This is a genomic window from Streptomyces sp. WP-1 (assembly GCF_030450125.1).
Lineage (GTDB): Bacteria > Actinomycetota > Actinomycetes > Streptomycetales > Streptomycetaceae > Streptomyces > Streptomyces incarnatus.
The window spans coordinates 2,805,362-2,863,032 of the sequence record NZ_CP123923.1 but is presented as its reverse complement, the minus strand read 5'-3'; the positions used below and the strand labels follow the sequence as shown (position 1 = coordinate 2,863,032).

General features: G+C 71.6%; 47 protein-coding genes, 1 tRNA gene and 3 pseudogenes (2 of these 51 running past the window's edge). 25 read left to right on the top strand and 26 right to left on the bottom strand.

Annotation, left to right across the window (positions count from 1 at the left end; genetic code table 11):
• The 4 genes from QHG49_RS34100 to QHG49_RS12090 all read right to left on the bottom strand — a co-directional run.
• Positions 1-582: the 5' portion of a transposase gene (locus QHG49_RS34100; RefSeq protein ID WP_370530454.1), read on the bottom strand. 255 nt of this gene lie to the left of the window's left edge; the window shows 582 of its 837 coding nt (coding positions 1-582); it begins with the start codon at positions 580-582; the stop codon falls past the left edge of the window.
• 88 nt (positions 583-670) lie between these two features.
• On the bottom strand, positions 671-1,693 hold the full coding sequence (locus QHG49_RS12100) for a C40 family peptidase (protein ID WP_145487258.1): 1,023 nt from the start codon (positions 1,691-1,693) through the stop codon (positions 671-673).
• Between the two features lie 115 nt (positions 1,694-1,808).
• On the bottom strand, positions 1,809-2,117 hold the full coding sequence (locus QHG49_RS12095) for a hypothetical protein (protein ID WP_236576459.1): 309 nt from the start codon (positions 2,115-2,117) through the stop codon (positions 1,809-1,811).
• A complete protein-coding gene (locus tag QHG49_RS12090) occupies positions 2,104-2,763 on the bottom strand; it encodes a TetR/AcrR family transcriptional regulator (RefSeq protein WP_145487259.1) in 660 nt (219 codons plus the stop codon). The genes QHG49_RS12095 and QHG49_RS12090 overlap by 14 nt, the downstream gene beginning before the upstream one ends.
• 119 nt (positions 2,764-2,882) lie before the next feature.
• Here QHG49_RS12090 and QHG49_RS12085 point away from each other — a divergent pair, with 119 nt between their 5' ends.
• Positions 2,883-3,452 carry a HutD family protein gene (locus tag QHG49_RS12085; protein WP_301489409.1) on the top strand — a complete coding sequence of 190 codons (570 nt, stop codon included), beginning with the start codon at positions 2,883-2,885 and terminating at the stop codon, positions 3,450-3,452.
• 112 nt (positions 3,453-3,564) lie between these two features.
• Positions 3,565-4,143, top strand: a complete 579-nt coding sequence (locus tag QHG49_RS12080; protein WP_301489408.1) for a hypothetical protein — start codon at positions 3,565-3,567, stop codon at positions 4,141-4,143.
• 95 nt (positions 4,144-4,238) lie between these two features.
• Here QHG49_RS12080 and QHG49_RS12075 read toward each other — a convergent pair whose 3' ends face one another.
• Positions 4,239-5,177: a diiron oxygenase gene (locus tag QHG49_RS12075; protein WP_159704932.1), complete on the bottom strand. Its 939-nt coding sequence runs from the start codon at positions 5,175-5,177 to the stop codon at positions 4,239-4,241.
• Between the two features lie 123 nt (positions 5,178-5,300).
• Between QHG49_RS12075 and QHG49_RS12070 the strand changes: the two genes are divergently transcribed.
• Both QHG49_RS12070 and QHG49_RS12065 read left to right on the top strand, forming a co-directional pair.
• Entirely contained in the window at positions 5,301-6,410 is a 1,110-nt protein-coding gene (locus tag QHG49_RS12070; RefSeq protein ID WP_301489405.1) for a ferritin-like domain-containing protein, read from the top strand.
• Between the two features lie 131 nt (positions 6,411-6,541).
• Positions 6,542-7,462: a hypothetical protein gene (locus tag QHG49_RS12065; RefSeq protein ID WP_301492760.1), complete on the top strand. Its 921-nt coding sequence runs from the start codon at positions 6,542-6,544 to the stop codon at positions 7,460-7,462.
• Here the strand turns inward: QHG49_RS12065 and QHG49_RS12060 are convergent.
• From QHG49_RS12060 to QHG49_RS12035, 6 genes are all read right to left on the bottom strand, one after another.
• On the bottom strand, positions 7,446-7,931 hold the full coding sequence (locus QHG49_RS12060; RefSeq protein ID WP_159704938.1) for a DUF3291 domain-containing protein: 486 nt from the start codon (positions 7,929-7,931) through the stop codon (positions 7,446-7,448). The genes QHG49_RS12065 and QHG49_RS12060 overlap by 17 nt on opposite strands.
• 44 nt (positions 7,932-7,975) lie before the next feature.
• Positions 7,976-9,433 (bottom strand): penicillin-binding transpeptidase domain-containing protein, encoded by a 1,458-nt coding sequence (locus tag QHG49_RS12055; protein ID WP_301492759.1) that lies wholly within the window; start codon positions 9,431-9,433, stop codon positions 7,976-7,978.
• 38 nt (positions 9,434-9,471) lie between these two features.
• On the bottom strand, positions 9,472-10,833 hold the full coding sequence (locus QHG49_RS12050; protein WP_159704941.1) for an FtsW/RodA/SpoVE family cell cycle protein: 1,362 nt from the start codon (positions 10,831-10,833) through the stop codon (positions 9,472-9,474).
• Between the two features lie 121 nt (positions 10,834-10,954).
• Complete coding sequence (locus QHG49_RS12045) at positions 10,955-12,208, bottom strand: HAMP domain-containing sensor histidine kinase (protein ID WP_145487266.1); 1,254 nt, start codon at positions 12,206-12,208, stop codon at positions 10,955-10,957.
• The gene (locus QHG49_RS12040) at positions 12,205-12,951 is read right to left on the bottom strand and encodes a hypothetical protein (protein WP_301489402.1); all 747 of its coding nucleotides are present in this window, start codon (positions 12,949-12,951) and stop codon (positions 12,205-12,207) included. Before QHG49_RS12040 ends, QHG49_RS12045 begins: the two co-directional genes overlap by 4 nt.
• Before the next feature lie 119 nt (positions 12,952-13,070).
• Positions 13,071-13,577 carry a dual specificity protein phosphatase family protein gene (locus QHG49_RS12035; RefSeq protein WP_186337850.1) on the bottom strand — a complete coding sequence of 169 codons (507 nt, stop codon included), beginning with the start codon at positions 13,575-13,577 and terminating at the stop codon, positions 13,071-13,073.
• A 100-nt stretch (positions 13,578-13,677) separates the two neighbouring features.
• On the opposite strand from QHG49_RS12035, the gene QHG49_RS12030 reads away from it, so the two are divergent.
• Positions 13,678-14,481 carry a nuclease-related domain-containing protein gene (locus QHG49_RS12030; RefSeq protein ID WP_301489398.1) on the top strand — a complete coding sequence of 268 codons (804 nt, stop codon included), beginning with the start codon at positions 13,678-13,680 and terminating at the stop codon, positions 14,479-14,481.
• Between the two features lie 12 nt (positions 14,482-14,493).
• Here QHG49_RS12030 and ligD read toward each other — a convergent pair whose 3' ends face one another.
• Positions 14,494-15,390 (bottom strand): non-homologous end-joining DNA ligase, encoded by an 897-nt coding sequence (ligD, locus tag QHG49_RS12025; protein ID WP_159704950.1) that lies wholly within the window; start codon positions 15,388-15,390, stop codon positions 14,494-14,496.
• 54 nt (positions 15,391-15,444) lie between these two features.
• Here ligD and QHG49_RS12020 point away from each other — a divergent pair, with 54 nt between their 5' ends.
• Positions 15,445-16,479, top strand: coding sequence for a Ku protein (locus tag QHG49_RS12020; RefSeq protein ID WP_301489395.1), 1,035 nt, complete (start codon positions 15,445-15,447; stop codon positions 16,477-16,479).
• A 21-nt stretch (positions 16,480-16,500) separates the two neighbouring features.
• On the opposite strand, the pseudogene QHG49_RS12015 reads toward QHG49_RS12020, so the two are convergent.
• The 7 genes and pseudogenes from QHG49_RS12015 to QHG49_RS11990 form a co-directional block, all read right to left on the bottom strand.
• Positions 16,501-17,437: pseudogene (locus tag QHG49_RS12015) on the bottom strand (aldo/keto reductase).
• 41 nt (positions 17,438-17,478) lie between these two features.
• The gene (locus QHG49_RS34095) at positions 17,479-18,219 is read right to left on the bottom strand and encodes a hypothetical protein (RefSeq protein ID WP_370530569.1); all 741 of its coding nucleotides are present in this window, start codon (positions 18,217-18,219) and stop codon (positions 17,479-17,481) included.
• 75 nt (positions 18,220-18,294) lie between these two features.
• A pseudogene (locus QHG49_RS34090) lies at positions 18,295-19,295 on the bottom strand (DUF2264 domain-containing protein); the annotation flags it as partial.
• 68 nt (positions 19,296-19,363) lie between these two features.
• Complete coding sequence (locus QHG49_RS12005) at positions 19,364-20,344, bottom strand: hydroxyacid dehydrogenase (RefSeq protein WP_301492758.1); 981 nt, start codon at positions 20,342-20,344, stop codon at positions 19,364-19,366.
• A 557-nt stretch (positions 20,345-20,901) separates the two neighbouring features.
• Positions 20,902-22,554 carry a hypothetical protein gene (locus QHG49_RS12000; RefSeq protein ID WP_301489392.1) on the bottom strand — a complete coding sequence of 551 codons (1,653 nt, stop codon included), beginning with the start codon at positions 22,552-22,554 and terminating at the stop codon, positions 20,902-20,904.
• 60 nt (positions 22,555-22,614) lie between these two features.
• The gene (locus QHG49_RS11995) at positions 22,615-23,583 is read right to left on the bottom strand and encodes a carbohydrate ABC transporter permease (protein ID WP_301489390.1); all 969 of its coding nucleotides are present in this window, start codon (positions 23,581-23,583) and stop codon (positions 22,615-22,617) included.
• On the bottom strand, positions 23,580-24,434 hold the full coding sequence (locus QHG49_RS11990; protein ID WP_301492757.1) for a sugar ABC transporter permease: 855 nt from the start codon (positions 24,432-24,434) through the stop codon (positions 23,580-23,582). Before QHG49_RS11990 ends, QHG49_RS11995 begins: the two co-directional genes overlap by 4 nt.
• 491 nt (positions 24,435-24,925) lie before the next feature.
• On the opposite strand from QHG49_RS11990, the gene QHG49_RS11985 reads away from it, so the two are divergent.
• From QHG49_RS11985 to QHG49_RS11975, 3 genes are all read left to right on the top strand, one after another.
• Complete coding sequence (locus QHG49_RS11985; RefSeq protein ID WP_301489388.1) at positions 24,926-26,023, top strand: substrate-binding domain-containing protein; 1,098 nt, start codon at positions 24,926-24,928, stop codon at positions 26,021-26,023.
• A gap of 256 nt (positions 26,024-26,279) precedes the next feature.
• Entirely contained in the window at positions 26,280-26,663 is a 384-nt protein-coding gene (locus tag QHG49_RS11980; protein WP_301489386.1) for a DUF6083 domain-containing protein, read from the top strand.
• Between the two features lie 609 nt (positions 26,664-27,272).
• On the top strand, positions 27,273-30,497 hold the full coding sequence (locus QHG49_RS11975; protein ID WP_301489384.1) for a BTAD domain-containing putative transcriptional regulator: 3,225 nt from the start codon (positions 27,273-27,275) through the stop codon (positions 30,495-30,497).
• A 62-nt stretch (positions 30,498-30,559) separates the two neighbouring features.
• On the opposite strand, the gene metK is transcribed toward QHG49_RS11975, so the two are convergent.
• The 3 genes from metK to QHG49_RS11960 form a co-directional block, all read right to left on the bottom strand.
• Complete coding sequence (metK, locus tag QHG49_RS11970; protein WP_159704971.1) at positions 30,560-31,795, bottom strand: methionine adenosyltransferase; 1,236 nt, start codon at positions 31,793-31,795, stop codon at positions 30,560-30,562.
• Positions 31,796-31,818: 23 nt separating this feature from the next.
• Positions 31,819-32,259: a hypothetical protein gene (locus QHG49_RS11965; RefSeq protein WP_301489380.1), complete on the bottom strand. Its 441-nt coding sequence runs from the start codon at positions 32,257-32,259 to the stop codon at positions 31,819-31,821.
• A 71-nt stretch (positions 32,260-32,330) separates the two neighbouring features.
• Positions 32,331-33,857 (bottom strand): amino acid adenylation domain-containing protein, encoded by a 1,527-nt coding sequence (locus QHG49_RS11960; RefSeq protein ID WP_301489378.1) that lies wholly within the window; start codon positions 33,855-33,857, stop codon positions 32,331-32,333.
• 204 nt (positions 33,858-34,061) lie between these two features.
• On the opposite strand from QHG49_RS11960, the gene QHG49_RS11955 reads away from it, so the two are divergent.
• The 10 genes from QHG49_RS11955 (at position 34,062) to QHG49_RS11910 (ending at position 43,998) form a co-directional block, all read left to right on the top strand.
• Complete coding sequence (locus tag QHG49_RS11955) at positions 34,062-34,826, top strand: alpha/beta fold hydrolase (RefSeq protein WP_159704980.1); 765 nt, start codon at positions 34,062-34,064, stop codon at positions 34,824-34,826.
• Positions 34,823-36,061 carry an MFS transporter gene (locus tag QHG49_RS11950; RefSeq protein WP_301489375.1) on the top strand — a complete coding sequence of 413 codons (1,239 nt, stop codon included), beginning with the start codon at positions 34,823-34,825 and terminating at the stop codon, positions 36,059-36,061. The genes QHG49_RS11955 and QHG49_RS11950 overlap by 4 nt, the downstream gene beginning before the upstream one ends.
• 47 nt (positions 36,062-36,108) lie before the next feature.
• Positions 36,109-37,185 (top strand): non-ribosomal peptide synthetase, encoded by a 1,077-nt coding sequence (locus QHG49_RS11945; protein WP_301489373.1) that lies wholly within the window; start codon positions 36,109-36,111, stop codon positions 37,183-37,185.
• A 26-nt stretch (positions 37,186-37,211) separates the two neighbouring features.
• Positions 37,212-37,706 (top strand): SAM-dependent methyltransferase, encoded by a 495-nt coding sequence (locus QHG49_RS11940; RefSeq protein WP_301489371.1) that lies wholly within the window; start codon positions 37,212-37,214, stop codon positions 37,704-37,706.
• A gap of 81 nt (positions 37,707-37,787) precedes the next feature.
• Positions 37,788-39,254 (top strand): radical SAM protein, encoded by a 1,467-nt coding sequence (locus QHG49_RS11935; RefSeq protein ID WP_159704992.1) that lies wholly within the window; start codon positions 37,788-37,790, stop codon positions 39,252-39,254.
• Positions 39,255-39,256: 2 nt separating this feature from the next.
• Positions 39,257-40,315, top strand: a complete 1,059-nt coding sequence (locus QHG49_RS11930) for a PLP-dependent transferase (RefSeq protein ID WP_159704995.1) — start codon at positions 39,257-39,259, stop codon at positions 40,313-40,315.
• Entirely contained in the window at positions 40,309-41,361 is a 1,053-nt protein-coding gene (locus QHG49_RS11925) for a hypothetical protein (protein ID WP_159704997.1), read from the top strand. Before QHG49_RS11930 ends, QHG49_RS11925 begins: the two co-directional genes overlap by 7 nt.
• The gene (locus QHG49_RS11920; protein ID WP_301489365.1) at positions 41,351-42,115 is read left to right on the top strand and encodes a trans-aconitate 2-methyltransferase; all 765 of its coding nucleotides are present in this window, start codon (positions 41,351-41,353) and stop codon (positions 42,113-42,115) included. The genes QHG49_RS11925 and QHG49_RS11920 overlap by 11 nt, the downstream gene beginning before the upstream one ends.
• An 11-nt stretch (positions 42,116-42,126) precedes the next feature.
• Positions 42,127-43,452, top strand: coding sequence for an acetyl-CoA carboxylase biotin carboxylase subunit family protein (locus QHG49_RS11915; protein ID WP_301489362.1), 1,326 nt, complete (start codon positions 42,127-42,129; stop codon positions 43,450-43,452).
• A 63-nt stretch (positions 43,453-43,515) separates the two neighbouring features.
• Positions 43,516-43,998 carry an SAM-dependent methyltransferase gene (locus QHG49_RS11910; protein ID WP_159705006.1) on the top strand — a complete coding sequence of 161 codons (483 nt, stop codon included), beginning with the start codon at positions 43,516-43,518 and terminating at the stop codon, positions 43,996-43,998.
• A gap of 19 nt (positions 43,999-44,017) precedes the next feature.
• Here QHG49_RS11910 and QHG49_RS11905 read toward each other — a convergent pair whose 3' ends face one another.
• Both QHG49_RS11905 and QHG49_RS11900 read right to left on the bottom strand, forming a co-directional pair.
• Positions 44,018-44,578, bottom strand: a complete 561-nt coding sequence (locus QHG49_RS11905; protein WP_301489360.1) for a response regulator transcription factor — start codon at positions 44,576-44,578, stop codon at positions 44,018-44,020.
• Positions 44,568-45,539, bottom strand: coding sequence for a pyridoxal phosphate-dependent aminotransferase (locus tag QHG49_RS11900; protein ID WP_301489358.1), 972 nt, complete (start codon positions 45,537-45,539; stop codon positions 44,568-44,570). The genes QHG49_RS11905 and QHG49_RS11900 overlap by 11 nt, the downstream gene beginning before the upstream one ends.
• 851 nt (positions 45,540-46,390) lie before the next feature.
• Between QHG49_RS11900 and QHG49_RS11895 the strand changes: the two genes are divergently transcribed.
• Both QHG49_RS11895 and QHG49_RS11890 read left to right on the top strand, forming a co-directional pair.
• Positions 46,391-48,376 carry a TerD family protein gene (locus QHG49_RS11895; RefSeq protein ID WP_301492756.1) on the top strand — a complete coding sequence of 662 codons (1,986 nt, stop codon included), beginning with the start codon at positions 46,391-46,393 and terminating at the stop codon, positions 48,374-48,376.
• 804 nt (positions 48,377-49,180) lie between these two features.
• The gene (locus QHG49_RS11890) at positions 49,181-52,477 is read left to right on the top strand and encodes an AAA domain-containing protein (protein WP_301489355.1); all 3,297 of its coding nucleotides are present in this window, start codon (positions 49,181-49,183) and stop codon (positions 52,475-52,477) included.
• 26 nt (positions 52,478-52,503) lie between these two features.
• Here the strand turns inward: QHG49_RS11890 and QHG49_RS11885 are convergent.
• Both QHG49_RS11885 and QHG49_RS11880 read right to left on the bottom strand, forming a co-directional pair.
• Positions 52,504-52,797 (bottom strand): annotated as a pseudogene (locus QHG49_RS11885) (restriction endonuclease); the annotation flags it as partial.
• 726 nt (positions 52,798-53,523) lie between these two features.
• A tRNA-Arg gene (locus tag QHG49_RS11880) sits at positions 53,524-53,595 on the bottom strand.
• A 108-nt stretch (positions 53,596-53,703) separates the two neighbouring features.
• On the opposite strand from QHG49_RS11880, the gene QHG49_RS11875 reads away from it, so the two are divergent.
• The 4 genes from QHG49_RS11875 to QHG49_RS11860 all read left to right on the top strand — a co-directional run.
• Complete coding sequence (locus QHG49_RS11875) at positions 53,704-54,246, top strand: response regulator (protein ID WP_370530568.1); 543 nt, start codon at positions 53,704-53,706, stop codon at positions 54,244-54,246.
• 294 nt (positions 54,247-54,540) lie between these two features.
• The gene (gene nrtL, locus QHG49_RS11870) at positions 54,541-55,539 is read left to right on the top strand and encodes an ArgS-related anticodon-binding protein NrtL (RefSeq protein WP_301489352.1); all 999 of its coding nucleotides are present in this window, start codon (positions 54,541-54,543) and stop codon (positions 55,537-55,539) included.
• A 56-nt stretch (positions 55,540-55,595) separates the two neighbouring features.
• On the top strand, positions 55,596-56,987 hold the full coding sequence (gene lysA / locus QHG49_RS11865) for a diaminopimelate decarboxylase (RefSeq protein WP_145491215.1): 1,392 nt from the start codon (positions 55,596-55,598) through the stop codon (positions 56,985-56,987).
• Between the two features lie 149 nt (positions 56,988-57,136).
• Positions 57,137-57,671, top strand: partial view of a homoserine dehydrogenase gene (locus QHG49_RS11860; protein ID WP_159708571.1) — the 5' end (the start) only. The gene runs 755 nt beyond the window's last position; the window shows 535 of its 1,290 coding nt (coding positions 1-535); the start codon lies at positions 57,137-57,139; its stop codon lies beyond the right edge, outside the window.

Genomic DNA, 57,671 nt, shown 5'->3' with positions numbered 1-57,671 from the left:
CATCTGATTGACCCGTGTTGCGCAGAGCGCCTTCAGCGCGTCGACCACACATTCCGCAACCACGCCTCTTGTGTAGGGTTCGTCGGCCGACAGCCAACCTACATTGAGGGCGGGCCGCTCGGGTGACCCGTAGGTGTACGGAGTCAGGTCCGCGTAGTACGTCACGCTCTTCCTTTCGATCAGCGTGGATCGCAGTGCTCGCGGCAAGATGGCGATGTGCACTGAGCCCATACCGGGCTTCAGTATCTCGCTGAGTCGGGTGGGCTTGCTCACTGTGATCGACCGCTCCATCATTCGCAGGTCGTCGATGTCGTCATCGGCGTCCGCCACTGCCAGGACAGAGGCGAGGACCATCTCCCACGTGCCGTCGGCGGCCCACCTGATCAGTCGTTTGTGGGCGGTCTGGAACGGGCCGAACTCGTCGGGGAGGTCCCGCCAGGGCGAATCGGTGCGGTACGTCCACGCGATCGCCTTCAGCGTTCCGCGGTGGTCGGCCCACCGCCGCCCACGGACCGGACCGGCCGGCATCAACGGCTCGATCCGGCCCCACATCGCATCACTGATCACTAACCGGATGAACACATCCGATCAACTGACTTATTGATCAAAGGGATACGCTCTAGCCGCCGTGGGGGCGCGGGCGCGGTTTCCCCGTGCCCCCGGCGGGGCGCTAATCCGGGCGTACGGCGCCCAGTACCGGGTTCGATGCCATCGGGGAGATCTTGATCCGGGAGCCGGGTCTCGGGGCCTGGACGACCTTGCCGTGGCCCGCGTAGATGGCCACGTGGGTCGCCTCGGGGAAGTAGATCACCAGGTCGCCGGGGCGCAGTTGGCGCAGTGGGATGTGGCGCAGGTGCCGCCACTGTTCCTGGCTGGTGCGGGGGATCGGGGTGCCCGCGTGCTGCCAGGCCTGGGAGGTCAGGCCGGAGCAGTCGTAGGAGGAGGGGCCCTGCGCGCCCCAGACGTAGGGCTTGCCGACCTGCTTCAGGGCGAAGCGGACGGCGCGTTCGCCCTGGCGGGAGGCCGGGTGGTGGTCGGAGAGCGATCCGGCGAGGGCCCGCTGGGCCGCGGTGACGCCCTGCTGTTCGAGGCGGTCGACGGCGGCCAGCTGGTCCGGGTCGAGGGAGGCCAGCAGGCGTTCCACGTCGGCGAGTCTCGCCTGGACGGTGTCACGCTGCTTCTTCTGCTGTCCGGCCAGGGCCCGCTGGGTGTCCAGGGCCTTGCGGGCGGTGCGGGCGACGGCGTCCGAGTGCCGCTCGGCGCCGGTCAACCGGTCGACCGCATGGGCGCGTTGGCGGGCCAGTTCGGCGAGGACGTGGCTCTCGTCCAGCATGCGCTGCGGATCCGGGGCGAGCAGCAGGCTGACGTAGGGGCCGAGGCCGCCGGAGGCGCCCTGGTACTGCTGGCGGGCCAGCCGGCCGGCGTCGGCGCGGCCGGCCTCCAGGGCGCGCCGGGCGCGGCCCAGCTCCTTGTCGAGGCGGGCCACCTCGGACTTCTGCCGCCCCAGCCGGTCGGCGGTGGCGTCATAGGTCTCGGTGGCCTGCTCGGTCTGCCGGTACAGCTTCTGCAGGTCCGTCAGCAGCTGGGAGACGGAGCGCTGCGGCTCGGGCGCGGCGGCGGCGGGCACGGGCGCGAGGACGGCCTGGGCCGCCACCGTGGCCGTACAGGCCAGGCGCACAAGCTTTCCTGACACGTCATCACCTCGGGTGCGGAAGGGGTGGGCGCATTGCCGAGCCCTATCCGAACGCGATAATCAGACGTATACCTGCGGGGCGCGCGCCGCGTGTGCGCGGTTCGGCGCAACCCTGTCACTCCTGCGTGTCACCCGGCTTGCCGGACGGCCTCGACCAGGGCCGGCGCAGCCGGCCGCCGGAGGTGTCGTCGGGGTCGTACACGTACTTCCAGCCCTGGATCAGGCCGAGCCGCTTGCTGTGGCCGCGCGGCACGCGCCGGTAGACGTACACCGTGGGCGGCCCGTCGTCCGGGGCGGGGACGGGGATGCGGTACGTCTTCGGGGGATGTCCGGTCGGCCCGAGCAGGACGGGCAGCACGCGTCCGTCCATGGGGCCGTCCTCGAACGGGATGTCCTGGCTCTTCACGGTCTCAGTCTCGGCCATCCGTCGCGAGGGTGCCCACGAGGGCGGCCGTCTGCTCGTCGCGGGCCGCGGTGACCGAGAGCGCGGCGACGAACTGGTCCACCAGCCAGTCGCGCAGTTCGCCGGCGGGCGGCTGCTTGTCCTCGTCCAGCCAGATCAGGGAGGCCGCCTCGACGGCCGTGATCCACATCCGGATGGTCATCCGCAGCCGGGGCCCGGGATCGGTGGCGCCGAGATGGCTGAGAATGTGCTCGGCGGCGGCCCGCCGCACCCCGTCCACGATGGCCGTGGTGCGGGAGGTCTCCGCCACGCTGCCGCCCCGCAGCAGCGCCGCGAAGCCGGTGTCGTGCTCGTCCACGAAGGCCAGATAGCGGGTGAGGGCGCGGGTCAGCCGGGCCAGCGGGGAGCCGGTGCGGGGCTCGTCGAAGCACTGCCGCAGCTCGTCCGCGGCCGAGCCCAGCGCGGCCTCGTACAGCTGCTGCTTGCCACCGGGGAAGTACCGGTACACCAGCGGCCGCGACACCCCCGCCGCCTCCGCCACGTCGTCCAGCGACACGTCCTCGGGGGCCCGGTGCGCGAACAGCGTCAGCGCCGCGTCGAGCAGCTGGCGCCGGCGCTCCTCGACACTGAGCCGGCGATACGCGGGGGTGGCGGTCTCGGGGGTCATGCCACGCAGCGTAACTCGCGTGCCGCGGGGAGCGCGGGGTGCCGGTCGGCCTACCGCGCTCGACAGCGGGGGCGGTCCGCGGATACACACGGGGGACATCGGACGAGAAGGAGTACGGGATGACGGTGCGGGTGCTGAGGGCCGGGGAGCGTCCGGCGGTGCCGTGGAAGAACGGGGGCGGGCTGACCCGTGAGATCGCCGCGGCCCCCGAGGGGGCGGACATGGCGGACTTCGCCTGGCGCGTCAGCCTCGCCGACGTGGACCGGGGCGGCCCGTTCTCCCGCTTCGAGGGGGTCGACCGGGTCATCACCCTGGTCGACGGCCCCGGCATGGTGCTGACCGTCGACGGGACCGCGCACCCCGTGGCCGAACCGTATGTCCCCTTCGCCTTCCCCGGGGACGCGGACACCGACTGCCGGCTGCTCGGCGGCCCGCTCGTCGACTTCAACGTGATGACCCGGCGCGGCCGGGCCGGTGCGCGGGTGGAGATCGTACGGGGGCGGGTGGCACTGCCCGCAGCGCCCGAGCTGCTCGTCGTCGTACTGGCGGGATCCGCCGGCCTCGAAGCGGCGGGCACGGCCCTCGGCCACCTGGACGCGGCCCTGTGCACCGGTGCCCGTGACGAGGCCCTGGAGGTCGACGGGGTCGCCGCGCTCGTCGCCTTCACCGGTGCGGCCGCGGTGGGCTAGGGGCCCGCGCGTTGTTACCAAGTGCGGACAGAACCGGGTGAACTGCGGTGGCGGAACGTCCATCTGACGGCGTGTAGGGAACGACAGCCGACGCCCAAGGGGGACTTCGATCATGACCGCTCGCAGTGTTCGCCGTACCGCTCGCCTCACCGGCCTGGTGGCCGTCGCCGCGGCCGCCGCGTTCTCGTCGGCCGCCGTCTCCGCCCAGGCCGCCACGTCCGTCTCGGTCACCGGCGTGCACGGCACCGCCGTGTCGGCCGCCGTGGCCGAGAAGCCGGCCCCGCAGCGCACCCAGAAGCTGCCGGACGGCAGCACCGCCGAGATCTACGAGCTCGGTGAGCAGAGCTACCGCCTCAAGATCGTCAACCGCGGCTCGGTCCTGGCCACCCTGGACACCGACGGGCACGACGCCGGGCTCGACGCCAACGACATGTTCGTCGTGCTCACGCTGGGCGGCGAGGTGCACGCCTGGATGGGCGGCGGCCACCAGGGTCCGGGCACCTTCAAGGTCGCGGGCGGCTGGACCGTCAAGGTGACGAAGTTCGGCGAGCTGCGCTACCGCGCGCAGATCATCGGCCACGACGGTGTGGCCGCCACCATCGAGACGAAGGACCAGCACGACGTCGGCCTCGACGCCAACGGCGTGTACATCGTGCTCAGCAACGGCGGTGTGCTCAGCGCCCACGAGTAGGGGGAGCGGCCGTCGCGGCGAAGTCCCCGCCGGGGAAGGGGGTTCCACCGGCGGGGACTTCGCGCGTTTTGCCGGCGGGGGCTTCGCGCCTCCCGCTACGCCAGCAGCCCCGACGACTGCCACAGCCGCCGCCCGACCCCCCGCAGCACGCCGATGTCGTCCAGGAAGTCGGTCAGCCGCTTCGCGCCGGTCTGCATGATCTCGCGGCGGTGGCCGCTGGCCTTGACCTGCGCCATGGCCTCGCGCCTGTCGAGACCGACGTTGGTGTACACCTCCGGGTTGACGAAGGCGATGGAGAAGACGCGGGCGAACTCGCCGGAGGTCACCCGGGTGAACTCCTGGGACCAGCGCGGGGCGGTCACCATCTGGCGGCGCAACTCCTCACGGGCGTACCGCACATGGCGCGCCTCCTCGACCACATGGATTCGCGTCACGCCCCGCACCAGCGGCTGCACCCGCTCGTCCGGGAAGGTCAGGCGCTGCATCCAGTCCAGGACCTCCTCGCCGAGCAGGGTCGCCGTGAAGGAGCCCGGGGTGGTGGAGATGGTCTTGAAGAGGCGGCCCAGGTTCAGGTGCGCCTTGCTGACCGGGTACCAGGGGGTGTCGCCGCGCTCGATCAGGCGCGCGAACATCTTGGAGTGGCGGCACTCGTCCTCGATCTCGGTGAGGGCGTAGCGCACATGCGCGCTGGTGGCGGACTTGTCGTAGATGTGCCGCACCAGCAGCTGCATCAGGATGAGTTCGAACCAGATGCCGAGCGAGGCCAGTGCCGCCGCCTCGTGCCGGGAGAGCAGGATGCGCTGCTCCTCGCTCATCCGCTGCCACATCGGTGTGCCGTACAGCGAGACCAGTTCCGGCGGCCAGAACCACTTGCCCTCCTCGAAGGGCGCGTCCCAGTCCAGCTCCTTGTCGGGGTCGAAGGAGTGCTTGGCGGAGGAGACCAGCAGCCGCTCGGCCACCTGCTCCCGGTCCTTGAGCAGGCCGAGCGCGTCGCGCAGGCCGTCCAGCGCGTCCGCTTCCGTCAGGGTCGTCATGGCTCCCTCACCTCGTTACCCGGGGGTATGTCGTCCGCAACTTATGAGACTGCCTGTCAGCAAGGGCGTCAATCCCCTGCGCATGACTTGTTGACCGCGCGTCTGCGTGTGAGCCTGCGAGACATGTCCACCCATGACCTGTACGCCGACGAACCCGGAGAGCCCACCTGGCAGGTGCCCGCGTCCGGCGCGGCCCGGTTCAGCTGGGAGTACGACGACGGCCGCGAGCGGTTGCTGGCCCTGTACCAGAAGGGCAAGGACAAGCAGTGGGACGCCACCCGGCGCATCGACTGGGACCTGGAGGTCGACCCCCACGACGTGCTCGGCACCCCCGACGAGGCGACGGTCCTGTACGGGACGCCCCACTGGGACCGGATGAGCGAGCGCGACAAGGGCGAGCTGCGCCGGCACTTCGCCTCCTGGCAGTTCAGCCAGTTCCTGCACGGCGAGCAGGGCGCGATGATCTGCGCGGCCCGGATCGTGGAGTCGGTGCCCGACCTGGACGCCAAGTTCTACTCCGCGACCCAGACCATGGACGAGGCCCGGCACGCCGAGATCTACAGCCGGTTCCTCAAGGAGAAGATCGGGCTCGTCTACCCGATCGACGACAACCTCCGGGCGCTGCTCGGCGACACCCTGCGCGACAGCCGCTGGGACATGCCCTACCTCGGCATGCAGGTGCTCATCGAGGGGCTGGCGCTCGCCGCCTTCGGCATGATCCGGGACACCACCGGCAAGCCGCTGCCCCGGCAGATCCTCACCTACGTCATGCAGGACGAGGCCCGGCACGTGGCCTTCGGCCGGATGGCGCTGCGCGACTACTACCAACAGCTCACCGACGCCGAGCTGCGCGAGCGCGAGGAGTTCGTCGTCGAGGGCTGCTATCTGATGCGCGACCGGCTGCGCGGGGTGGAGGTGCTGGAGAACTTCGGCATCCCGCGCGCCGAGGCCGAGGAACTCACCGAGCACACCGAGTTCCTCCGGCTCTTCCGCAGGCTGCTGTTCAGCCGCATCGTGCCCTGCGTCAAGGACATCGGCCTGTGGGGCGAGCGGCTCCAGCGGGCGTACGCCGACCTCGGCGTGCTGGAGCTGGGCGACACCGGCCTGGAGCAGCTGATGGCCCAGGACGAGGAGTTGGCCGACCAGCTGGATGCGCGGCGCTTCGCGGCGGAGGAGCGGGCGCGGGTCGCAGAGGTGGGGGAGGCGATCGAGGCGGGGGCGGAGGAGGACTGAGCGGGCCGGGCGGCGATGGGGCGGGCTGGAGCGGCGGCGGAAGGGGGCGGGGCGGCGGCGGAGCGGGGCGGTTCCGGCGCCGCCTCGGTACCCGTCCATTCACCCGGGTGCAGTAGCGTGCTGGCGTGTCCATGCCTCCGTCGCCGCAGCAGCCGCCGTACCCGAACCAGCCGGGTTCCCCGTACGGCCAGCAGCCTCCCCAGGGCCAGCAGCCCCCGTACGGCCAGCAGTCCCCGTACGGCCAGCAGTCCCCGTACGGCCAGCAGTCCCCCTACGGGCAGCAGGCCCCTTACGGCCGGCCCCAGCCGCAGAACCCCGGTCCGTACGGCGCCTCGCCGTACCCCCAGCCCCAGGGCGGGCAGCAGCCGCCGTACCCGGGCTGGGGCGGTATGCCGCCCGTCGTGCCGCCGCCCCCGAAGAAGAGCCGGGTCGGCCTGATCCTCGGGATCGTCGGCGGCGCGGTCGTGCTGATCGTGGGCGGTCTGGTCGCCCTCGGCGCGATCGGCTACAAGGCGGCGACCACCTTCCCCGACGCCAAGAACAAGCTCACGCTGCCCCAGACGCTGCTTTCCGGGAAGTACGAGCTGGCCAAGGACCTCTCCGACACCGAGGGCAAGAAGATCGGGGACGAGGCGGACGGCGCCTGGGACGCCAAGGACACCCACGGTGTCGTCGGCAGCTACAGCCTGGGCGGCGACGACACCAAGGGGACCCTGGTGGTCTCCGGCATGTACGGCCGTTTCAAGAACACCGACGAGGCCCGCCGCAACATGATGAAGGGCGCCTCCGAGGGCAGCGGCGCCAAGGTCGCCGTGCCGGCGAAGGACTTCGGCCTCGGCGGCATCACCATCTCCTGCGAGGTGCTGACCCAGGAGCAGGTCGGTTCCAGGATGACCCTGCCCATGTGTGCCTGGGCCGACGACAACACCGGTGCCACCATCGCCGTCGTCGACACCCCGCACCTCACCCAGGACCCCGCCCAGGTCGATCTGGCGGCGCTCGCCAGGCAGACCCTCCAGGTCCGCTCCGAGGCGGTCAAGCCGATCGGCTGACCGCCGCCTCCGCGCCGGGCGCGAACGGCGCCCGCAGCGTGAAGGCGTACGGCGTCGGGCCGTGCGCCCTCAGGTGCAGCAGCCGGTCCTCCGCCTCGGCGACCGCCGGGCGGTGGCCGGCCGGCACCCACCACAGCGCGGTCACCGCCTCCTCCAGCCGTTCGAAGAACTCCCTGCGCCGGGCCAGCAACTCCCGGTGCAGCCCCCGGTACATGAACGCGGTGAGCGCCTCCGCGTCCCGCCACACCGACATGTTGACGATCATCCAGGCGTCCCCGAACACCGGGACGTCGGTCGCGTTGCCGGAGTCGCCCTCAAGCCGCCACACGAAGCCGTCCAAGGCGTCGGCGACCGCGTTCACCGGGTCGAGTCCGTCGACGAAGTCCTTCAACTCGGCCGAGTCCAGCGGGTGTCGGAGGCGGGCGATGTTGACCTGGGCCAGTTCGTACGCGGGCGCGGTATCCGTCATGGTCGCACCCTAAGGAGACCCCGGCCGCCTTCGGCAGCCCCGTCTCACCGGCCGAGCACCGCCCGCATCACGTCCCGGGCGATCGGCGCCGCGTCGCCCCCGCCGCTGATCTCGCCCCGGTCCGCCGAGGCGTCCTCCACCACCACCGCGACCGCGACCGCCGGCTCCGCCGCGTCCTGGTCCTGCGCCCAGGAGACGAACCAGGCGTACGGGAGGCCGGTGTTGCCCACCCCGTGCTGCGCGGTGCCGGTCTTGCCGCCGACGACCGCGCCGGGGATCGCCGCCCGGGTGCCGGTGCCCTCCCGCACCACCCCGGTCATCAGCTCCTTCAACTGCTCGGCCGTGTACGGGCGCATGACCTGGCGCACCGGATGCGTCCCGCCGCCCGCGACCGTCTCGCCGTCGCGCCGGGTCGTCCGCTCCACCAGGTACGGCGTGTGCAGCCGCCCGTCGTCGGCGACGGCCGCCGCGACCATCGCCATCTGGAGCGGGGTGGCACGGGTGTTGTACTGCCCGATCGAGGACAGCGCCAACTGGGCCTTGTCCACGTGGGAGTCGAAGGTGCTGGGCGCGACCGGGAAGGGCACGCGCACCCCGTTGTCGTTGAACCCGAACGCCTCCGCCGTGGCCGTCATGTCCCGCACCCCGACGTCCACGCCCAGCTTGGCGAAGACCGTGTTGCAGGACCACTCGAAGGCGTCCCGCAGCGAGGTGTCCGCGCAGCCGTCGCCCTCGTTGGTCAGCTGGGTGCGGGTGCCGGGCAGCCGATAGGGGTCGGGGGAGACGGTGCGCGCGTCCGGGTCGGTGACCACCCCCGCGTCCAGCGCCGCCGCCGCGGTGACCACCTTGAAGGTGGAGCCCGGTGGATAGGTCTGCCGCACCGCCCGGTTGAGCATCGGCTTGTCCGGGTCGCCGCCCAGCCGCGCCCACGCGGACGCCACCGACTCGGCGTTCCCGGACAGCTGGGCCGGGTCGTACGACGGGCTCGTCACCAGCGCCAGGATGCGCCCGGTCGAGGGGTCGACGGCGGCCACCGCGCCCTTGCGGCCGCCCAGCCCCCGGTAAGCGGCCTCCTGCGCCGCCCGGTCGAGGGTCGTCACGACGTTCCCGCCCGGATTGCGGCCGCGCGTCAGGTCGTTCCACAGCGGCAGCGGCGCGAGCATCGGGTCGGCGCCGGAGAGCACCCCGTCCTCGGTGTCCTCCAGGAACGTGGTGCCGTACGACTGCGAGGCGAAGCCGGTCACCGGGGCGTACAACGGCCCGTCCACATAGGTGCGTTCGTAGCGCAGCTGCTCATGGGTGTCCACGGAGCCGGTGACCGGCTTGCCGCCGACCAGGATGTCGCCGCGCGGCTGCTGGTAACGGGCGATGGCCGCGCGGCGGTTGGCCGGGTTGCCGGTGTAGGTGCCGGCCTGCACGAGCTGCACCCGGGCCGCGTTCACGAGCAGCGCCGCGAGCAGCAGGGTGCAGAACGCGCAGGCGTGCCGGATGTACCGGGCCATCGGCCGCCCGCCCTCGCCGCCCATCCCGGTGTAGTCGCTCATGGCGCCTCCCCGCCGTCGTACTGGCTGCGCGCCGAGTCGCTGACCCGGATCAGCAGGGCCACGATCGCCCAGTTGGTGACCACCGAGGAGCCGCCCTGCGCGAGGAAGGGCATCGCCATGCCGGTCAGCGGGATCAGCCCGGTGACACCGCCCGCGATCACGAACACCTGGAGCGCCAGGATCGAGGCGAGCCCCACCGCGAGCAGCCGCCCGAACGGCTCGCGCAGCGCGAGGCCCGCCCGGTAGCCGCGCTCCACCAGCAGCGCGTACAGCAGGATGATCGCCGCCAGGCCCACGAGGCCCAGTTCCTCGCCGGCCGTGGCCAGGATGAAGTCCGACTTGGTGGCGAACCCGATGAGCACCGAGTGCCCGAGCCCGAGTCCGGTGCCCAGCAGGCCGCCCGCCGCGAACGCGAACAGCGACTGGGACAGCTGGTTGGGGCCCCGCCCGGCCTCGATGGTGGCGAAGGGGTGCAGCCAGTCCGCGATCCGGCCGCCGACATGCGGCTCCACCCGGCCGACGGCCACCGCGCCCAGCACGGCGAGCACCAGCCCCACCGCGATCCAGCCGGTGCGCCCGGTGGCGACGTACAGCAGCACCACGAACAGACCGAAGAACAGCAGCGAGGTGCCGAGGTCCCGCTCCAAAACCAGCACCCCGACGCTGAGCAGCCAGATCGTCACGATCGGCCCGAGCACCCGCCCGGTCGGGAACTGCATCCGCCAGAGCCGGCGGCCGGTGTACGCGAGCGCGTTGCGGTTGGCGGCGAGGTACGCGGCGAAGAACACCGCCAGCAGCACCTTCGCGAACTCGCCCGGCTGGATGGAGAAGCCGGCGACCCGGATCCAGATCCGGGCGCCGTTGACCGCCGGGAACAGGCTCGGCAGCAGCAGCAGGACCAGCGCGGCGACCACGCACACATAGGAGTACCGCTGGAGCAGCCGGTGGTCGCGCAGCAGCAGGACGACGACGATGAACAGGGCCACCCCGAGCGCGGACCACACCAGCTGGGCGGGGGCGGCCCGGTCGCCCGGTGTCTCCAGGTCCAGCCGGTAGATCAGCACCAGGCCGAGCCCGTTGAGCAGCACCCCGATGGGCAGCGGCAGCGGATCGGCGTACGGCGCCCGCAGCCGTACGGCGAGATGGGCGACCAGTGCGAGCACCCCGAGCCCGGCCCCGTACGCCAGCGCCCCCGGCGGCAGCCGCCCGGCCCGGGCCAGCCCCACCGCGCAGTAGCCGTACACCGACAGCGTGACGGCCAGCATGATCAGCGCTAACTCGATCCCGCGACGCCGGGGCAGCCGTACGACGGGCACGGCGGCCGGGGCCGTCGCCGCGGCGGTTCCGGCGTCGGTCATGCCGCGAACTTACCCAAACCGGATTAATTCGCCGCACTACAACGCGCCCCAAAGGGGCGCGGGGAACTGCGCGACAAGCCCCGTACGGCCCGCACCCGCCGACGAACCGCACCCCCGAGCCCTACCGCGCCTGCGAAGCCACCGGCAGGATCAGCGTCGCCACCGCGCCCCCGTCCACCGCGTTCCGGAACGACAGCCGCGCGCCCAGCACCTCCGCCTGCCCCACCGCGATGGTCAGCCCGAGCCCGTGCCCCTTCGCCCCGCCCTCGGTGCGGAACCGCTGCGGCCCGTGCGCGACCAGGTACTCCGGATACCCGTCCCCGTGGTCCCGCACCGTCACCACCGGCCCGTGCACCGTGAGCAGCACCGGCGCCGCCCCGTGCTTGTGCGCGTTGGCCACCAGGTTCCCCAGCACCCGCTCCAGGCGCCGCCGGTCCGTCTCCACCAGGGCGTCCCGTACGACCCGTACCTCGGTGTCCGTGCCCGACGCCCGCACCACCCGCTCGGCGAGCGCCCCCAGCCCCTCGGCGTCGGCCTCCAGCCGCTCCCGACCGCTGTCCAGGCGGGAGATCTCCAGCAGGTCCTCGGTGAGTGTGCGCAGCGCGGCCACCCGGTCCCGCACCAGTTCCGTCGGCCGCCCGGGCGGCAGCAGTTCCGCCGCCGCGTGCAGCCCGGTGAGCGGGGTCCGCAGCTCGTGCGCCACGTCCGCGGTGAACCGCTGCTCGCTGAGCAGCTTGCCCTGGAGCGAGGCGGCCATCGAGTCCAGCGCGGCGGCCACCGCGGCCACCTCGTCCTGGGGCCGTACCGGATCCTTCGTACGGGGGTCGTCGACCCGCGCGTCCAGGTCGCCCGCGCTGATCCGGCGGGCCACCCGTGCCGTCGCGTGCAGCCGCCGGGTCACCCGGGTCACGGCGAACACCCCGACCAGCACGGTCGCGCCGATGGCGAGCGCGGAGGACCACAGGATCGAGGTGTCGAGCCCGGCGATGGTGCCGGACTGCTGCGTGTAGTCGATCTCCACGGCGAGCACCCGGCGCCCCTGGACGGGGCCCGCCGCCCACATCGTCGGCCGCCCCCGGTGCGTGGACACCATGGTGCCGCGCCGCCCGGAGAGCGCGAGCCGGTGCAGCGAGTCCGGCAGCCCCTCGGGGTCGACCCCGGCGTTGGGCAGGAGGGTGTCCCCGGCCTCGTAGGCGCGGGTGGCGTCCGCGAGCCGGGACAGCGCGAGGTCGCGGGCCTGGCCGACGGTCTGGTCGGTCACCGAGACATGCACCAGCACCCCGAGCAGCGCGGCCAGCGCGCAGCACATCACCGTGATGAACACGGCCGCCTTCACGGCGAGGGGCCCGGCCCAGCGGGCCAGCAGCAGCCTCATGACGCGCCCGGGGAGGCGGCGGGGGAGGCGGACGCGCGCGCGGGCGGGCTCGCCTTGTGGGCACGGCGGCCCGTGCCGGTGTGCAGGTACTCGTCGCGGGAGAACACCATCGCGCGCTGGCCGGGATCCCACTCCCAGGTGGTGCGGTACTCGTAGCCGGAGATGTCCGCCGGATTGCGCTCGATCAGCGCGCGCCCGGCCAGCTCCACGCCGAGGATCGCGTCGTTGTCGGCCAGCACCTGCACCAGGCGGCTGCCCTCGGCGGTGTAGACCCGGACCGCCGTCTGATTGGTCGGGTAGAGCCGGAAGCCGAGGGTGAGATCGGGCCGGCCGTCGCCGGTGAGGTCCCGGTAGTACGGCTTGAGCAGCGGGCACAGCGCCCGGTCGCCGCCCTTGCGGCACTCCTTCATCCGGTCCACGGTGCCGTGGAACGCCCCCTTGGACCCGTAGTCGGCCGGGTGCGCCTTCAGCTCCGCCTCGACGATGTCCACCGGATCGATCCGGCGTATGTCGCCGCCGGGCACGGTCAGGCCCTTGACGGTCTCCCGGGTGGCCACGTCGTACGGGTACGCCGGACTGGACGCCGGGCGCAGATCGGGCCAGAGCTTCGCGGGGCTGTCCGCGGTCTGGGTCGGCCCGGCGCTCTGCAGCTGACCGGCGTCCCCGCAGGCCGCCGCCGTCGCCGACAACAGGGCGACGGCGACCGCGGCGAAGGCGGTGCGCACAGGGCGACGGAGGGGCACGGTGCTCCAGGGGCGATGGTTTTGCAGGTCAGTAGGCCAGTATGCACATAGATTCCAAGGAAGCCCCTTTTGGTCCGTTCTGTGCGTCCGGTCCATGCGCCGGTGCCGGGACAGAGAGGCTACTCGGCCAGTTCCTCAAGGAGCCGTACGGTATGCAGCCCGGCGCGCAGATACGCCACGAACAGCTCGTTGTGCAGCGCCCACGCCGAGCGGCGGGCCCGGATCAGCCGGATCGCCTCGTCCGGCGAGCCGCCCCGCTGCACCAGGGCGTGCGCCACGACCAGGCCCGAGCGGTTGTACCCGTGATAGCAGCGCACCAGCACCCGGCGGCCCGCGTCCAGCGCCTCGTTCGCCGCCCGCGCCAGCCGGATCACCCCGGCGAGCTGCGTGCCGTCCAGCGGCCCGTCCGGGACCGGCCACACATGGTGCTCGACGCCCGCGTCCGGGCCGTACCCCGGCAGCCGCAGCAGCGACTGCACCACATCGAACTCGTCCCGTACGACGGCCGTCTCCAGCCGTCCCGTACGCCCCCGGTACTCGTGCCCGCCCATCCACAGGCCGGGCACGATCTCGCTCCACGGGTTGTGTGGAGCGGGCACGTCGGGCTGCATCCCGCGGGTCCGCACCGGCGCCTCCCCAACTCCCCTGCGCAGGGCCGCCCTCCACGGTAGCCGGTCTTGCCCGGGAAGCACCCGGCCTGTTCCCATGGTCGAAGGGGTGATGCGCATGAGCGGACTGCGCGTGGTGCCGGGCCGCCGGGACAACCGGGACCGGCTGTACGTCTGCCGCCCGGACGGCGGCCGGGTCGCCTGGTACGACCGGGACGCCGGCCGCGTCGCCCTGCTCGCCGAGGACGAGCGGGACCGGGTCCTCGAAGCCCTGAAGCCCTTTCTCACCGGCCCGGTGGCCGTGGGCCCGCCCCCGGTCCCCACCCCCGCCGAACTCGCCCGGCTCGCCCTGCACCCCGACGACGACCTCGCGCCCAACCGGCCCGGCGAGGCGCTGCTGATCGCCCTCGACCGCGACCCGGGGGCCGGACACCGGCTGCGCCCCGATCCACGCCGGCGCGCCCTGCTGGCCGAGCAGACCGTGGGTGACGTGCTCGACGGCCTGGAAGGCGCCGGCTGGCACGCCCTGCACTCGCTGCCGCTGCCCGGCGGCGACCGGGTCCACCATCTGCTGATCGGCCCCGGCGGGCTGTTCGCCGTGCACGCCCTGTACGCCCGCCGCGCGCGGGTGCGGGTCGCCGACCCGATGGTCACCGTGGGCCGGCGCACCGCCGAGCCCCTGCTGCGCGGGCTGCGCGCCCGAGCCGACCGGGCCGCCCACGCCCTGACCGCCGAGGTCCGCCCGGTGCTCGCCCTGACCGACCCCTCCGGGGTTACCCTGACCGCCGCGCCCCGGGGGATCCGGGTCCTGTCCGCCGGGGAGCTGTCCGGGCTGGCTCGGCTGGGCGGCGTACTGAAACCGGCGGACGTGGCGGCGCTGCACGCGATGGCGCGGGACCGCCGTACCTGGGAGAAGCTCTAGGACCGGGGCGGTCTAGGCGTCTTCGGGAAGGGGCGCGGCCCGGCGCCGGTCCAGCAGGGGGGCCATCAGGTCGCCGTGCTCCCGCAGGCGCGGGGCGATGTCCTCGGCCTGGAACGCCAGCCGTCGCGGTGAGCGGCAGTCGGCGACCTCGTCCCAGGTCACGGGCGCGGAGACCAGCGGGGTGCGGCGGGCACGCAGGGTGTAGGGGGTGGCCGTGGTCTTGCGGGCCGCGTTCTGGCTCCAGTCCACGAACACCTTCCCGGGCCGCAGGCTCCTGGTCATCCGGTGCACCACCAGCCGGGGCAGCGCGCGCTCCGCCTCCACCGCGAGCGCCTTGGCGTACTCGCTGGTCCGCTCCGGGGAGGCGCCGGTGACCGCCGCCAGCAGGTGCAGCCCCTTGGACCCGGCCGTCTTCGGGTACGCCTCGATCCCGTCCGCCGCGAGCCGCTCGCGCAGCCACAGGGCGACCTCGCAGCACTGCGTGATCGTGGCGGGCGCCCCGGGATCCAGGTCGAACACCAGCCGGTCGGCCTCGTCCGGCGAGCCCACCGGCCACTGGTGGGTGTGGAACTCGGTGACCAGGTTCGCCGCCCACACCAGGCTCGGCAGATCCTGTACGACGACCATCCAGGCCGGGCTGTCCGCCGAGGACCTCGGCACCTCGGCGGTCGTGACCCACTCGGGCGTACCCGGCGGCACGTTCTTGGTGAAGAACACCTGGCCCTCGGGTCCGTCGGGGTAGCGCAGGAAGGACACCGCGCGGTCGCGCAGATGCGGGAGCAGGGCGTCGGCGGTGGTCGCGTAGTAGTGCACCAGCTCCGCCTTGGTGAAGCCGGTCGCCGGATACAGCACCTTCTCCAGGTTGGTCAGCGGGACCCGCCGCCCCTCCACCTCTGTGATAGGCGTCATAGGATGACAATCCCAGACAAACCGGTCCCCATGGGCAAGGGAAGGGTGCGGCACGTGCGATCGATATGGAACGGCGCCATCTCCTTCGGGCTGGTCAGCATCCCGATCAAGCTGTTCAACGCGACCGAGAGCCATGCGATCTCCTTCCGCCAGATCCACACCGAGGACAACGGCCGCATCCGCTACCGCAAGGTGTGCGAGGTGGAGGACCGCGAGGTCAGCCAGTCCGAGATCGGCAAGGCGTACGAGGACGCGGACGGCACCATCGTCCCGATCACCGACGAGGACCTGTCCCATCTGCCGATCCCGACGGCCCGCACCATCGAGATCGTCGCCTTCGTGCCGACCGACAAGATCGACCCGCTCCAGATGGGCGCGGCGTACTACCTCGCCGCCGGCGGCGCCCCCGCCGCCAAGCCGTACACCCTGCTGCGCGAGGCCCTGAAGCGCAGCAACAAGGTGGCCATCGCCAAGTTCGCGCTGCGCGGGCGGGAACGCCTCGGGATGCTGCGGGTGGTCGGCGACGCGATCGCCATGCACGCCCTGCTCTGGCCGGACGAGGTACGGGCCCCCGAGGGCGTCGCCCCGGACGTGGACGTCAAGATCCGGGACAAGGAACTCGATCTCGCGGACGCCCTGATGGACACCCTCGGCGAGGTCGAGATGGCGGATCTGCACGACGAGTACCGGGAGGCCCTGGAGGAGGTCGTCGCCGCCAAGGCCGCCGGCGAGACACCTCCGCAGGCCCCCGAACCGGCGACGGGTGGCAAGGTCCTCGACCTGATGGCCGCCCTGGAGAACAGCGTCCGCGCCGCCCGCGAATCCCGCGAACCGGCGGGGGAGGCCGAGGTCAGACCCCTGCCCGACCGCCGGTCCACCCCCAAGGAGACCGGCACCAAGAAGTCCACCTCCACCGCGAAGAAGACGACCGCCAAGAAGGCCCCGGCGCGGAAGTCCACCTCGAAGTCGGCCGAGCCGGCCAAGAAGAGCACGGCGAAGTCGGCGACGGCGAAGTCGGGTACGGCGAAGTCGGGTACGGCGAAGAAGACGGCGGCGAAGAAGACGGCTTCCCGCAAACGGTCGGCCTGACCGGCGGGGTGGCGCTGCCGATCAGCGCCCTGGTGGTCCGAGGCCGTGGACGCGGGACGCCATCGCCATGAAGGACGCCGTCGCCATGAAGAGGGAGCCGTCCTCCCCGGGCACCGGCACCCCCTCCCCGAGCAGCCCCTCCGCCCGCAGCGCGCCGGGGAGCCGCTCCGCGATCCGGGCCGTGCCGTCGGCCACCTCCTCGGGCGAGCGCGCGCCGAGCAGCACCCCGGCGACCGCCGGGTGCCCCAGCGGGAACCGGAGGGCCGCGCCGCGCGGCGGAACCCCGTGCCGGGCACAGACCTCCGCCATCCGCAGCGCCCGCTCCACCAACTCCCTCGGCGCGGCCGTGTAGCCGTACCGCGCCTGCGCCCTCGGGTCGGCCGGAGACCGGCGTCGGCGTCACGGACGAAGCGGGTGAGCACCGCGGTCCGGTTCATCCAGGCCCCGGCGCCGATGGCCCGTACGACCCCCTCGGCCCGCAGCCGCTCCAGTGCCGGGTACGCCTCCCGGCACGCCTGCTCGCCATGGTCGGCGGGGTCGTGCAGCAGGGCGATGTCCACGTGGTCCAGGCTCAGCCGGACGAGGGACTCCGCGAGGCCGAGGCGCACCCCGTCGGCGGAGAAGTTTCGGACCCGGCTGTGGGCGGCCGGTACGGCGAAGCCGTTCGCCAGGTCGTCGCCGCCCCCGGCGTCCGGCACCAGCAGCCCGCCCACCTCGGCGGACAGGGTGGACTCGGCGCGCGGCCGCCCGCGCAGCGCCGCGCCGAGGCGGCGTTCGGACAGGCCGAGCCCGTGGTGCGGCGCGTGTCGAAGCAGCGGACGCCCGCCGCCCAGGCGGCGTCCGCGGTGGCCCGCGCCCGCGCGTCGGAGACCGGCCGGTACGGACTGCCCGGCGCGGCACAGCCCAGGGCGAGCCGGGTGACCTCGGCTCCGGTCGCCCGCAGTGTCGTCGAACGCATGGTGCTCCTCGTCCCCCGGGGCCGTATCCGTGCGGGGTGGGTCATTCCGGATCGGGAAGCGTGTCGCGCAGGGCGCGGGGGAGGCCGGGCAGGGCGCGCCGGTCGAGCGGCTCCGCCCGGGTCGTGCCGCCGTCGGCGATGGCGTGAGATCCGGCGGTGGCGTGGACTTCGGCGGCCAGCCAGTGCTCGCCGGACGGCAGTTGGCAGCGCAGCACGGGGAGTGCCGTACGGGGCCAGAGGAGGTGGCTGTTGGGGTCGGGGAGCATGATGTCGCCGGTCCGGGCCCCGGTGAGGTCCCGTACGGCGCTCGCGAGGTCGCCGCAGACGGCCCGCGCCCCGGGGCCCTCGGCCCGGGTGGCGGCGCCCTCCAGGGGGACCGCGAAGCCGCCCTCGACCGTGTGCAGCGGGCGGGGCGTGACCAGGCGGTGGACGCGGACGTGCCGGCCGGGTCCGGCGGGCAGCAGCCAGGTCTCGACGGTGACTTCGGGCCAGGGGTGCCAGCGGGCGTGCACCCGCTCGGCGGTCACGGAGCGGGACGCGCAGGCGATCCGGGAGCGCCAGTACAGACCGTCCTCGCTGAGCAGCAGGGCGCTGTCCGGGGCGGCGGACTCCGCGCCGAGCGGTCCGGTGGACACGGAGCAGCCGAAGGCCGTGGAGTACGCGAACTTGCCGTACTTACCGGGCGCGTTGCGCACCCAGGTGTCCGCGTCGCAGGCCGCCAGCGCCGTGGTGTGCCCGCCGCCGTGCTGGACGAGCAGACCCGCCTCCGGCTGGGCGCGCACCGCGCCCGGGTCGGGCAGCGGCTCCTCCTCGGCGGTCCAGAACGGGTGCTCGGCGGGCAGGGCGAGCGGCAGGAACGCCTTGAACGCCCAGTACGGGGAGCCCGCCGCGTTGTACTGCTCGCTCATGAACAGGTTCGGGTAGGCGTAGCCGACCGACAGCGTGCCGTCGGCGGCGAACATCGGCTGCCGCGCCCACCAGCGCAGATTCCGCGCCCACAGCCCGCGCAGCACCCCCCAGGGCAGCGCCTCGACACCCGCGTGGGCGAGCGCGCCCCAGAACGCGCACTGCGCGAACCGGTACGTCAGACTGCGGCCGAAGGGCAGCGCCGCGCCGTCCGCCGCGAACCAGTGCCGGAACTCCCCGGCGAACAGCGCGGCCCGCTCCCGTACCCGGGCCACGACCGCCGGATCGGCGTCCGGCGCGAGCGTCGTGTACAGCAGCGTGTACAGATGCAGGGCCCAAGGGCCGTAGTAGTCACGGGGTTTGCCGTCCGGGCCGTCCGAGTACCAGCCGCCGCCCCGGTAGAAGTCCTCGATCCGCGCCAACGCCCGCTCGGTGAGACCGGGTTCGGGCCGCTGCCCGACCGCTTTCAGGCCCAGCTCCGCCATCACGGGGAACAGATGCCAGTTGTTGTCCGGGACGCGTTCGGCCCGCGCAGCCAGGCGGCGAGCCGGGTCCGCTCCTCCCCGGCGAGCGGCTCCCACAGCTCACCGGGCGCGAGGGCCAGCGTGCACCCGAGCACGGACGCCTCGACCAGCCGCTGGTCCATCGCGCCGGGCTCGCCCCAGTACTCCGGGTGCTCCGGGTCGGTTCCGGCGGCGACGGCCCGGCGGATGCGCTCCCAGCCGTCGTAGTGCCCGCCGCCCGCCGCGAACGGGGCCAGTCCCCACAGCGGTCGTACGGTCGCCTCCAGCCGGGCGACCCGGGGCTCGTACGCGGTGCCGGGGGCGGCCAGCGCCGCGTCGTCGGCGTAGGCGTCGGTGAGCGGGGCGCACAGGCCGAGCAGCGCGCGCTGCCAGTCGGCGCGGCTGTGCAGGGGGTTGCCGGAGAACGGGTGCGGGCGGTTGCGGGTCATGGCTCCTCGTTCGGGTCGGGCCGGTGGACGGTGTGACGGCCGGGCCGGTCTCCCCCCGCCGGCGCGCCTCAGGCCGAGCGCTCGAACTGCTCGCGCACGACCGGATGGGCGAACGGCCGCCCCTGCGCCAGGCGTTCCAGCTCGTCCAGCGCCGAGTCCGCCATCCGGTGCAGCTCACCGCCGAGCGAACCGGCGATGTGCGGGGTGAGCACCACGTTGTCCAGGTCGTACAGCGGGGAGTCGGGCGGCAGGACCTCCGGTTCGGTCACATCCAGTACGGCGTTCAGCCGGCCGCCGGTCAGCTCGCGGGTCAGCGCGTCGGTGTCCACCAGAGCCCCGCGCGCGGTGTTGACCAGCGTGGCGCCGTCCGGCATCAGCTTCAGCCGGCGCGCGTCGATCAGGTGCCGGGTCTCGGGCAGCGCGGGCGCGTGCAGCGAGACCACGTCGCAGCGGGCGCACAGCTCGTCCATGCCGACCGGCTCCACCCCGAGCGCGCGGGCCTCCTCGGTTCCCAAGTACGGATCGTGCAGCAGGACTTCCATGTCATAGGGGGCGAGCAGCGCGATGACACGGCGCCCGATGCGGGAGGCGCCGACGATGCCGACGCTGCGCCGGTAGTTGCCGGCGTCCCGGTACTCGTGCTGCCAGGACACCTGACCGCGCACGGCCCGGTACCGGTCGCGCGTGGCCAGCGCCCGCTTGTTGGAGAGCAGGATCATCGCCAGCGCGTACTCAGCCACCGGCAGCGCGTTGGCGTCGGCGGCCGAGGAGAGGGCGATGCCCCGCTCCCAGCAGGCGTCGGTGACGAAGCTCTTCACCGAGCCCGCGGCATGCACCACCGCCCGCACCCGGGGCGCCCGGGCGAGCACCTCGGGGGTGAGGGGCGGGCAGCCCCAGAAGGTGAACAGCACCTCGGCGCGGGCGAGTTCGGCGGCGACCCCCGGGGCGTCGAAGTCGTCGGCGACCAGCGTGGGGTCCAGATCGGCGAGGCCGGTGAGCCGGGCCGTCCGCGCCGGGTCGAGCAGCAGGGGCAGCAGGTCGCGCTGCATGGCGAGCAGGACCCGGGGCCTGCGGGCGGCGGGGGCAAGGACCCGGGGGCGGCGGGCCGCGGGGGGCAGGTCGGACACAGGACTCCTCGGGTCATGGTCGCGTGGAGCGCGCCTGGTGGAAGGCGGCGCCTCGCGCGGGAGATGCGGTACGTCAGCGGGTGACGGCCGGGGTCAGCGGGTGGCGGCCGGGGTCATCGTGTGGCCGGGGTCATCGGGCGCCCGGGGTCATCGGGCGGCCTGGGGCATCGGGCGGCTTGGGGCGTCGGGCGGCCTGGGGTCACCATGTGGCCCGGCCCACCACGGGGTGGCAGGGACCGTCACACGGCTGGGCTCATCACGGGCGGCCTGCTTCACCGCGGGGTGGCTGGGCCCCACCACGTTGCTGGGCTCACCGCAGGTGGTCGGGCCCATCACGCGGCCGGACTCACCGCAGGCTGCCTGGTTCACCACGGCGTGGCTGGGTGCCACCACGCGGCCGGGCGCACCGCAGGCGGTCGGGCCCACCACGCGACCAGGCTCACCACGGGCGGCCTGGCTCAGCCGCACGACGGCGGGGCTCACCCCGCAGCCGCCTTGGCCTCGGCGAACTCCTCGGCCATCCGGTCGATGCCGTTCTGCTGCTTGATCCGGGCGACGATGCCCTTCCAGTCCGATGCCTTCGTCTTGCCGGACACGGCGTCCATCACCGCGGAGTTGAGCGCGGGGGAGACCCCGGCCCACTTGGCGCTGAAGGTGGCCGAGGAGAAGCGGTAGGCGGCCGAGGCGTCCGGCGCGCAGATCGGCAGCAGTGTCTTCTGCGAGGTGTGGAGCCGTTTGGTGAGGTCGGCGAGACCGGGGAAGAACAGCGGCTGCGGCGCCGTGTTGAAGTACTGGAACGGCAGGTTGGTGCTGTTCTCCGTCTGCCCGAGCCGGGTCGCGTTCGCCGGGGCGCCGTCCTTGTCGCGGGTGAAGTGCACGCCCTCGACGCCGTACCGGGCCAGCTCGAACTCCTTGGTCCCGAACGGCGCCGCGAAGAAGTCCAGGATCCGCAGCAGCATCCTGATCCGGGCCGGGGAGGACTTCTTGACGACCGTGAACCCGAACACCGAGTCGCCGCCCGGGGTGTTGGGCTTGTCGCCGTAGGGGAAGGCGAGATCGGGGGTGAAGCCCCGCACCTGGGAGAAGATCTGCGCGGCGGCGCCGGTGCCGTTGGGCCAGGTGAGCCACGTGCCGTTGAGGAACTTGGGCTGCGCGTCCCCCGCGCCCAGCGTCAGCGCGTCCGGGTTGTAGACGCGGCGCGTGTAGAAGCGGTGCATGTTCTCCACGGCCTGCTCGAACTCCGGTGTGTCGGCGGTGAAGCTGAAGCTCCCGCCGGACTCGCCCCACCAGTTGGGGGCGCCGGCCGCACCGGCGTGGAAGGTCCAGCCGAACGCGGCGGCGCTCGAACTGCCGATGCCGTAGTGGCCCCTCACGCTCAGCCTGGCCATGGCGTCGGTGAATTCCTGGACCCCGACGCCCTTGCCCCAGATCCCCGCCCTCTCCAGCTTGTCGCGGTCGGCGAACAGGCCGACCTGCGGGGCGTTGTAGCGGTAGGTCGGCACGCCGTATATCCCGCCGCCGATGCGCCCCATCAGCTGCCAGCCCCGGGTGGGCAGGGCGGCCAGGTTCGGGTACGCCTTGATCGCGTCGCCGGACAGGTACTCGCTGAGGTCGGCGCACTTCGAGCGGATGAACTCGCTGATGTGGGGGGCGCCGGTGGCCGGGATCATCAGGATGTCCGGCTGGTCGCCGCCCGCCATCATGGTGGTCAGCGCGGTGGTGTAGCTGGTGCCGGTGTCGATGACGAACCGGGGCCTGAGGGTGACGCCCATCGCGTCGCCGAGGGCCTCGACCATCCGGTTGGAGGAGTCGAGCTTGACGGCGGCGCCGTAGCTCAGCGCCATACAGGAGACCGTCGAGCCGTCACCCGGCTTGCCCTTAACGGATGAAGGTAGCGGAAGCGAGGGGTAGTTGAGGACGGCGGGAGCGCCGTTGTCGGGCAGCGCGGGCAGGTCGTAGTGGACCTCGGCGGGCACGTACGCGGGCCAGGGGGCCTGCTCGGTGCCCTCGTTGGAGACGGACACCGGTCCGCCGCCGCCGTCGCAGGCGGCGAGCGCGGGACCGGCGGCGAGGACGACGGCACCGGCACCGGCTGCTCTGAGCACCGAACGGCGGGACATGTGCAGGGACATGAGGGCTCCAAGCGGACGCGTTCGTGCGGGGGAGGGGGGAGCGGAACCGGGCGCAGCGGGTCAGGACTTGACCGCGCCGGTGAGCACGCCCTTGGTGAAGAACCGCTGGACGAAGGGGTAGACGACCAGGACGGGGACGACCGCGACGACGATGGTGGCCATCAGCGTGGTCCGGGAGGTGTCCTTAAGGGCGCTCGCGGTGGTGCCGTTCGCGTCCGCGGTGACCCCCTGGGTGACCAGCAGCCGCAGCAGGGTGCTGAGCGGCCAGCGGCCGGGGTCGTTGAGGTAGAACAGGGCCCGGAAGAAGTCGTTCCAGTAGGTGACGCCGTAGAAGAACCCGACCACCGCGATCACCGACCTGGACAGCGGCAGCACGATCCGCCACAGGACGGTGAACTCGCCCGCCCCGTCCAGCCGGGCCGCCTCGAACAGCTCGCCGGGCAGCCCCTGGAAGAAGCCGCGCAGCACCACCAGGTTGAAGACGTCGATGACGACGGGCAGCACCAGCGAGGAGTAGTCGTCGATCAGCCCGAGGTTGTCGACGACCAGGTAGGCGGGGATGATCCCGGGCGGGAACAGGAAGGCGACCAGCGTCATCTTCAGCACCCAGCCGCCCCCGATCACCCCGGGCCGGGCCAGGGCGTACGCCAGCAGCACGGTCGCGGCCAGCGACACCGCCGTACCGACCACCACCAGCAGCAGCGACACCACCAGGGCGCGGCCCGCGGTGGAACCGGTGAGGATCTGGTGGAAGGCGTGCAGCGAGAACTCCCGTGGCCACAGCGAGTAGCCGCCGTCCGCGGTGACCTGGCGGGCGGTGCTGAGGCTGGTGGCCAGCACCACCCAGAAGGGCGCCACCACGGCCGCCGTGATCAGCACCATCACCAGCACCTTGCCGGCCGTGGTGAGGGCCTTCGGCTTCTCCTGCCAGGCCGGGCGCGTGGCCTTCGTACGCCTGCCCTTCGTGCGACTGTCCTTTGCGTGGCCGTTCTCTGTGTGGCGGGCCGCCGCCCCGGTTACCAGGCTCATCGGTAGACCCCCTGCTCGCCCAGCCGGTGGGCGACCTTGTTCGCGGCGACCACCAGGACCAGGGCGACGGCGCCCTTGAACAGTCCCGCGGCCGCCGCGACGGACCAGTCGCCGTTGACGGTGGCGTGGTAGTAGACGTACGTGTCGATCACTTCGGAGACCCGCTGCCCGAACGAGTCGCGCTGGAGCAGCACTTGGTCGAAGCCGACGCTGAAGACGGAACCGAGCCGCATGATCAGCACGAGCACGACCACCGGTCGTACGCCGGGCAGGGTGACGTGCCAGAAGCGGCGCCAGGGCCCGGCGCCGTCCATGGCCGCCGACTCGTAGAGTTGCTCGTCCACCTGGAACAGGGCGGCCGTGAAGATCACCGTGGCCCAGCCGCAGTCCTTCCAGATCAGCTCGGCGACCATCATCGGCTGGAACAGCGAGGGGTCGGTGAACAGGTTCACCATATGGCCGCCGCCACCGGACAACAGATCGGTCAGCACGCCGGTGGGGCCCACCATCTGCTGGATCAGGGCGACGGCCACGACCCAGGAGACGAAGTGCGGCAGGAACACCACCGACTGCACGAACTTGCGCACGGGCCCGCTGAGCACGCTGTGCAGCAGCAGCGCCACCGCGAGCGGCACCGGGATGAAGAACACCAGCTGGAACAGGGCGAGGCTCACCGTGTGCCCCACGGCCCGCCAGAACCCCGGATCACCGAACAGCGTCTGGAAGTTGGAGATCCCGGCCCAGGGGCTGTGGCTCATCCCGAGGAAGGGGATGTAGTGCTGGAAGGCGATCACGTTCATGGCGAGGGCGCCGTACTGGAAGACCGCGAAGTACAGCACGCCCGGCACCATCATGAGCAGCAGCACCCGGTCCCGCCGCACCCGCTGCCACCGGGAGACCGAGTGCCGGGTCGGTGCGGTGGGCGCTTCGGGAGGCGCGTCGGGTCGCTCGGCCGGTGTACTGCCGGGCCGCTGGCCGACCAGGGACACAGGGGCCTCCTTCCAGGGGCGAGGGGGGCATCGAGGACGCCGCCGGACACGGTGGGACGCCCGGGGGGCCCTCCGCCGTCCGATGCGGCTTCAGCATCCGGTCGGGTCCGTAACCCGTCAATGAGGTCGTACGTACTTGGAACGACCCGGAAGTACCCGGAGCCTTTCGATATCCCGTTCTCCGCCCCTTCACCCCCTAATCCCTGCTTTCGCTCACCCGGCAACCTCGCCGCCTTCCTCCCTTCGCCGGGCCTCCTGGGTCTGCCCAACTCCCTTCCGGCGCGCTAGGTTTCCTCCGTTCCCAACAGTTCGGAACCCTTTCCACGCCAGCGCCGAGGGAAATGTGACGCGTGATGCTCTCTCCGGACCGGCACGACCTGCTCCTCGCCCATCTGCGGGAGCACGGCTCGGCACGGATCAGCGACCTCGTGGGCCTGCTGGGGGTCTCCGACGTCACGGTGCGCCGCGATGTCGAGTCCCTCGAACGCGAGGGTCTGGTACGGCGGTTCCACGGCGGCGTCGCTCTGGACCGCAGGGCGGCGACCACCGGGCAGAACCCCGAACGCGTGCCGGACGCCCTGCGGTTGGGCCTGCTCCTGCCCAACGGCCCGTACTTCCGTGAGGTGCTGGAGGGTGCCCGCGAGGCGGCGTCGGAACTGAACGCCGAACTGACCCTCGCCTTCTCCGACTACCAGCCCGAGCAGGACCTGGTGGCCGTCCGCCGCCATCTGGACGACGGCGTCGACGGCCTGCTGCTGGCCCCGCCGACCCTGGAGAACTCCCGCCACACCCGCTTCGAGGAACGCCTGCGCGAGCTGAGGATCCCGGTGGTCCTGGTGGAACGCGAGCTGCGCTCCACCACACTGGTCGACCGCCTGGACCACGTGGTCACCGACCACCAGGCCGGCGCCCGGCTGGCCGTGGAACACCTGGCCCGCCTCGGACACCGCCGGATAGCCCTCATGGTCAAGGACCTGGGCCCGACGGCCCCCGCCGTCCGCCTCGGCCACACCCACGCCCTGCGCGCCCTGGGCCTCGACCAGGACAGCCCCGTCCACCTGGTCCCGCAGCGCGAGACCTCCCCCCACACCGAGCAGCGCATCGACGAGGTCCTCGACGACCTGCGCGCCCACGGCGCCACCGCCGTCCTCGCCCACGGCGACGCGGAGGCCATCGTCCTGCTCCAACTGGCCGCGCAGCGCGGCATCCGCGTCCCCCAGGACCTGGCGATCATCTCCTACGACGACGAGGTCGCCGCCCTGGCCAGCATCCCCCTGACCGCCGTCGCCCCACCGAAACGCGCCCTGGGCCGCAAGGGCATCGAACTCCTCACCTCCCGCCTCCGCTCCCCCCACCCCCTCCCGATCCACCACCTGACCCTCCAACCGTCCCTGGCGGTACGGGCCTCGTGCGGAGCGGGCGCGGGGGGCCGGGGACGCAGGGGGCACTGAAACCGGACCGGGCCCGAGCGGGGGGGGGGGGGGGGGGGACTGCAACCGGGACCAGCCGAGCAGGGGGTACCGGCCACGCCACGCCTCCGCACCCTCCGCCGCCCCTCAGGAGCGGATCTCGGCCGCAACCCCTCGGTCACCGGTTGCCGGACACCCCACCCGAGCCGCACCCCACCTCCCCGCGCCACGACCGCCCCACCCGCCCCGTCCGACGAGCACCCTGCGCCGAGGACGGGAGTGTGCCGACCCTCGTCCTATGGGGGTTTCGGAGGGGATTCCGCGTCGGCTCGGCCAAGGGCGATCATGCTGCCCGCACTGCGGTCTGCCGCAGGACCGGGTGGCGACGCTCGGACACGAGTGGGTCATGCTGGAACCGGACCTGAGGCCACTGGCCCACGAGGTGCCGGCGGGGCATCGGTGGATCGAGCTGTCCGACGGACGGGTGACCGTCTACGGCGTCTGCCCACCGGAGCAGTTCCAGCGGTGCCGAATCGAACACCGCCTCGCCTGCCCGGCCCAGCTCCTGCCGGACCTGTGGCCATGGCTGACGGACCGGCGGGACGAGAACGCACGGCGGACGGAACGGCGGAACGCGCCCCAGCCGGAACCGCCACACGAGGAGTGGCCGGACGCCGGTTGACCAACGGAGAGAGCCGCCCCCTGTCTCCCGGATCCAGCAGCTCTGCCCGCCCCCTGGTCGGCCCGCCCGTCCGCGCGTCCCGTTGCTCATTGCCCTTTGCATATTGGTTGACCTGCGGGCAAGATGAATTCGATTCTCGACCGGTACGCGCCACCCACCCGGACGTGGCAGGCGGCGGATGCCGGCGGGATGCGCAGGTGCGCGGCGTCGGCCGTGCGGGCTGAGCGGGGGCAGACATGGAACGTAGCAGCGCGGGAGACGACCGGGCCCACTGTCCGGCCGTGACATCCCCGGATCCGTCGATCCCACCGGGCGCCGCCGCCCGGCCCCATCCTGCCTGACACCGGAGACCGGCCGGCGCGGATCGCGCCCGGCGACGGCTCGGCGGCGAACTGACCGAGACGCGAACAGAGTTGGCCCCGCCCAGGTCAACCATGCCGTCGAGCGGCGAGAACGCGGGCGCCCGGGCGTGCCCGCGACCGCCAGGCGACTCCTGTGCCGTTCATCAGGAAACTCATGGCAATCACCGGATGTCAGCTCCGAACCAGGGCTACGGTGCTGATCGTTGTGCGCGACGCTACGTGTGGGGGGAAGGCGAGGGTGGACGACATGATCCTTCGGCTGCTGGGGCCGGTCGAGCTGGTGCACGAGGGTCGTTCGCTCGATGTCGGCGGGCCGCGCCAGCGGATCGTCCTGGCGATGCTGGGGCTGGACATCGGCCGCACACGGTCCACGGAACAACTCATCGACGCGGTATGGGGCGACGCGCCCCCCGTCACCGCGCGCGGCCAGATCCAGGTCGCCATCTCCACGCTCCGCAAGCAGTTCGCCCTTGCCGGACGGCCCGACGCGATCAGGACCCGCGCGCCCGGCTACGCCCTCGAACCGGCCGCCTGCGACGTGGACAGCCTGGAGTTCGACCGGCTGGTCACCATCGCCCGCGAGGACTCCCGCGCCGGCCGCGCAACGGAGGCGGCGGCAACCCTGCGCACGGCCCTCAAGCTGTGGCGCGGCCCCGCCCTCGACGGCATCCCCAGCGACTCCGTACGGCCTGTGGCCAGGCATTACGACGACAGACGCCTGGCCGCGACCGAGGAGTGTCTGCGCCTCGACCTCCTGCTGGCCAGGCATGCCGAGGTCTGCGCCGAACTGACCGTCCTCATCGGCCGGTTCCCGCTGCGCGAGCGCCTCTACGAACTCCTCATGCTGGCGCTGTACCGCTCGGGGCGGCAGGCGGAGGCGCTGGCGACCTTCCAGCGGGCCCGCAAGGCCCTCGTCGAGGAGATGGGTATCGAGCCGGGGCAGGAACTGCGCGATCTGGAACAGGCGATCCTGAAGCAGTCCCCGGCACTCGATCTCCCCGCCCCGCCGCCGAACCGGGCCGTCCCCGCACGCCCCGCCGCCGCGCCGGACACCCCGGAGGGCATGGACACCCCGGGCGCGCAGGAGGACGGCTTCCGTCTCATCCCCCGCCAGCTCCCCGCCACCATCGGCGACTTCACCGGCCGCCGCGCCCAGCTCGACGAGATCAAGGAACTGCTCGTCGCCTCCTCCCGGGCGGAGACCCCGGGCTACGCCGTGCCGATCGTGGACATCTCCGGCCCCGGCGGCGTCGGCAAGTCGGCCCTCGCCGTGCGCGCCGCCCACGAGGTGAGCAAGCACTTCCCCGACGGCCATCTGTACGCCGACCTGCACACCATCTCCGGCGCCACGCAGATCACCGCCCTGCTGGCCCGTTTCCTGCGGGCCCTCGGCATACCGGCCAAGGCCATCCCCGACGACGCCCAGGAACGGGCCGAGATGTACCGCAGCAGGCTCGCCGACAGCCGGGTGCTCGTGGTCCTCGACGGCGTGACCGGCGCGGAGCAGGTGACCCCGCTCCTGCCCGGAAGCGCGGGCTGCGCGGTGATCACCACGAGCCGGGCACGGCTGGCCGGCACGGACGGCGTCCGCGGTATCGACCTCGCCGCCTTCGACATGGCCAACGCCCTGGAACTGCTGGCCGGCATCGTCGGCCGCGAGCGCGTCCAGGCGGAACTCGACACCGCCGTCGAACTCGTCAACCTCTGCGACGCGCTGCCCCTGGCGCTGCGGATCGCCGGTGCCCGGCTGGCCTCCCACCCCCACTGGCGGATCGAGTGGCTGGTCCAGCGGCTGCGGGACGAGCGTCGCCGCCTGGACGAACTGAGCCACCGGGGCCTCGAACTGCGCTCCACCATCAGCCTGACGTACCGGGCGCTGCCCCCGCTCGCCCAGCGCCTGTTCCGGCTGTTCTCCCTGGTCCAGGCCCCCGACTCGCCCGCCTGGGTCGCCGCCGCCCTGCTGGACACGGACTTCGCCACCGCGGAGGACACCCTCGACGCCCTGGTCGAGGCCCAGGTCATGGACACCGTGCGGTACCCGGACTCGCTCCGGCCGCGCTACCGCTTCCACGACCTCATCCGCGCCTACGCCCGCGAGGAACTCCTCGCCACCGAAACCCCCGAGGAGCAGGAGGCCGCCCTGGCGCGCGTGCTCGGCGGCTGGCTCTCCCTGGTCGAGGAGGCCCACCGGGAGGAGTACGGCGGGGACTACACGATCATCCACGGCCGTGCCGAGCGCTGGAAGCTCCCCGCGGACGCCGACGTGGAGCCCGCCGGACGGCCGATGGAGCGGCTCAGCGGGGAACGCCGGGCGCTGGTGACGGCCGTACGGCAGGCCGCTGCGGCCGGCATGGACGAGCTGTGCTGGGACCTCGCCCTCACCTCGGTCACCCTGTTCGAGGCCAAGGGGTACTTCGACGACTGGAAGGAGACCACGCGCCTGGCGTACGAGGCGTCCGCCCGCGCCGGGAACCGCGTCGGCCAGGCGGCGATGTCGTACTCCCTGGGCACCCTGCACATGTTCCAGACCCGCATGGAGCAGGCGGACGAGCGCTTCGGCCAGGCCCGGGAGCTGTTCGAGGCGGAGGGCCACGACCACGGGCGGGCCCTGGTGCTGCGCAACGCCGCCTACCTGGACAGCGTGCGCGGGGACGACGCCGCCATGCGGGAGAAGTACGACGAGGCGCTGGCCATCACCAGACTGGTGGGCGACCGGATCGGCGAGGCGCACATCCTGCGCAGCCTGGCCGGCTGGTGGCTGGCCTCGGGGAACACCGAGCGCGCCCGCACCCTGCTGGAACAGGCCCTCACCATCTCCCGGAAGGAGAGCTGCCTGCGCGTCCAGGCGCAGGTGCTGCAACGGTTCGCCGACCTGCACCTCGCGCTCGACCAGCCGAGCCAGGCCCAGGAGGCGCTCCAAGAGGTCCTGCGGATCGTGCGGGACAGCGGGGACCGGATCGGCGAGGCGTACGCGCTGTACGGCCTCGGCGCGCTCCGCCGCCGGGAGAAGCGGCTGGACAGCGCCACCGACACGCTGACCCGCGCCCTGCATCTGTCGCGGCAGGTGGGGGAGCGGGTCGTCGAGGCCAGGTCGCGCTACGCGCTCGCCGAGATCGCCCTCGTCCGCGGCGATCACCACGTGGCCTCGGCGCACCTGGAGGCCGCGCGCGACCTGTTCGCCGAACTCGGCTCCCGGACCTGGCTCGAACGGACCGAGGACCTGATGATCGAGGCCGGCGGCCCGAACACCACCGCCCCCGGGACTACGACCGTCACCGGCTCCGGGACGACGACCGCCGTTTCCGGGAGTACGACCGCCACCGAGCCCGGGACCACGTCGGCCACGACCCCCGGTGCCACGACGGCCATGGCCCCCGGGGCTACGCCCCCCGCCACCCCCGGTGTCACGGCCGCCCCCCGGCCACCGGCCGATCAGGCGTCCCCAGGGGACCCGGGCGCCCGAGTGTCGTGAGCAACTCCGCCTTCGCAAAGTGGAGTTAATCCGTCAGCCCGCCGCCCGCCGCCCGCCGCGGCTCAGCCCCGCGCCGCCCCCGGCTCCCCTCCGGAAGCCGCCACCGCCCGCAGCCGCTCCGCGCGGTCCACACGTTCCCAGGTGAAGTCGGGCAGTTCACGGCCGAAGTGACCGTACGCGGCCGTCTGGGCGTAGATCGGCCGCAGCAGGTCGAGGTCGCGGATGATCGCCGCCGGCCGCAGGTCGAAGACCTCGGTCACCGCGTCCTGGATGCGCGCCACCGGCACGGTCTCGGTGCCGAAGGTCTCCACGAACAGGCCGACGGGCTCCGCCTTGCCGATCGCGTACGCCACCTGCACCTCGGCGCGCCGGGCCAGACCGGCCGCCACGATGTTCTTGGCGACCCAGCGCATCGCGTACGCGGCACTGCGGTCCACCTTGGACGGGTCCTTGCCGGAGAACGCGCCGCCACCGTGCCGGGCCATGCCGCCGTACGTGTCGATGATGATCTTCCGCCCGGTCAGGCCCGCGTCCCCCATCGGGCCGCCGATCTCGAACCGGCCGGTGGGGTTGACCAGCAGGCGGTAGCCCTCGGTGCCGATGCCGAGGGCGGCCAGCTCGGGCTCCACCACATGCGTGCGGATGTCCGGGACGAGGGTGGCCTCCAGGTCGGTGTCGGCGGCGTGCTGCGCGGAGACGACGACCGTGTCGAGACGGACCGGCCGGTCGTCGTCGTACTCGATGGTGACCTGCGTCTTCCCGTCGGGGCGCAGATACGGCAGGGTGCCGTTCCTGCGGACCTCGGACAGCCGCCGGGACAGCCGGTGGGCGAGGGTGATCGGCAGGGGCATCAGCTCCGGCGTCTCGTCGCAGGCGTAGCCGAACATCAGGCCCTGGTCACCCGCGCCCTGGCGGTCCAGCTCGTCGCGCTCCCGGCCCTCGGCAGCACCCTCGACACGGGACTCGTACGCCGTGTCCACGCCCTGCGCGATGTCGGGGGACTGCGCGCCGATGGACACGGAGATGCCGCAGGAGGCGCCGTCGAAGCCCTTGAGCGAACTGTCGTAGCCGATCTGGAGGATCCGGTCCCGCACCAGGGCCGCGATCGGGGCGTACGCGGTGGTGGTCACCTCGCCCGCGACATGCACCAGGCCGGTGGTGACCAGGGTCTCCACGGCGACCCGGGAGGCCGGGTCCTCCTTGAGCAGCGCGTCGAGGACGGAGTCGCTGATCTGGTCGGCGATCTTGTCGGGATGGCCCTCGGTCACGGACTCCGAGGTGAACAGACGACGTGACACGGTGACTCCTCAGGACGTGGCGGTCAGTGGTGGTTGCGCGGGCTCGCTGCCGGGGTCTCCCCGGCCTGCGCCGGGGCCGCCGCTTCTGGCGCCGGTTCGTCCCCGGCCCATACGTCACCCCGGATCAGCAGCTCGCCCGGTACGGCTCGGCGCACCACGAGGTAGACCTCGTCGCCCGGCACCCCGAGCAGGGTGCTCAACGCGTCGCGCAGCAGCCGCAGCAGCCGGCTCACGGTCTCCCGTGGATAGCTCGCCTTGCAGGTGATGAAGCCGATCGGGGCGCACGGGTGTCCGGCGGGGCGGTCCCATTCGGGCCGGTGCACCGCGTCGGCGTCGAGCCGCTGCCAGGTCACCCAGCAGTGCTGCGGGGAGATGCCCAGCAGCCCGGTGACCGCTTCGGCGATCTTCGCCAGGGCGGGGCGGCCGGGACCGGCGTCGGGCGACATCAGGGTGATGACGGGCATGGAACTGCCTTTCTCGGCTTGGGTTTTCCTCGCGGTACGGCCGGCGCGCGGGGCCGCGGCGCCGCGCGCGCTCACCCGTCGAGGGTGGCGAGCAGCTCCGACCGGTCGACCTTCCCGTTCGCCGTCACCGGCAGTCGCTCAACGCGCCGTACAACGTCCGGCACGGCGTGCGCGGGCAGCCGCAGGGACAGGGAGCGGCGCAGCAGCACCGGGTCCTCCTCCGTGTCGGCGGCGGAGGTGTAGAACAGCGCGAGCCGGTCGTAGTTGCCCAGTTCGCCGGGGACCGGGACGGCGACGCAGTGCGTGATGCCGGGCAGTTCGGCCGCGTGGGTCTCGATCTCCTCCGGCTCGATGCGGTAGCCGCGGATCTTGACCTGGCGGTCGGTGCGTCCGGTGAAGTGGAGGACGCCGTCGGCGTCCCTGAGGCCGTGGTCGCCGGTCCGGTAGAGCCGGGTGCCGGCCGACGGGTGCTCGGTGAAGCACGCGGCGGTGAGGTCCGGGTCGCCGAGGTAGCCGAGTGCCAGCCCCGCGCCGCTGACGCACAGCTCGCCGGTGACCCCGGGCGGACACTCCCGCCCGGCCCCGTCCAGCACATGCACCCGGGTGCCGGGGACCGGGCGGCCGACGGGGACGCCGTGCGGTGCCGCGCAGTCCGCCGCGGTGATGGGGTGCACGGTGGCGAACACGCAACTCTCCACCGGCCCGTAGCCGTTGAACAGCCGGATGTCCGGATGTGCGGCGAGGAACTGGCCCACATGCGCGGCCGACAGCCGCTCCCCGCCGATGTAGAGGCGGCGCAGGCCCCGGAAGCAGTCCGGGTCGATCTCGGTGAACAGGTTGAACAGGGAGGACGTGAGCCAGGCGGTGTCGAGGGCGCATGTGTCGATCAGACGGCGCAGGGTGTCCGGCAGGAGGTAGTCCTCGGCGGCGGTGACGCAGGTGCCGCCGGTGGTGAGCGTCCCCCACAGCTCCAGCGAGAAGGCGTCCCAGGACGAGGGGGCCGCCTGCAGCATGACCGTGCCGGGGCCGAAGGCGAGGGGCCCGTCCGCCGTGAACAGCCGGGTGGTGGCCGCGTGCGGGGACACCACGCCCTTCGGAGTGCCGCTGGTGCCGGACGTGAAGAAGACCGTGGCGGGGACGTCCGCCGGCCCGTCGTAGGCAGCGAACGCGGTCCCGCCCTCCCGGGCGGCGAACTCGCCGCATCCGGCCGGTGGTTGCCACACCGGCCACCGCCCGAAACGTTTCCCGGGCATCCCGTCCGATGCCTCCCCGGCGTCCGTCACCAGCACCGGACCGCCCAGCTGCCCGAGCACGGACTCGACCCGCTCCCGGGGCCACCGCGGATCCAGCGCGGCATATCCGGCACCGCACTTGAGCACCGCGAGCAGGGCGACGTACAGCCGGGCCGAGCGCGGCAGCAGGACGGGGACCAGGGTGCCCGGACCCGCGCCGGCCGCCGCCAGCCCGGCCGCCCAGGCGTCCGCCGCCGCGTCGAGGGTGGCGTAGTCGAGCCGGGTGGACCCGTCCACCACGGCCAGTGCGTCCGGCCGGGTCCTGGCCCGGTGTGCGACCGCCCGGTGGATGAGGCCGACTCCCATGGAAATCCCTCCGGTTCCGAGACGGTACGAGGACCGGGCCGACCGGAATTCCGGCAACCCGCCACCGATGCTCCGCCCCCTTCACCGCCGGTGTCACGTACCCGAATCCGGGGACAGCGCCCGTAGTTGACTTCATGGGCCATCGAATCGGAATCTGACGGGGCCGGGCAGCCACCTCGGCTTTCCACAAGGGGGTTGATCTCAATGAGCGTTGCCGGACCGGAAGACCGTGTTCTTCCCACACCGGCCCTGGCGGGACACGGCAGCGGTGTCCCACTGCTGGACTACGACGCCGTTCCCGGGCGCTCCGGGTCCGGCGGCGCCCCCGGCAGCATGCTCCTGCTGCACGGATTCGGCGGCGACAAGACCCAGTTGCGGCCCATCGGCGACGCCCTGTGCCCGCCGGGTGCCGTCGCCGTCCACCCCTCGCTGCGCGCCCACGGCGACAGCCACCAGCCGGCCTGGGGCTACTCCGTACTGGACTTCTCCGCCGACCTGCACCGCGTCGCCGACATCCTCCCCGACGAGGTGCACCTGGTCGGATACTCGTACGGCGGCCTGGTGGCGGCCGTCTCCGCGGTCACCTGGGGAGCGTCCCGGGTACGCAGCCTGGTGGTGATCGACCAGTCCTTCGACGCGCACCCCGCGCTGCACGAGGCCGACGAATGGGCCGAGGGCAGCCTGCTGCGCTGGACCTACGACTTCGGACACCTGCCGGACCTGCTGGAGCGCCTCGGCATCCCGGTCCTGGTGCTGGCCGGCGCCGACAGCCGCAACATCCTGCCCGACGAACGCGAGCGCCTCGCGGCCCGCGGCGGCGGAATGCTCCGGCTCGAAACCATCCGGGGATCGCACGCCGACTGCTATCGCAATACGGCCGAGATCACCGCGGTGATGCGTGATTTCTACCAGAACGGATTCCCCGGGATTCCCGGCAGGGAAATCGCCGAGGAGGGCGCAGCCGCATGAAATCCCGTCTTGTCGAGGAAGGCCCCGCCCGCACCCTCGTGCTCGGCACACTCGCCAATTCCCTCGGAAACGGCGTCTTCGTGACCTGTTCCGCCCTCTATTTCACCCGGATCGCGGGCTTCACCCCGGCCCAGCTCGGCCTGGGCCTGAGCATCGCGGGCATCGCGGGACTGTTCGCGGGCGTTCCCTTCGGACACCTCGCCGACCGCAGGGGCCCGCGCGGCACCGCGGCGGCCCTCCTCGTCCTCGCGGGCCTCGCCACCGGCGCCTACCTGCTGACCGACGCGTACCCGCTGTTCATCGTGTTCGCCTTCCTGTACGCGCTGTTCGACCGCGGCGCCTACGCGGCCCGCCAGGCACTGATCCCGGCCGTGCTGGACGGCGAGAACCTGGTCCGGGTCCGCGCCAAGATCCGTGTCGTCACGAATGTGGGCGTCTCGGCCGGCGCCGCGCTCGGCGGCGTGGCCCTGCTGTGGGACACCGGCACCGCGTACCGGCTCACCTTCCTGCTCAACGCGCTGAGCTTCGTGGTCTGCGGCCTGGTGTTCCTGCGGCTGCCCGCCGTACCGCCCGCCCCGCAGCGCCCGCCGGGCGAACCGCGGCTCGCGGTGCTGCGCGACACCCCGTACGCGCTGCTCGCCGTGCTCAACATGGTGATGCAGCTGCACATCCCGATCCTCGAGGTGATCCTGCCGCTGTGGATCGCGCTGCACACCGGCGCCCCGCACGCGCTCACCGCCGTACTCCTCCTCCTGAACACCCTCGCCTGCGTCGGCCTCCAGGTCCCCGTGACCAAGAAGATCGGCGAACTGCGCTCCGCCGTCCGCGCCTTCCGCGTCGCCGGAGTGGCCCTGCTCGGCTGCTGCGCGGCCTTCGCGCTCTCCTCGGGCCGCGGCCCCTGGGCGGCGACCGTGACCCTGGTGGTGGCTGCGGCCCTGCATGTGTACGGCGAGATGGTCCAGTCGGCCGGCTCCTGGGTGATCGGCTACGAACTCGCCCCGCCCGACAAACAGGGCCAGTACCAGGGCCTGTTCAACACCGGCATCGCGGCGGTGCAGATGTTCGGCCCGGTCTCCCTGACCCTGCTTCTCATCGACTGGGGCACCCCCGGCTGGCTGACCCTGGGCGCGGTGTTCCTCGTCGGCGGCCTGGCGATGGCCCCGGCCGTGCGCTGGGCCGAGCGCCGCCGGACCGGGGCCGCACAAGCCGCCCCCGCGACGGCCACCGCCGCCTGACCGGCCACCGCATCACATCCCCTACGACACCCCGGACGAGGGAGACGATGACCCACCCCAACCCGACCACGGACCCCGGGCGCGACGGAGTGGAACTCCAACTGGCAGATGTATGGCGCCGGTTGCTGGGCCGCCACGACGTCGGCATCCACGACGACTTCTTCACGCTCGGCGGTCACTCGCTGCTCGCCATCAAGCTGACCGTCGAGGTCCGCAGGCTCTTCCACGTCGACCTGACCGCCGCCGACCTGCTCGCCGCGGCCACCGTCGCCGAGCTCGCGGAGATCGTCCGCCGGGGCACGGCCGACCGGCAGGGCCAGCTGGTCCGCATCCAGCAGGGCACGGGCGGCAGCCCGGTGTACGCCCTGCCCCCGGTGTCCGGAACCGTGCTGCTCTACCCGCCCATCGCCCGCGCCATGGGCCTCGACCAGCCCTTCTGGGCCGTGCAGTCGCTCGGACTGCTGCCCGGCGAGGAGCCGCTGACCTCGATCGAGGAGATCTCCGAGCACTTCATCGAGCAGCTGCGCACCGTCCACCCCGAGGGCGCCGAGTGGAACCTGATGGGCTACTCGATGGGCGGACTGCTCGCCTACGAGACCGCCCGCCGCCTCAAGGAACGCGGCGAACGCGTCGGACTCGTCGGCCTGCTCGACACCCGGATCACCGTCGAGCCCAGCGCCGACCCGGACTTCGCGCTGCGCGCCCTGCTGTGGCGCGGGCTCAAGCTGGAGCTGGACATCGACTGGCTCCGCGGCCTGGACCCGGACGCCCGGGCGAAGGCCCTGGTGGAACGGGCCGTGGAGGCCGGCACCATGCCCGCCGACTTCGACGCCGACCGGCTGCGCCGCATGATCGACATGTACCGGTTCAACCTGGACGCCCTCGCCGCCTACGAGATCAAGCCGTACGACGGCCCCGTCACCGTCTTCCGGGTCACCGACCGCTCGATGGAGGGCGGGACGCTCCCCGAGGACCTGGGCTGGAGCGAGGTCGCCGAGCGCGCCGTCGTCGTCGACGTCCCCGGCGACCACTTCACGATGGTCGAGCCCGGCCAGGTCGAGGTCCTGGGCCGCCGGCTGCGCGAACAGCTCGACCTGGCGTCCGCGCCGGCCGTCGCCTCCTGACCACCGCGACCCGCAGAGGAGTACCCGTGCAGGAGCCGAACGGCACCCCGCCCTCGTACGTCTTCCACCCCATCGGCGTCGTCCGCTCGCCCCGTGACGTGCCCGAGCACGACCACTGGGGCAAGGTCACCTCCGTCATCGAGCTGGACCCGGAGCGGCTGCGGCCCGAGGCCGTGACCGGCCTGGAGCGGTTCTCGCACCTGGAGATCGTCTTCCACTTCCATCTGATCCCCGAGACCGCGGTCGTCACCGGCGACCGCCACCCCCGGGACCGCACGGACCTGCCCCGCCTCGGCATCCTCGCCCAGCGCCTGAAGGAACGCCCCAACCGGCTCGGTGTCTCGCGCTGCGAACTGGTCCGGGCCGACGGCCTGAACCTGCACGTCCGGGCGCTCGACGCGCTGGACGGCACCCCGGTCCTCGACGTCAAGCCGTATCAGCGGCTCTTCGCACCGCGACCGGAGACGGTCCGCGAACCGGCCTGGCTGCACGAGGCGATGTCCCAGTACTACGCCCCCTGACGAACAGCACGCTCCTCGCGCCACTTCGCACCGCCCGGCGCGGCCACAAGCCATCCGGGCCCCCAACAGCCAAGGAGTCCCATGTCTGTCACCACCACCGACGGCACGCCGGTCGATCTGGAGCTCAACCTCGGCCGCCTCCTCGACCGCAACCCCCAGCTGCAGATCCCCCGCGACGAGTACAACATCAACGTCACCTCGAACGAGGGCGACCGGCTCGGAGCAGAGGAACTCGCCGCCGAGTACGGCCGGTTCCCGGGCGCCGGACACCCGGCCCACCTGTACTTCCACCTCCCGCTGTGCAACTACATCTGTCATTTCTGCAACTACGTCAAACGCCTGGTGCCACGCGGCAAGGAGGACGGCGCCCTGCGGCTGTGGTCCGACCTCCTCATCGAGGAGTCCCGCCGCTACCTGGACCGCTACGACTGGATACCCCGGGCGCGCATCGAGTCCTTCTACATCGGCGGCGGCACCGCGGCCCTGCTGCTCAACAGCCCCGAGTACATCAGGCCGTTGGTCGAGCACGTCCGGGAGAACTACGACCTCTCGGACGAGATCGAGTTCAACATCGAGGGCAACCCGGAGAACTTCCAGCAGCACCACCTCGACACCGCCCGGGAGCTGGGCTTCAACCGGTTCAGCCTCGGTGTGCAGTCGCTCCAGGACGAGGTGAACGACTTCACCAAGCGCCGCCACTCCACGGCCCAGTCCATCGAGGCCGTCAAGAACCTGCTCGCGACCGGCTGCCCCTTCAACGTCGACATGATGTTCGGACTGCCGTACCAGACACCGGAGTCGGTGCGCCGCGACATGGAGATCCTCACCGGTCTCGGCGTCCCCACCATCACCATCTACCGGCTGCGCAACGCCGACCGCGAGGAGATGGGCATCGGCAACCGCGCGGTCTGGAACAACCCCGCGGTGCGCGAACGTCTCATCCGCGAAGGCCGGTTCCCGGAGCTGGACTCGACGTACGCGATGCGCCAGGAGGCCGTCGAGGTCCTGCTGGAGCAGGGCTACTACCCGAGCCCCTGCGGCTGGTGGAGCCGGCCCGGCACCTACGAGGGCGGCAACATCCCGCAGACCTCGAAGAACAAGTGGGAGCACTACAACACCATGATCGCGTACGGTCCCGGGGCCTACGGCTGGCTCACCGGCGACCAGGAGGAGTTCCTCCAGACGCACAACATCACCGACATCAGCAAGTACGTGTCGTTCATGCAGAACAACGAGGGCCTGCCGCTCAACTTCGGCCGCCGGCTCAGCGGCCACAAGGCCATCGGCACCGCGCTCGGCTTCAACTTCAAGGCCAACCAGCCGATCGACCTCGCCCGCTACCAGGAGCGCTTCGGCGCCGACCTGCTGGAGATGGAGCCGTTCGCCTCCGCCTTCACCGAGCTGATCGAGCGCGGACTGGTCGAGAAGGTCAACGACGGCGCCGCCCTCAAGCCGACCCTCGACGGCGAGGCGCTGCACGAGGAGATCATCTTCCACTACTTCCACCAGCGCATCGGCCTGTCCGACGCGCCCGTGTGCCGGCGGTGACCATGCACCCTTCCGCACCGACCGCCGCGGTGACGGCGTCCCCGGCCCCGGCCCACGAGCCGGCCCGCCGCGTCGAGGACGCCTTCGCCGCCCTGCACGGCGCCGACACCGCGCTGCTGGTCCCCGGTGTCGTCGCGGCCACCACCGCCACGTTGCTCGCCCTCACCAACCCGGGCGGCCACCTCATCGCCTCCGACCAGACCCCCGACCCGCTGCGCGGCGTCCTCACCCAGGAACTCGCGGGGCTCGGCCGCACGGTGACCTTCGTCGACAGCACCGACGCGGACACCGTCCTGACCGCCGTACGGCCCGAGACCCAGGTCGTGTACACGCAGTCCCTCAGCGATCCGCTGATGCGCCCGGCCCCGCTCAACGAGATCGCCATCCACGCCCAGATGAACGACCTGCTGCTGGTCGTGGACAACACCGCGCTGTCCCCGGCCGAACTGCGGCCCCTGGAGACCGGCGCCGTGATCGTCATCGAGGACACGGCGCCCTACCTCGACGGCTGGGGCGACGTCGGCGCCGCCCTCGTCACCGGCCTGGACCGGTACCTGCCGAGGATCGCCGAGCAGTGCGCGCGGCTCGGCGGCGAGGTGCCCGACTGGTCCGCCCATCTGCTCGAACGTTCCCTGTCCACCCTTCAGCTGAGGATGACCGCGCAGCGGGACGGCGCCGAGCGGATCGCCGGGATGCTGCGCGCCCACCCCGCCGTACGGGCCGTACACCGGCCGTCGTTCGACGAGGCGCCCTGGGCGCTGGAGACCCACCGGGGCTTCGGCGGGCTGCTGTCCTTCGAGGTCGTACAAGAGATCCACGACCTCACCGGCATCCTGGCCGCCTGCGACGGCGGCCACACCCCCCTCGGCAGCACGGCCCGGCTGCCTGCCCGCACCAGCCACGCCCACCTCAGCGAACGGGTACGCCGGGAGAGGGGCATCACCCGCCGACTCGTCCGCCTGGCGGTGGGCGTCACCGGCGCGGACGCCCTGTCCGGCCGGCTGCGGCGGGCCCTGGACACCGCCCTCGCACAGCGCAACGGAGGTGACGAGCGATGCTGAACGGCGTCGACCTGCACGCCCGGCAGTCCCTCGCCGAGCAGATCGGGGAGGACTCCTGGGAGGCCCAGCTGAGCATCGGCGTGGCGGCCCAGCCGGCGGCGGCCGACCGCTGCCGGGTCCACACCGAACCCATGCGGCTCGGCTCCACCCGGGTGGCCCGCGCCTTCGGCATCGACCAGCGGTTCGGGCCCGGCGCCGACGGCTGCCTCGACCCGGTCGGCTCGCTGCTGGTGGCGCTCGGCGCCTCCGTCGCGGACAGCGTCGTCACCGAGCTGTCCGGCGCGGGCTGCGGACCGGCGCTCCTGGAGGTGCTGCCATGCGCCGAGTTCGCGGCGGACGGCGCCGCCAGACTCTCGTACGAGATACGGCTCGACGGCGAGGTCCCGGCCGAGCAGGCCCGGCGGGCGGTGACCGCCGCCCGCGCCCGGGGCACCGCCCACCGCACGCTGGAGGAGCCCAACGACATCAAGGCCGTGGTGCAGACCGCGAGGGACGTGCACCTGACCAGCCCGCCCGCCGGCCGCGCCACCGCGGCCCCCACCGCCGTCAGACGGCGCACGGCCCGTGTGATGTGGGAGATCGGCACCCATGTCCTCGCCGAGGTCGACGGCGTGCGCGCCGAGTCCGACCAGCCCAAGCAGCTGTTCGGCGCCGACCTCGCGCCGAGCGCCCAGGAGTACTTCCTGGCCGCGCTGGCCGCCGAGGCGCTCGGCTTCGCCGACCCGCGCACCGCCGCACCCGGCGAACCGGCCGACTCCGTGCACGCCTCCGGCCGGATCGACCTGCGCGGCCCCTACTCCACGCGGGACGCCCCCGTCGGCCTGCGCAACATCCTCGTCCAGCTGCTGCCCGCCGACCCCACACAGGCCGGTGAGGCCGCACCGGACGCCGTACGCCGCTGGTTCGCCGAGGGCGACGCCCTGCGGCTGGTCAGGGACCCGCACCCGATCGAGGTCCGGCTGGTCCTCGACGGCATCCCGGTCCCCGTACCGCCCCCCGAGAACGACCGCACCACCGACACGAAGGAACCGCACCGTGCCCCGTGAATGGGATGCCAAGACATACGACTCGCTGCCCCTGCCGCACCAGCAGTGGGGCAAGCGCACCCTCGGCAGGCTGAATCTCAAGGGCGGCGAGACCGTCCTGGACGCCGGCTGCGGCACCGGCCGGGACACGGCCGCGCTGCTCGACCTGGTCCCCGAGGGCCGGGTGATCGGCGTGGACGGCTCCAGCCGGATGCTCGACCAGTTGCGCGCCAAGCTGGCCGACCGGCTGGACCGGCTGGAGGTCCTCCAGGCCGACCTCACCAAGCCGCTGCCGATCTCCGGCCAGGTCGACGCGATCACCAGCGTGGCCACCTTCCACTGGATCACCGACCACGCGGCGCTGTTCGCCAACCTCGCCGAACAGCTGCGGCCCGGCGGCCAGTTCGTCGCCGAGTGCGGCGGCCAGGGCAATGTCGCCCTGATCAACGCGGCCGTGGGGGAGGTGCTCGGCAAGACGTCCGAGGACGAGCCCGAGGGCAAGGACAAGGTCTGGTACTTCGCCGGTGTGGAGGAGACCACCGAGCGGCTGCGGGACGCCGGGTTCACCGACATCGACGTCAACCTGCTGCCCGACCCGGCGCGGCTGGAGCCCGGCGAGCAGCTGTGGAGCTACCTGGCCACCGTCGTCCTCGGCTCCCACCTCGACAAGCTCCCCGAGTCCGACCACGAGGAGTTCGTGCGCGCGGTCGCCGCCCGCCTGCCCGAACCGGTCGTCGACTACGTCCGGCTCAACATCACCGCCCACCGGGCCTGACGGAGGCACCCATGGCACACTCCGCGCTCCCCACCCTGCTGGTCGTCCACGACCGGGGCTCCGCCACCGCCTGGCGCATCCTCTCGGCGGCACGCGGACTGTGCCGGGTGATCTTCCTGTGCGAGCCCCGGAACCCTTCGTATGACAGCGAGTTGGCGCAGCTCGGCAGGCACGCCGAGATCGCCGACACCACCGGGCTCGGCGAGGCGGAGGTGTGCCGGCTCGCCGAGAGCCTGGCCCCCGCGGGCGTCCTCACCTTCAGCGAGCACCGGCTGCGCCTGACGGCCGCGATCGCCGAGCACTGCGGGCTGCGCTTCCACTCCCGCGCCACCGCGGCGGCTCTCACCGACAAGTACCGGCAACGGCAGGTACTTTCGGAGGCGGGCGTCCAGCACACCGGATGCGTCCTCGTTCGCGACCCGGAGGAAGCGGCCGCCGCACTCGACCGGGTGGGGACACCCGCGGTCCTCAAACCGCGGCATGGCGCGGGCAGCGTGGATACCTGCCTGATCACCTCGCCCGGCGAACTCCGCTTCCATCTTGCGGAGTTCACCACCGACGGTGAGCGCGACTTCGTCCTGGAGGAGTTCCTGCCCGGGGACCCCACCCGGACCGGCCCCGGCTGGGCCGACTTCGTCTCCGTGGAGTCCCTGGTCGTCGACGGCGAACCGCGCACCGCCGCCGTCAACGGAAAACCGCCGCTGGTCCCGCCGTTCCGGGAGACCGGCCATGTCCTGCCGGCCCCGGTGACGGCCGAAGTCGCCGCCGAGGTCGAACGGCTGGCCGAGGCGGCGGTGCGGGCCCTCGGCATCCGGCACGGCATCACCCACACCGAGATCAAGTTCACCCCCCGGGGACCGAGAATCATCGAGGTCAACGGGCGGCTCGGCGGATTCATCGCGGAGATCGTGCAACGCCGCACCGGCTACGACATGGTGGCCGCCGCCCTGCGCCTGGCCCTGGGCCTGCCCATCACCGGCCCGGACCCCGCCCGGCTGCACGGGGACCGGGTGACCTTCCAGTACCTGCTGATCCCGCCCCCCGGCCCGCTGCGGCCCGGCCCGCCCGCGCTCCTCGACGACCTCGGGAACCTGCCCGGCGTCGACCTGGTCGACGTCTCCCCGGCCGCCGACTGGCGGACCGACTGGCGCCGGGGCACGATCGGCGCGATCGGCACGGTCTACGGATCGGCCGCCGACCACACCGAGCTGAGGACGCTGTTCAGCCAACTCGGCGAGCGACTCGACCAGTTCTGGCGCGATACGGACCTACCGCGTACCGGCGCGCCACGACCGATCGATACGGTGGACCACTCGATCGACGTATCGACCCTTTGACGTATCGATCCTTGACGCGTCGACCCCTGTACGTGTCGACCCTCTGAACGAAAGGCGCTACTCATGCCCGAGAACAGCACTCCCGCCGAGGTGGTTTTGGTTCCGGTGGGCCAGGTGGTCGGCGGACGGTCGGAGGTCCGCGACGACGACTGGGGCGGCGAGACGGCGGTCATCCGCCTGGACGCCGACCAGTACGGCCCCGAGGCGGTGGCCGGCCTGGACTCCTTCTCCCACCTGGAGATCGTCTTCCACTTCGACCGCGTACCGGTGGCGAAGATCGAGACGGGGGCCCGGCACCCGCGCGGCAACACCGACTGGCCGCGCGTCGGCATCTTCGCCCAGCGCGGCAAGAACCGCCCCAACCGCCTCGGCGTCTCCCGCTGCCGCCTGATCAAGACCGACGGCCTCGACCTCCACGTCCAGGGCCTGGACGCCGTCGACGGCACCCCCGTCCTCGACATCAAGCCGTACATGAGCGAGTTCGGCCCCCAGGGCGACACCACTCAGCCCGAGTGGGCCACCACCATCATGCGCGACTACTACTGACCGTACGACGGACGGCCTTCTACAGCGGCTGCAGGCCGAGCGCGACGCGGGTGAGTTCCGCCTTGTTGCCGATACCGAACTTGGATCGCACCCGCTTCACGTACGTGTCCACGGTGTGCTGGCTGATGCCGATGCGCCGGGCCACCTGGCCGTGGGTCATCCCCGACGCGATGAACCGGAGCACCTGCTCCTCGCGCGGCGACAGCCCGGCCGGCGCCCGGTCGCCCGCGGAGACCGGCGCGCGCCGCTCCACGGCGGCGTGCACCTGCCGCAGCACCTGGTCCGGCGTCGCGTCGGCCCGCACCACGACGACGTCCGGCGCACTCCCGCGCCACACCGCCCGCTCCGGCACGTGCTGCGCCAGGGTGTCCTCGACCAGCAGCACATCGATCCCGGCCCCGGGCTCCGGGAAGCCGTCGGCCGAGGCGAAGACGACCTCGCAGGGCGACTGCGTGGTCAGCAGATGCGTGAGCCCCATCAGGACGAGCGGCCGCACCCCGCAGATCGCCGTTCTCGTCCCCTGACCGTCGCCCGTCGGAACTGTTCCCGGGCGTTCGAGCGTGACCGTCTCAGTGCTCATCGGCGCCTTCCCCGTAGATCTTGTTGATGCGTTCGATCGCCTCGGCCACCCGCTGCGGTGGTGCGGCGGTGAAGCAGAGGCGGGCCCAACTGCCGTAGTGCGCCCCGAAGTTTCGACCCGGCACCAGACCGACCCCGAACTCGGCACACCGCCGCACGAACCGCTCGCCGTTCCCCCAGGCCCGCAGATCGAGGAACGTGTACAGACCGCCGGACACATCCGTGTGCGGCACCTCCAGCGTCGAATCCGCGAGCCACCAGGCCGCCGCGGCACGATCCCGGCGCCGGTCCAGCTCCGCACGCGGCGTCCGCAGGGCCTCGTACGCGGCGAACTGCGCCACGGTGGGGACGGCCCCGCCCGTGTACCGCGCCCAGACGGCCGCGGTCGCCGCCGCCCCCGGCGGGCAGACCAGGTACCCGACCCGATTCCCGGGCATCGCGTACGTCGTCCCACAGCTGTGCACCGAGAACGTCCGCTGCGCCGCCGCACCGATCCCCGCGATGTCCGGGAACCCCTCCCTGGTGAAGTCGTACCCGTCGTACGTGTTGTCGGAGATCAGCCACAGATCGTGCCGCTCGGCCAACTCCACGAGCATCGCGAGCCGCCGCCGATCGAGCCGGTACCCGGTCGGATTGTTCGGACTGTTGAAGTAAACGGCCCGCGTCCTGGGCGTCAACGCCCCCTCGACGGCCCCCACCAGATCGAACCCGAAACCCCCGGCCCCGAGTTCCAGGAAAACCGGCACCTCCCGCACCACCCCACCCGCGGCCCGCACCAGCCCGGCGGCATCCGGCCAGTGCGGCGAGAGCACCAACACCTCATCGTCCGCCCGGAGTACGGCCCGAAACGCGATGGAGAGGGCGTGCGTGGCCCCACCGGTGACCAGAACCTGCTCGGCCGGCACCTGTCCACCCCGCCAGCCGCTCACCTCCCGGGCGAACGCCGCCCGCAACTCAGCCACCCCACCGACCGGCACCTCCTCATCCGGCCCGACCCCGAACTCCCCCTCCCCCCAATCCCGAGCCCGCGCACAGGCCCCGAACACGGTCCTCCCCCGATGCAACGGAACGGCCTCCCCCCACCCGGAGCCCCGCAGCAACTCTTCGACATGTTCGACGTACTCACCGGAGCAACCGAGAGCACGGGGAAGGGAGGGCATGGGAGGGGGCTCCTGATGACGGTGTCGGACCGGGCGCGGGGGCGATACGTCAGCTGCTGTCGCCCGAGAAGACGGAAACGCTGTCGTGACCGGCACCCCAGTGGGTATCCCGGGGCTCCACACCGACGGCGGCCGGGACGACGCCCCAGTGGGTATCCCCGGGCTCCACTGCGGCGACGACCGGGGTCACACCCCAGTGCGTATCCCCGGGCTCAGCCGCAACAGCCTGCACCGGCCCCCCGACCACCAACACCGCCACCAGCCCAACCACCGACCGGCCCACGCCCCTGGCCTTCATCATCACTCTCTCCCCATCCCCAGACCGTCCCTCCGCCGGGGCCACCCCCCGAACAAACCCCATCCCACCCCCACCCCCTTTCGAACGCCCTTCCGTCCCCCCAACCCGCCCACCACGCACGCCGGAAGCGGATGAGAAGAAGACGAGAAGGAACGCCTGCCGGTGTGCGGTCAGGACGACGTCGCGAGATCACCTCCATGAATGCTGCACAAATTCCGCACGACTCCTACAGCCGCAGTCCTGTGGGCACTACAGTCATCCGCGCGTGTCTGGTTACGCAGCACTACGCATAGGGCAGCTGGGGCGGGGCGCTCTCATGCTCAGGTTGCATCGCTTTGGGGGCTTTGTGCGCGAGATGGTCATGGGCTCGAATGTGTCTCTTTCGGCCCTGAGTGAGAACGCCAATTCGGTGATCGTCAGCCTCGGCTGGGGGAGTCCGACCGGCGAAGGGGACGCCGATGTGTCGGTTCTCCTGCTGGACGCGAACGGCAAGGTCCGCAGCGACACGGACTTCTACTTCTACAACAACCCGGTCGCCGCCGACGGAAGCGTGCAGCTTCTGGGCAAGACCCCGGCGGCAGACGGAAGCGAGGACCGGATCAGCTTCGACCTGACCGCGGTCCCGTCCGAAGTCGCCCGCATCGTCGTGGCCGCCAGCCGTTACGAGGGCGCCCGTTTCGGAGAACTGGAAGGTGTGAAGCTGTCGTTGGCGGACGGGAGCGGTGAGGAACTCCTGCGCTTCGCCGTCGACGACGCCGACTCGGTGAGCGCGATCATCTTCGGCGAGCTGTACCGGCGTGAAGGCGAGTGGAAGTTCCGCGCCGTCGGCCAGGGCTACGCCACGGGTCTCGCCGGTCTGGCCACGGACTTCGGCGTGGACATCGAGGACGACGCGGCGGCAGAGGAAGAAGCACAGGGCGACGCCGGCATCGACGCGCCGACGGCAGCCGTTCCCGCTCCTCGCCGGCCCGACGACGAGGCCGAGCCGAGAAAGCCGACCAGACGACCTCGTACCGCCAAGAAGAGGGTCACTCTGCCCAAGACGGCGAAGAAGACACTGGCGGAGAACGAGTCGTGGAGGGAGGCCAGGCTCTTCCCGGTATCGATGCTCAAGAGCGACCGGGACCGTGAGATGCGCGCGACCTCGGTGCTGCTGTCGGTGATGGCGCAGGTGCCGGAGTTCGGCAGGAGACTCACCGCGGCGTTCGGATCGCCGGCCGGCCGTATGGAGACCTTCACCGAGGTCACCCTCCCCCATGGCGACAGCCCGCGGCGTCCCGACGGAGTGATCCGTGTCGAGCGGGCCGGAAAGCTGTGGACGGCACTGGTCGAGACGAAGACCAACGGCAACGCGCTCAAGGCCGAACAGGTACAGGCCTACATGGACATCGCCGCGCGCCGTGGCTACGAGGCCGTGATCACTCTGTCGAACGACGTCGCCCTGGAGGGCAGCCCGCTCGTCGAGGTGAAGATCGACGGGCGGCGCAAGCACAAGGTGGCTCTCTGGCATCTCTCATGGGCGGAAGTCGCCCACCAGGCTCAGGTGTTGATCCGGCACGAGGGGGTCGGCAACGCGGCACACGCCTGGCTCCTCCAGGAACTGCTGCACTACCTTCGGCACGAGAACTCCGGCTGCCACGGCTTCCAGAACATGGGCCCGGCCTGGGTCCCGGTGCGCAACGGGATCGACGACGAAACTCTCTGCCAGGGAGATCCGCGCGCACTGGAGGTGGTGGAGAACTGGGAGCGGCTCATCCGCCAGGTCTGCCTCCGGCTGGGCGGCGAACTGGGCCAGAAGGTGCTGCCCGTCCAACGCCCCAGACGCGGGACCGACCCGAGGGAACGACGGGACCGCCTCGCCGACCAGCTCTGCCTCGACGGCAAGCTCCAGGCCGAGCTGCGCATCGAGGGAACCCCCGGCGTCCTGGCGATCAGCGCCGACCTGCGCACAGGCAGGCTCCGTACCTCCATCGAGATCCCCGCACCCGAACAGGGCTACCCCCTGTCATGGGCGAAACGTCTCGTCCGACGCCTGGCCGACGCACCGGCGGACCTCCACATCGAGACCCTCCTCGAAGGACAGACAGCCGGCCCCCGAGGAACCCTCGAACGACTCCGCCCCGAACCTGCCGACATGCTCCCCAAATCGAACACCACCCAGATCCAAGCCTTCCGCCTCTCCCTCTTCAAAACCATGGGCAGCACCCGCGGCAACGCCGAATCCGGCTTCATCCGCAGCGTCAACGACGCGATCCACCGCTTCTACACAACGGTGGCGATCCACTTGGACGCGACAACACCTCTCCCAGCGTTGTCCAAGAAGGGGACAATACCGACCTGATACTGACTGGCCACCAGTCTTCCCAAGTTGGACCCTGTCCTGCGTTTCGATGCGATCGGCATCGTTGAGGCTTTGATGAGTCACTGCACCAAGTACAGCGGCGGACCAGGAGAGATACCAAGCGCATGTTTGAAGTAACAGATAGCCAAGCTTAGTTGTAAGACCTACTGTCAGAGTGAGGGTCCGTGGTGGTCTGTGTTTTCGCTGCGTTGCAGGTGAGTTGGGGCGCTTCATTGACCGGGCTACTGCCCGGTTGGGGTAGCGGTCAGGGCTGCTGGGGCCCGACCCGACCAGCCGCTCCCGGGGTGTTCATGAATAGGCGTACAGCCTTGACACGTGCTTGCTCCCGCGGCATACGCCCGCGCAAACGCTAAGGCTCCGACCGCACTTTACCCGGGCCAGGCAACTTCCATGATGCAGCGTCATGATTTCTGTCTCGCGCATGTCCCGCGTTTTGGAAGAGCGCGGTTCATTCCGGTACGGAACCCAGGCCTTGATCGCCTTCGCGCACGATCCGGAGAGCGCGGTGAGGTCTTCTGGATCGGACATAAGTGTGGTGACGGGTCCTGGGCGGGCAGCGCGGTCGTACTCGATCTGCCGGGTGGCGGCGTAGGCGGACAGGCCGGAGGAGCTGCTAGGGGTGCGGGTGGTCTCGCGCGTGCTCATATGCTATTGAGAATGTCGCTGGATCGAATGTGGCGCCCGAGTCGCTGCTTCACCTTGGCGAGATTGTCGGTGGTAATCGCCTGGCCGTCTTGGTACCACGGGATCAAGATCCAGGTGGCACGGTGATAGCGGGGGAATGTGGGCTGGCAGGAAGAAGTCGTCTCGGCGCTGGATGCCTGGGTGGCTCATGAAGGCGTGCCTGCGCGGGAGCCGCGGTGGCGTCTTCTCGGACGAGCAGTACGGGGTCGAAACCCCGGAGAGTACGTCGTCGACGTGCGCGGCTCCGACATCGGGACGGACCAGCTCCAAGGCGACAGCCTGAGACTGGCCGGGTCCGACGAGAACGGCGTCGACGCCGGCTACTCCGTACTCGACGTGTTCAAGGACGGCACCGCTCTTCGGGTGCGCGTACCCGAGTTCGCGGACCCCGCTGACCCGCATCTGTGGATGAAGCCGCAGCCCACCGGATTCCTGGTGAAGGCCCTGCGTGAGGGGCTGGCCGCTCTCACCGACGCCCCGCTGGCCCACCTCATGGCCCGCGGCGAGGCGGGCACTGGCCGGCTGGCCCCGACCGGACCGCCATCGGGCGTGCTCCTGCCGGCGCAGGACCTTGCCTACCGTGCCTGTACGGGCGAAGGGCTGTGGCTGGTGTGGGGGCCGCCGGGCACTGGCAAGACCACGGTCCTCAAACGGGCCATCGGCGACCTGATCGCACGGGGCAAGCGCGTCCTGTTGGTCTCTGCCACCAACATCGCCGTGGACAACGCCCTGTGGGGTGTGATGAAGGAGCGTCGTCACGCGGACGGTGAGATTGTCCGAGTGGGACCGCCCCACCTGCGGGAGGTCGCGGAGGATGCCAGTGTCTGTCTCACTTTGATGGTGCGCGAACGGCTGGCCGAAGCCGATGAACGACGTCGCGTGGTCGCTTCCCAGCTGGTCGAAATCCGGGAACGAGCACGTCAGTTGGAGGAGCTGGAGCGTAGCCTCACGGACTTCGACGCAGTGGAATACGCGGCGGACCGCACCCGACTCGACGACGCCGCGCGTACTTCCCGGGCTCTGGAGAGGGCGCGCGATCAGGCACACCGAGAAGCCCGGGCGGCGGCGGAGACGGTCGCCCGGCTGGAGAACGACCACCATTCTGCGGTTGCGGCGTTCAAGGCCACGGAGCAGGCCCAGGCAGACTGGAAGACGCACGATGAGCATCAGGAGCGCCTCACCCACCTGCGCACGGCGGTCTCCGATCTGGAGGCGAATGCGTTGCTCGCCGAAAGCGCGTACGCATCGGCTCGGGGCCGTCTGGACAGACTTGAACAGTTGAAGGGTTTCGCGAGGCGCCGGGCCAAGCGCGACCGGGAAGCGGCGCGCGCCGACCTGGAGACGGCACGCACGAAGGCCGAAGAAGCCAGGAGGAAAGCCTCAGCCGCCCGATCTGTTCTCGCCGGGCAAGAGGAATCCGTAACGGGTCGACTTGTGGAGCTCCGTGCGCGGATACCGTTCAGCCAGAAGGAAATCGCACTCCGGCGGACGACACTTCGCACGGTGGCGAACGACCTGGAGCAGGCCCACCGCACCCACAAGGTTCTCGCCGCACGCTGGGCTCCGCTCGTCCGAGAACTTGGCCTCTCGCAGGACGCCGAGGCGCGTGTCGCGGAGGCCGATCGTCTCGGCCACCCCAGGCGCCACGCCCTCGCGGCAACCTTGAAACCCCAAGTCGCGGCGGATCAGAAGAACCACCTGGCTCTCGAACGCCTTCACCGTGAACTCCAAGAGGAGTACGACAAACTCGCTCGCGACGCCCAGGGTGAGATCATCCGCAGCGCGAAGGTCGTGGCCACCACGCTTGCTCGCTTTCGCACCACAAAGGCGGTGTTCGAGGGTGAGTACGACGTTGTCCTGGTCGACGAGGCGGGAGCCGCGAATCTCCCCGAGGTCCTCCTCGCCGTGGGCAAGGCCAGGACGACGGCCGTTCTGCTCGGAGACTTCATGCAGCTCGGCCCTGTCCTGCCGAAACTCGACGGCACGAAACGCCCCGATGTCGCCCGCTGGATCCTGCGCGAGGTGTACGAACACTTCGGCATCGAGTCGCCAGCGGCTGCCGTCAACCACCCCGGCTGTGTCGTCCTCGACGTCCAGCACCGCTTCGGCCATGACGTCATGAGTCTCGTGAACACCCTCGCGTACGACGGCGTTCTGAAGCCCGGCCCCGGTGTCGAGCAGCGGGCCGCGCGGCGGGCACCGGACGACGCCGAAATCGTGATCATCGATACTGACGGGCTTCAGAGCCTCGCCCAGACCCACCGGACGGGTCGCCGCAAAGGATGGTGGCCGGCCGGCGCCCTGCTCGCCAGGGCGCTGGTCGACCTGCACCGCGAGGACGGCGAAGACACCGGTGTCGTCACGCCGTACCCGGTGCAGGCGGAAGCCACCCTGGAGGCACTCCGGGACCACGAGGCAACCGGCGGCCGGCTTGCCGAAGTCGGAACCGCACACCGTTTCCAGGGCCGTGAGTTCCCGGTGGTCGTCTTCGACACCGTGGAAGACGACTATGGCGACGGCCTCTGGATGTCCCAGGCCACTCGGGCCCCCGAGGCGACAGCCTGGGCCCGTAATGGCGTACGGCTCTTCAACGTGGCAGTCACTCGCGTACAGACCAGGTTGTACGTCATCGGAAGCCGAAGCCGCATCCTCGCCGCAGGCGAACAGACGGCCATGGGCAAGCTTGCCGCACTCATCCACGACCGGCGCGCCAAATGGGTGCCCGCGACCCAGCTCGTCGCCCCCGGCGGACAGCCCGACATCCCTCTCGGTCCGTTCAGCACCCGCCTCGCCGACGTACTCTCGCGCCACGTGGAGGTCACTGACGTCCACGACGAGATCTCTTTCTACGAGACGTTCGCCGACCGCCTGGCCGAGGCCCGCACCTCCCTGTGGATCTGGTCCCCCTGGACCGCGAAACGCCTCATCAGCCTCCTCCCGGTGCTGGACGACGCGGTGCGCCGTGGAGTGCGCGTGACAGTCTTCGTCCGCGACCCCCACGACTCGGGGCAGAAGAAGCAGTCCCACCTGGTCAAACGGCTGCGGGCCGTGGTCCCCACCGTCGTCTCTGTCAACGTCATGCACCAGAAGATCGTCGTCATCGATGAGCACACGGTTCTGCTGGGCAGCCTCAACTCCCTCTCGCAGAGCCGTTCCCGCGAGGTGATGCTGACCATCAAGGGCGGCCACTTCGCAGGCAAGATCCTCGCTCACGAACATGCGGAGGACTTCGCGAAGCCGCCGCGGTGCGGTTCGTGCCGGGGAGACGATGTGGATCTGCGGCGTCGACGCGACGGCTCCTGGTACTGGAGATGTTTCAACCGGGCCTGTTCGGCACGGCAGGGCTCCCGTGCGTGGGAAACACCGGTGCGTTTCGGGTCGGGGCGTCGATGCTGAGCCGGGCGAATCCACACCAGGTTGGCTCCGTCGAGGAGTTCGAGGCGTCCGTGCTCGTTGGCGAATGCCTCGCTGGTGCGGCCGAACCAGGAAGTCGTCACAAGAATGCCCTTGGCTGCCCGCTTGTGTTCCACGACTCCCGCGAGTGCTGGAACAGTCTCGAACGGCACCACGTTCTTGGTGCGTTTCGCCTGGATGACGCACAACCCCTTCATGACGGGATCAGTGTTCATCGCGACCGCGTCGACACCCTCGTCCTTTGACGGCTGGGTGTTCACGCTGTCCAGACCTATGCCCGCCACGACGTCCAGGCTATCCATGAGGCGGAACTTGGACAGGTCGGATGTGACCAATGGCCGCACGGGCTCCAGTTCGTGCGGGTTCGGCGAGATCATCGACCGCAATCGTTTCAGACAGGCCCGCGGATCGACCTGGGTCAACACCAGCTGACTGAATTCGTCCTGATCTGTCTGGAGAGTGATCAAGCACGGATGTACGTCTCGCCCTGTGGCGCGGTCGATGGTGGCCACGTGCCCGTTCAAGGCGCTGGACCGGACCACCCCCTCGGTGTCAGCGGCGAACAAGTCGTGCACGGTACGCAGAGCCGTCTGAGCCAGGACCGATGCGTACAGCTCCTTACGCTCCTTTTCCGGACGCGGCACAGGCATGATCTCGTCACGCGTTTTCACATAACGGTATGCGCGAGCCGCAGGAACCACGCCTTCCAGCGACAGGTCTATCTCGACCGGTAGGTCGCCCGTGTCCGCCTGGTACGAGACTCGATGCACCTTCGGGAAGCCAAGTGGATACGTGGAAGCGGCCAGGACCTGTGGGCTGCTCGCATGGTCGCTACTACACCGCCGCATTCGCCTTTTCTCGCCGCGAGTCGGTACCTGAGATGTCGAAGCACGAGCCGAGGATGCCAGTCAGTGCGAGAACGCTGAGGGAAAACAAGAGAGGGCGGGAGCCAGTGAGACTGACTCCCGCCCTCTTCTGTCGGCATCCGCCTTGGTCAAGTCACAACTTCAACTTTTTTGACCTGCGAGTGCCCCCGGCAGGATTCGAACCTGCGCACACGGCTCCGGAGGCCGTTGCTCTATCCCCTGAGCTACGGGGGCGTGTCGGTTGCGGAGCGTTGTGCTCGCGGCGACGGGTAGAACACTAGCAGGTCCGGTGGGGTGATCAGGAACCCGGTTGTGGGGTGGGGTCCCCTGTACGGGGTGGAAGTGGGGAAAACCCGGACGCGGTGGCCCGGGCGGTCCTACTCTCGAGTTGTGCCGGGCGCGTCGGGCCGGGTGCTTGTTGTCGACGACAACAAGGTCATCCGGCAGCTGATCAGGGTCAATCTCGAGCTGGAAGGGCTCGAGGTCGTGACCGCGGCCGATGGTGCCGAGTGTCTGGACGTGGTGCACCAAGTGCGGCCCGATCTCGTGACGCTCGACGTCGTCATGCCGCGGCTGGACGGGCTGCGGACCGCCGCCCGGCTCCGTGCCGACCCCCGTACGAACCACCTGCCCCTCGCCATCATCAGCGCCTGCACCCAGTACGAGGTCGAGACCGGCCTCGATGTCGGTGTCGACGCCTTCCTCTCCAAGCCCTTCGAACCCGCCGAACTCGTGCGCCTCGTCAAGCAGCTGATCCAGGGCCGCGCCGGGCGCGGGGGAGCGGGCGGCGGAAGAAGAGGGGGAGGCGGAGGTGGGGACGGAAGTGGTGACGATGACGACGACGGGCTCGCGGATGGGGTGGCCGGCGGGGTTTCCATCGGGTGAGCCGGGCGCGACTGTGCCTGACGGGTCCGGTTCGTAGAATTCCGGGTTCGAGGGGGCGAGGGGAGCGTTCCGCCCCCACCGGCCAGGGAACCCCACCTCCGCCTCACTCTGGATCCCCGCCCCCATCCGGCCAGGGAACCCCACCTCCGCCTCACCCCGGACCCCCGCCCCCATCCGGCCAGGGAACCCGGCCGCCATCTCCCCGCCCCCAGACCCCCCACCCCCGAACCCCACCCCGTCTCACCAGAGAAACCGGCTCGCCCTCCCACCCCCCTCCTCCCCTACCCTTGTCCCGTGACCCCCGTCGAGCTGTCCCGCACCGTGCTGCACGCGGTGCGTTGTGCTGTTGACGAGGGGCAGCTCAGCGTCGTCGTGCCCGAGCGGGTCGTGGTGAGTGAGCCGGGGGCCGGCGGATGCGGGGAGTACGCGACCAATGTCGCGCTCCAGCTCGCCCGCGCGGCCGGGAAGCCGCCGCGCACCGTCGCCGAGATCCTGCGGCCCCGGCTCATCGCGGCGGACGGCATCGAGGACGTCGTCGTCACCGGGCCGGGGTTCCTCAACTTCCGGCTCGACCGGGGGGTCGATCCGCTCCAGGACCTCGTACGGGAGATCCGCGCACAGGGGCAGCGGTACGGCCATGGGGGCGCCCTCGCCGGGCAGGTGCTCGCGTTGCGGGTGCCGTACGAGGTGCGGGCCGAGGTCGTGGCCGACGCCGTCGTACGGATCGTCGCCACCCAGGGCGGGCGGGCCACCGTGGAGCACGGTGAGCCCGTCGATCTGCGGCCCGTGCCCGCTTTCGAGGACCCCGCGCCGCTCGGGCCCGACGCCGCCCGGTGGGCGCTGCTCCACCCCGCCCCGCACGACCGGCCCCGCATCACGGCCGACCATCTCGTCCAGCGTGAGGGCAACCCCTTGTTCCGGGTGCGGTACGCCCACGCCCGCGTCCGGTCCCTCGGCCGGGGTGCCGCCCGCCTGGGCTTCGCCGCCGAGCCGGGACCCCTGAACACCACCGAGGCCGACACCGCGGCGGTCACCCCCGCCCTCCACACCCCCCTGGCCGACTACCCCCGCATCCTCACCGCGGCCGCCACCCACCGCGCCCCGGACCGGCTGGCCCGGCATCTCGTCACCGTCGCGGATGCCGTGCTGCCCTTTCTGACCTGTGTGCTTCCGATCGGCGAGGAGAAACCCTCGGCCGCCCACCGGGCCCGGCTCGCGCTTGCCGAAGCGGCCGGGACGGTGCTGGCCGGCGGCCTGTCCCTGCTCGGCATCGACGCACCCGAACATCTCTGAGGGGACCGAGAACAGATGTCCCCCAGAGAAAGACAGAGAGTCTGAGAGCCACCGTCATGAGCCGTTCCGCCCACCCCGCCGGGCCCCGCCACGCCGATGTCCTGCCCGAGGGGCACTACTCCGCGCCGCCCACCGACCTCAACGTGCTCGACCACAAGGTCTGGGCGCAGACCGTCGGCCGCGGCGAGGACGGGGTCGTCACCGTCGGCGGGGTCCCCGTGACCCGGCTCGCCGAGGAGTTCGGCACACCCGCGTACATCATGGACGAGGCCGACTTCCGGGCGCGGGCGCGCGCCTGGCGCACCGCCTTCGGGTCCGACGCCGATGTGTTCTACGCGGGGAAGGCGTTCCTCTCGCGTGCCGTCGTGCGGTGGCTGGCGGAAGAAGGGCTGAACCTCGATGTCTGCTCCGGGGGCGAGCTGGCCACCGCGCTCTCCGCCGGGATGGATCCCGAGCGCATCGCCCTCCACGGGAACAACAAGTCCGTCGCGGAGATCACCCGTGCCGTGGAGGCCGGTGTCGGGCGGATCGTGCTCGACTCCTTCCAGGAGATCGTGCGGGTCGCCCATATCGCGCAGTCCCTGGGCAGGCGGCAGAAGGTCCAGATCCGGATCACCGTCGGCGTCGAGGCCCACACCCACGAGTTCATCGCCACCGCCCACGAGGACCAGAAGTTCGGTATCCCGCTCGCCGGCGGGCAGGCCGCCGAGGCCGTACGGCGGGCGCTGCACCTGGACGGGCTCGAACTGATCGGGATCCACTCCCACATCGGCTCGCAGATCTTCGACATGTCCGGCTTCGAGGTGGCCGCCCACCGCGTCGTCGGACTGCTCAAGGACATCCGCGACGAGCACGGCGTCGAACTGCCCGAGATCGACCTCGGCGGCGGCCTCGGCATCGCCTACACCAGCGACGACGACCCGCGCGAGCCGCACGAGATCGCCAAGGCGCTCGGCGAGATCGTCAGCCGCGAGTGCGAGGCGGCGCGGCTGCGCACGCCCCGGATCTCGGTGGAGCCCGGACGCGCCGTCGTCGGCCCGACCGCGTTCACGCTCTACGAGGTCGGCACCGTGAAGCCGCTGGAGGGGCTGCGCACGTACGTCTCCGTCGACGGCGGCATGTCCGACAACATCCGCACCGCGCTGTACGACGCCGAGTACAGCGTCGCCCTCGTCTCGCGGGCCAGCGCTGCCGAGCCGATGCTCGCCCGGGTCGTCGGCAAGCACTGCGAGAGCGGGGACATCGTGGTCAAGGACGCGTTCCTGCCCGCCGATCTCGCGCCGGGCGACCTCATCGCCGTACCGGCCACGGGGGCGTACTGCCGGTCGATGGCCAGCAACTACAACCATGTGCTCCGGCCGCCCGTCGTCGCGGTGCGCGACGGCGAGGCCCGGGTGATCGTCCGGCGCGAGACGGAGGAGGATCTCCTGCGTCTCGACGTCGGATGAGCCCCCGGAGCGCGGGGTGGAAGATCTGCGGTCCGCACACCCCGCGAAAATGAAATAAACGTCTCAGGATCCGGACGAAGGGTAGAAACTCCCGTCCGGTGAGTGAGACTGGTCCAACCGTCTACGGTAAGAGGAAACGAGGTCGGATGATGCGTACGCGTCCGCTGAAGGTGGCGCTGCTGGGCTGTGGGGTCGTCGGCTCAGAGGTGGCGCGCATCATGACGACGCACGCCGACGACCTCGCCCAGAGGATCGGTGCCCCGGTGGAGCTGGCCGGGGTCGCCGTACGACGCCCGAGCAAGGTGCGCGAGGGCATCGACCCGGCCCTGGTCACCACGGACGCCACCGCGCTCGTCAAACGCGGCGACATCGACGTCGTCGTCGAGGTGATCGGGGGGATCGAGCCCGCCCGCTCGCTCATCACCACCGCGTTCGAGCACGGCGCGTCCGTCGTCTCCGCGAACAAGGCCCTGCTCGCCCAGGACGGCGCCGCCCTGCACGCCGCCGCCGAGGAGCACGGCCGGGACCTCTACTACGAGGCCGCCGTCGCCGGCGCCATCCCGCTGATCCGCCCGCTGCGCGAGTCCCTGGCCGGCGACAAGGTCAACCGGGTGCTCGGCATCGTCAACGGCACCACCAACTTCATCCTCGACAAGATGGACTCCACCGGCGCCGGCTACCAGG

Bases quoted from the DNA above. Each gene is read 5' to 3' on its own strand.
- QHG49_RS11895 (WP_301492756.1), top strand. From the start codon at position 46,391: ATGGTCATGGGCTCGAATGTGTCTCTTTCGGCCCTGAGTGAGAACGCC.
- QHG49_RS11965 (WP_301489380.1), bottom strand. From the start codon at position 32,259: ATGCCCGTCATCACCCTGATGTCGCCCGACGCCGGTCCCGGCCGCCCC.
- QHG49_RS12070 (WP_301489405.1), top strand. From the start codon at position 5,301: ATGTCCACCCATGACCTGTACGCCGACGAACCCGGAGAGCCCACCTGG.
- QHG49_RS12045 (WP_145487266.1), bottom strand. From the start codon at position 12,208: ATGAGGCTGCTGCTGGCCCGCTGGGCCGGGCCCCTCGCCGTGAAGGCG.
- QHG49_RS12030 (WP_301489398.1), top strand. From the start codon at position 13,678: ATGAGCGGACTGCGCGTGGTGCCGGGCCGCCGGGACAACCGGGACCGG.
- QHG49_RS12075 (WP_159704932.1), bottom strand. From the start codon at position 5,177: ATGACGACCCTGACGGAAGCGGACGCGCTGGACGGCCTGCGCGACGCG.
- QHG49_RS11935 (WP_159704992.1), top strand. From the start codon at position 37,788: ATGTCTGTCACCACCACCGACGGCACGCCGGTCGATCTGGAGCTCAAC.
- QHG49_RS11945 (WP_301489373.1), top strand. From the start codon at position 36,109: ATGACCCACCCCAACCCGACCACGGACCCCGGGCGCGACGGAGTGGAA.
- QHG49_RS12005 (WP_301492758.1), bottom strand. From the start codon at position 20,344: ATGCAGCGCGACCTGCTGCCCCTGCTGCTCGACCCGGCGCGGACGGCC.
- ligD (WP_159704950.1), bottom strand. From the start codon at position 15,390: ATGACGCCTATCACAGAGGTGGAGGGGCGGCGGGTCCCGCTGACCAAC.
- QHG49_RS12000 (WP_301489392.1), bottom strand. From the start codon at position 22,554: ATGTCCCTGCACATGTCCCGCCGTTCGGTGCTCAGAGCAGCCGGTGCC.
- QHG49_RS12065 (WP_301492760.1), top strand. From the start codon at position 6,542: ATGCCTCCGTCGCCGCAGCAGCCGCCGTACCCGAACCAGCCGGGTTCC.
- QHG49_RS11915 (WP_301489362.1), top strand. From the start codon at position 42,127: ATGGCACACTCCGCGCTCCCCACCCTGCTGGTCGTCCACGACCGGGGC.
- QHG49_RS12085 (WP_301489409.1), top strand. From the start codon at position 2,883: ATGACGGTGCGGGTGCTGAGGGCCGGGGAGCGTCCGGCGGTGCCGTGG.
- QHG49_RS12055 (WP_301492759.1), bottom strand. From the start codon at position 9,433: ATGGCCCGGTACATCCGGCACGCCTGCGCGTTCTGCACCCTGCTGCTC.
- QHG49_RS11960 (WP_301489378.1), bottom strand. From the start codon at position 33,857: ATGGGAGTCGGCCTCATCCACCGGGCGGTCGCACACCGGGCCAGGACC.
- QHG49_RS11950 (WP_301489375.1), top strand. From the start codon at position 34,823: ATGAAATCCCGTCTTGTCGAGGAAGGCCCCGCCCGCACCCTCGTGCTC.
- QHG49_RS11990 (WP_301492757.1), bottom strand. From the start codon at position 24,434: ATGGTGCCGGGCGTGCTGTACTTCGCGGTCTTCCAGTACGGCGCCCTC.
- QHG49_RS11980 (WP_301489386.1), top strand. From the start codon at position 26,280: ATGGGGGTTTCGGAGGGGATTCCGCGTCGGCTCGGCCAAGGGCGATCA.
- QHG49_RS12080 (WP_301489408.1), top strand. From the start codon at position 3,565: ATGACCGCTCGCAGTGTTCGCCGTACCGCTCGCCTCACCGGCCTGGTG.
- QHG49_RS11975 (WP_301489384.1), top strand. From the start codon at position 27,273: ATGATCCTTCGGCTGCTGGGGCCGGTCGAGCTGGTGCACGAGGGTCGT.
- QHG49_RS12090 (WP_145487259.1), bottom strand. From the start codon at position 2,763: ATGACCCCCGAGACCGCCACCCCCGCGTATCGCCGGCTCAGTGTCGAG.
- QHG49_RS12060 (WP_159704938.1), bottom strand. From the start codon at position 7,931: ATGACGGATACCGCGCCCGCGTACGAACTGGCCCAGGTCAACATCGCC.
- QHG49_RS11995 (WP_301489390.1), bottom strand. From the start codon at position 23,583: ATGAGCCTGGTAACCGGGGCGGCGGCCCGCCACACAGAGAACGGCCAC.
- QHG49_RS12050 (WP_159704941.1), bottom strand. From the start codon at position 10,833: ATGACCGACGCCGGAACCGCCGCGGCGACGGCCCCGGCCGCCGTGCCC.
- QHG49_RS11925 (WP_159704997.1), top strand. From the start codon at position 40,309: ATGCTGAACGGCGTCGACCTGCACGCCCGGCAGTCCCTCGCCGAGCAG.
- QHG49_RS11955 (WP_159704980.1), top strand. From the start codon at position 34,062: ATGAGCGTTGCCGGACCGGAAGACCGTGTTCTTCCCACACCGGCCCTG.
- lysA (WP_145491215.1), top strand. From the start codon at position 55,596: ATGAGCCGTTCCGCCCACCCCGCCGGGCCCCGCCACGCCGATGTCCTG.
- QHG49_RS11905 (WP_301489360.1), bottom strand. From the start codon at position 44,578: ATGAGCACTGAGACGGTCACGCTCGAACGCCCGGGAACAGTTCCGACG.
- QHG49_RS11985 (WP_301489388.1), top strand. From the start codon at position 24,926: ATGCTCTCTCCGGACCGGCACGACCTGCTCCTCGCCCATCTGCGGGAG.
- QHG49_RS11910 (WP_159705006.1), top strand. From the start codon at position 43,516: ATGCCCGAGAACAGCACTCCCGCCGAGGTGGTTTTGGTTCCGGTGGGC.
- QHG49_RS12095 (WP_236576459.1), bottom strand. From the start codon at position 2,117: ATGGCCGAGACTGAGACCGTGAAGAGCCAGGACATCCCGTTCGAGGAC.
- QHG49_RS11930 (WP_159704995.1), top strand. From the start codon at position 39,257: ATGCACCCTTCCGCACCGACCGCCGCGGTGACGGCGTCCCCGGCCCCG.